Below are 57,338 nucleotides of genomic sequence, written 5' to 3'. Positions count from 1 at the left end.
TGCTCGGCTGGCTGCGCGGCGAGGGCAACCTGCGCACCGCCTCCCTCGTGGGCGCCGCCGAGTACGTCAAGGCCCGCCTCGACGCGGGTGCGACCGACGGCCCCGCCAACCGGCGGGTCGTGGACTCGGTGCTCCGGCGGCCGGACGAGCCCGGCGAGCTGCTCGCCTACTGGACCGCCACCTACGGCCGCGCCCTCCCCAAGCCCGTCAAGCGCGGGATCGCCGACGCCGTGCGCCGGCTGTACCACGGCAAGGCGCTGCTGAAGTACGACACCGCGTCCAAGGGTTACCGCTTCGGCGACATCCTCAATCTGGTGCACGCGGCACCCGACCCGGACAAGCCCTGGCAGGGCGAGCTCTTCCGGTACGCCCTCGACCGCCGGCACCACCCGGACACCGCCGTGCCGCCGGCCTCCGACCGCGTCCTGACCGCCCACCGCGAGCTGATGGCGTTGCCGGTCGAGGAGCGGCGCGCGGTCGTCACCGCACCGGGCGGTGCGGAGCGGCTCGCGGCGGCGGGCATCACCTGGGAGGCGCTGGCGGGCTGGCTCCAGGGACCGATGGACAGGGCGGCCTGGGAGGCGGTGATCCCGTCCATGGGCACCATGGCGCTCGTCCGCAACCTGCGGAACTTCGACGAGGCCGGCGTCGGCGACGAGGTGGCGGCCCGGGTCGCCACCCGGATCTCGGACCCGGCGGAGGTGCGGCGGTCGCGGCAGTTCCCCTTCCGGTACCTCGCCGCGTACCAGCACGCGCCGTCGCTGCGCTGGTCCTACCCGCTGGAGCAGGCGCTCGGCCACTCGCTGGCCAACGTGCCCGCGCTGCCCGGCCGCACGCTGGTGCTCGTCGACCGCTCCGGCTCGATGTTCTACTCGCGGATGTCCGACCGCTCCGAGCTCACCCGCGCGGACGCGGCCGCCGTGTTCGGCGCCGCGCTCGCGCTGCGGGCGCAGGACGCCGACCTCGTCGAGTTCGGCACCACCAGCGCCGCGGTGCCGTTCCGCGAGGGCGAGTCGGTGCTGAAGGTACTGGGCCGCTTCGGTGACCTCGGCGGCACGGACACCACCGGGGCGGTGCGCCGGCACTACCGGCGGCACGACCGGGTGCTCATCGTCACCGACGAGCAGTACGCCCCCAGCCGCCACGGCGGTCCCACCGAGCTGATCCCGGCCGATGTGCCGGTCTACACCTGGAACCTCGCCGGCTACCGGCCGGGCCACGGTCCGTCGGGCAGGGCGAACCGGCACACGTTCGGCGGGCTGACGGACGCCGCGTTCCGGCTGGTCCCGCTGATCGAGAGCGGGCGGGACGCCGACTGGCCCTGGGCGGCCTGAGCGTCGGGGCACGCTCCCGACGCCGCCCACCGTGGCCCGCACACCTGCTGTGTGCGGGCCACGGTGCTGTGCCCGCCTCGTGTTCCCCCGACCGGCCCGCACCAGCCGTACAGGTGGCCGCCGTGGCGGCCCGGTCCGTGCTCCGTCCGTTCCCCGCTCGTACTGCGTGCGCACGTACTGCAGGCGTCCGCACTGCTCGAGGGCCGGGCCGGCCCCGGCCTCGGTAGGTGGGCCCGGAGGCTTCCGAGGGCCGAGGAGGGGCGGATGGTGCAGGTCAAACCCATGCGCGCGGACGCCCGCCGCAATCACGAGCGGCTGCTGAAGGTGGCCCTGGAGGCGTTCGCCGCACAGGGTGAGGGTGCCTCGCCGGACGGCATCGCCAAGCGCGCGGGGGTCGGCTCCGGCACGCTCTACCGGACTTCCCCACCCGGCGGGCGCTGCTGGAGGCGGCCTGCGTCGACCGCATGGAGGCGCTCGCGGCGCGGGCCGATGAGCTGGCCGGACGGCTGCCGCCGGGGGGATGCGCCGCTGGAGTGGCTGAACGAACTCGGCGCCGGGGTGATCGGGATCCGCGGGCTGCGGGCGCTGCCGGCCCCGGCCGTCGGGGATGCCGGCCCGGTGGCCGGAGGCGGCCCAAACTGCTGTGACTCCTTAAGGACGCGGCGACGCGGCTGGTCGGGGCGGCCCGGGAGGCGGACGCGCTGCGCCGCGACGTCGAGCAGGTCGACGTGCTCCGCCTGGCCCACGGCGTGGGGCAGGTCGACGTGGTCCGCCTGGCCCGCGGCGTGGCGACGGCATCGGAACCGGCGGACGCGGGGGGCCGTGCATCCGCCGCTATCCGGGCCTGCTGAGGGAGGGACTGCGGCCGTGGTCCCGGTGGGCCCGGCGCCGGGCGCCCCCGGACAGAGGGCGCCCCCGGGCCGCCGCGGGCCGGTGCCGCGGACCGTCTACAGCGCCTGGGCCGCCGGCTTCACCATCCCCCTGACCGTGCGGGACTTGACGAAGTCGCCCATCGCGGTCATCTCCCACTCGCCGGAGAACTGGCGGATCAGCTTGGCCATCATCACGCCCGTCTGGGGTTCGGCGCCGGTCAGGTCGAAGCGGACCAGTTCCTCGCCGGTGGTGCCGTCCAGCAGGCGGCAGTACGCCTTGGCGACCTCGGTGAACTTCTGGCCGGAGAAGGAGTTGACCGTGAAGACCAGGCCCGTGACGTCCTGCGGGAGACGGCCGAGGTCGACCGTGATCACCTCGTCGTCCCCACCGCCCTCGCCGGTGAGGTTGTCGCCGGAGTGCCGGATCGCGCCGTTCACGATCTGGAGCTTGCCGAAGTAGCAGCTGTCGATGTGGTTGCGCTGCGGGCCGTAGGCGATGACCGAGGCGTCCAGGTCGATGTCCTTGCCGCGGTACGCCGGCTCCCAGCCGAGGCCCATCCTGACCTGCGAGAGCAGCGGGCGGCCGCCCTTGATCAGGGAGACGGTCTGGTTCTTCTGGAGGCTGACACGGCCCTTGTCGAGGTTGATCTTCCCGGTGGCCGGGGCGGCGGCGGGCGGGGCCGGCGGCGCGGCGGGCGCGGGGGGAGCCTGCGGGGCGGACATCGGCGGCGCGGGCGGGGCCACCGGAGGCCGCATGGTGGCCGGGGGCGGGGTGACCGGCTGGGCGGGGGCCGCCGGTTCCTCGACGGTGACGCCGAAGTCGGTGGCGATGCCGGCCAGGCCGTTGGCGTAGCCCTGGCCGACGGCCCGGGCCTTCCACTGGCCGTTGCGGAGATAGATTTCGACCACGATCAGCGCTGTCTCGGCGCCGAGCTGCGGGGGAGTGAAGGTGGCGAGGACCGCGCCGTCGTCGGCGCCACGGATCGTGGCCGTGGGTTCGATGCCCTGAAAGGTCTGGCCGGCCGCGTCGGGGCTCGCGGTGACGACGATCTTCTCGATGCCCGGGGGCAGGGCCGTGGTGTCGATGGTGATGGCGTCGGGGGCGGTGCCGCCACCGGAGCGGTAGGTCACCCCGGGGCCCTGGGGCTGGTTGTAGAAGATGAAGTCGTCGTCGGAGCGCACCTTGCCGTCGGCGGTGAGCAGCAGGCCCGAAACGTCGAGCCGCACCGGGGCGGCGACGTCCACCGTCACACGGGCGGTGGGGAGAGGAATGTTCGAGCCGGGGGTCATAGCTGTCATACCGGGTGAACGAGCGGGGCGGTTTTGCCGTTCCCTTACCGTGGCCCGTTCGGCCGAGCCGGGACCCAACGGGGTTCAGCGGCGGTTGCGGGGGTGGTTGCGGGCGGTGCGCTCGTTGCCGCGCCGGTAGTTGCCGGTCCAGCGGGCCATGACCAGCTGGGGGTCGGGGGAGGTGGTGACCTCGGTGAGGAAGCGGGCCGCCCGGTCGCCGTCGAGGGTCGTCGCCGGGCGGTCGTGGTGGGTGATGCGGACGGAGCCGCCGGTGCGTGCCTCGTAGGCGAAGCCGTGGGGTCTGGGCATGCGGGGGATCGTACGGGGCGCGGGCGCGGCGTCCCAGCGGATTTCCCCCGGCACCCCGGGCGGGGCCCGCAGCCCCCGGTCGGGCGGGGCGGCGGGCGGGCGGCCCCTACGGCACGACCACGATCTTCCTGCCCACCCCCGCCGCGAACTGGTCCAGCGCCTGCGGGTACCGCTCCAGCGGGACGCGGTCGCTGATGAACACCTCCGGGTCGAGGACGCCGTTCGCGAACAGTTCCGCCGCGCGTTCGAAGCTGTGGAGGACCGCCATCGAGCCCGTGATGGTGATCTCCTGGTTGTAGATGCGGTACGGGTCGATCGTCACCCGCGTCGCGTAGTCGGCCACGCCGAACTGGAGGAACGTCCCCGCCTTCGCCACCCGCTCCAGGCCGTCCTGGATCGCCGCCGCGTTGCCCGTCGCGTCGACGACCAGGTCCCAACCCTGGGGGCGGTCCAGCTCGTCGGGGCCGGCGGCGCAGGCGGAGACGCCCAGGCGGCGGGCGGTCTCCAGACGCGCCGGGTTCACGTCGACCACGTCGACGCTCGCCGCGCCCGTGCGCTTGGCCAGTTCCAGCATCATCAGGCCCATCGTCCCCGAGCCGTAGATCAGGACGTGGGCGCCCAGGCGGGACTGGAGCACGTCGTAGCCGCGTACCGCGCAGGACAGGGGCTCCACCAGTGCCGCGTCCGCCGTGCGGACGTGGTCCGGGAGCTTGACGCAGTTCGCCACCGGGGCGACCGCGTACTGGGCGGCGCCGCCCGCCGTCGTCACGCCGATCGCCGCCCACCGCTCGCACATGTTGTTGTGGCCGACCCGGCAGTAGCGGCACTCGTGGCAGTAGAGGGAGGGGTCGACGGCCACGCGGTCGCCCACCGACAGCTCCGTGACCCCTGTGCCGACGCCGACCACCTCGCCCGCGAACTCGTGCCCGGGCACGATCGGCAGCTCGGGCGCGAACTCCCCCTTGAGGATGTGCAGGTCCGTCCCGCACAGGCCGCACGCGGCGACCTCCACGACGACGTCGCGCGGGCCCGGCGTCGGGTCCGGGACCTCGGCGACGACGGCCCGGCCCACGGACTCGATGACGGCGGCCTTCATTTCACGGCTCCCAACGACAGGCCCTGGACCAGCTTGTCCTGGGCGGCGAACCCCGCGGCGAGCACCGGCAGGGAGATGACGAGCGACGCGGCGCACACCTTCGCCAGGAACAGGCCCTGGCTGGTGATGAAGCCGGTCAGGAACACGGGCGCGGTCTCGGCGACCACACCGGTGAGCACCCGGGCGAACAGCAGCTCGTTCCAGCTGAAGATGAAGCAGATCAAGGCCGTCGCGGCGATGCCCGGCAGGGCGATGGGGGCCACCACGCGCCCGAGGACCGTCGGCAGCCGCGCCCCGTCGATCTGGGCCGCCTCGATGATCGCCACCGGCACCTCGGAGAGGAACGACTGCATCATCCACACCGCGATCGGCAGGTTCATCGCCGTGTAGAGGACGACCAGCGCCCAGATGTTGTCCAGCAGGCCCGTGTTCTTCGCGAAGAGGTAGAGGGGCAGCAGACCGGCCACCAGCGGCAGCATCTTGGTCGACAGGAAGAAGAACAGGACGTCGGTCCACTTCTTCACCGGCCGGATGGACAGCGCGTACGCGGCGGGCACGGCCAGCAGCAGCGTCAGCAGGGTGGAGGCCACCGAGGCGGTCATCGAGTTGATCAGCGCCGGCCAGGGGCTCGCGCCACCGGCCAGGCCGAAGAACTCCCGGTAGCCGTCCAGGGTCAGCGGCGCGGCCACCGAGGGCGGGTTGGTCGCCGCGTCCGCCTCCGAGTGGAAGGAGGTGAGGACCATCCACAGGATCGGCAGCACGAACACGATGCCGGCCAGCCACGCCGTGACGCCCAGCGCGCTCGAGCGCAGCCGTCGTGCCGGAGCGGGGGTGGTGACGGTGGCCATCAGCGGGACACCTCCTCGCGGAACAGCGACGACACCACGCGCAGCGCGAAGGTCGCCAGGACGATCGAGCCGATCACGACGACCACACCGGCCGCGGAGGCGAGGCCGTTCTCGTGCGCCTGGTAGAAGGTCTGGTAGATCGTGTACGGCAGGTTGGCGGTGCCCAGGCCGCCGGAGGTGATGGTGAACACCGCGTCGAAGTTCTGCACGATGTATATCGAGCCGAGCAGGACGCCCAGTTCGAGATAGCGGCGCAGGTGCGGCAGCGTGATGTGGACGAACACCTGCCAGTCGCTCGCACCGTCCATGCGGGCGGCCTCGACCAGTTGCGGGTCGCGGCTCTGCAGCCCGGCCAGCAGGATCAGCATCATGAACGGGGTCCACTGCCAGATCAGCGCGGCCTCCACCGCCGCCAGCGGCATCTCGGAGATCCAGTCCGGCTGCGGCGCCCCCTGACCGCCGATCCCGTGCAGCAGGCCGTTGAACAGGCCGTACTCCGGGTTGAACAGCACGTGCTTCCACAGCAGCGCGGCAGCGATCGGCACCAGCAGGAAGGGGGCGATGAGCATGGTCCGCACGGCGGCCCGGCCGCGGAAGCGGCGGTCCAGGAGCAGGGCGAGCAGCAGCCCGAGGAACAGGCTGACCAGCACCACGGTCACGGTGAGCAGGACGGTCGTCCACACCGACCTGCGCAGCTCGGGGTCGCTGAGCACCTCGCCGTAGTTGGCGAAGCCGGCGAAGCGGCGCTGGTCCGGGTAGAGGGCGTTCCAGTCGAGGAACGAGATCACCAGCGTGGCCACGAAGGGCAGCTGCGTCACGACGATCATGAAGATCAGCGCGGGCAGCAGCGGGGCCCGGGTGGCCCACGCGCGCATGCGGTTCGGCCGCGGGGCCGCCGGCCGCCCGGGGGCGGCGGCGACCGGGGCCGGGGTCGTCAGGGTCATGATGCCTCGTACTTCTCGGCGACGGCCTCGGCCAGCTCCTGGGACTTCTTCAGCGCGCTGTCCACCGACTGGCGTCCGGCGATGGCGGCGCTGATCTCCTGGGAGACCTTGGTGCCCAGGTCGGTGAACTCGGGGATGCCGACGAACTGGATGCCGGGCGCGGGCCGGGGCTGCACGCCCGGGTCCTCGGGCCTGGCGCTCGCGATGGCGTCCCGGGTGACGTCGGCGAAGGCGGCGGCCTGCGCGCGGTACTCCGGTATGTCGTAGGTCGAGGCGCGCTTGCCGGCCGGGACGTTGGCCCAGCCGATCTTCTCGCCGACGAGCTTCTCGTACTCCTTGCCGGACGCCCACGAGATGAACTTCCAGGCGTCGTCGGCGTTGTCGGATGCCTTCTGGACGCCCCACGCCCAGGTGTAGAGCCAGCCGGAGCTCTCGGTCCTCTCGACCGGGGCGGGGACGTAGCCGATCTTGCCCTTGACCGGGGAGCCGTCGGCCTCCAGGGAGCCGGCGCCGGCGGTGGCGTCGTACCACATGGCGGTCTTGCCCTGCGTCATGTTGTTCAGGCACTCCGCGTAGCCGGACTGGGCCGCGCCCGCCTCGCCGTGCTCGCGCACCAGGTCGACGTAGAAGCGTGTGGCGTCCTTGAACTCCGCGGAGTCCAGGCGGGCCTTCCAGCCCTTGTCGAACCACGTGCCGCCGAAGGTGTTGACGACCGTGGTGAGCGGCGCCATCACCTCGCCCCAGCCGGGCAGGCCGCGCAGGCAGATGCCCTTCATGCCGGAACCGGAGCCGTCCACCTTCGCGGCGATGTCGGCGACCTGCTTCCAGGTGGGCTTGTCCGGCATGGTGAGCCCTTCCTTCTGCAGGACGTCCTTGCGGTACATCAGGAAGGAGGACTCGCCGTAGAACGGCTCGCCGTAGAGCTTGCCGTCCGCGGCGGTGAGCGCCTTGGTCATCGGGGGCAGGATGTCGGCCTGGTCGAAGGCGGTGTCGTCCTCGACGTAGGAGTCCAGGGAGTGCAGCCAGCCGTTCTTCGCGTAGATCGGGATTTCGTAGTTGCTGAGCGTGGCGACGTCGTACTGACCGGCCTGGTTGGCGAAGTCCTGGCTGATCTTGTCCCTGACATCGTTTTCCGGCAGCACGGTGAAGTTCACCTTGATCCCGGTGTCCTTGGTGAAGTGGGCGGCGGTGAGCTTCTGCAGCTCGACCATCTGCGGGTTGTTCACCATCAGGACGTTGAGGGCGCGGCCGTCGGAGGATCCTGATCCGCCGGCGCCCGAGCAGGCGGCGAGCGGAGTGATCAGCGTCGCGGTCGCGGCCACGGCGAAGAGGGTGCGTGGTACGCGTCGGCTCTCGGTTCGCATGCGGTACTCCTGGACATGTCGGCACAAAGGGGGAGGTGGTGGGCCGTGAGGGACCCAGGGAGGGTGTTCGTCGGTGGGGCGCGGGGTGGGCGCCCGAGGGCGCTCGGCCGTCAGACGCGGATGACCTGTGGCCCCAGCAGGGAGTGACGGTGGGCCTCGGCGGCGGGCAGCAGGGTGCTGGTGACGATCGCCTCGAGTTGGCCGATCTCGGCGAAGCGGCAGAAGCTGACCGCTCCGAACTTGGTGTGGACCCCCGCGAAGACGGTGCGCCGCGCCGACCGGATGGCCTGCGCCTTGACCTCGCTGACCGCCGGGTCCGGGGTGGTCAGGCCGTGTTCGCGGGAGATGCCGTTGGCGCCGATGTAGGCCAGGTCGATGACGAATCCGGCGAGCATCCTGGTGGTCCAGTGGTCGACGGTCGCCAGCGTGCCGGCGCGGACCCGGCCGCCGAGCAGCAGCACGGAGACGTTCTCGGTCTCGGCGAGGGCGCCGGCGACCGGCAGGGACGCGGTGACCACGGTCAGCGACCGGTCCCGGGGCAGGGCCTCGGCGATGAGCTGCGGGGTGAAGCCCTCGTCGACGAAGACCGTCTCGGCGTCCCCGAGCAGCTCGGCCGCGGCGGCCGCGATCCTGCGCTTCTCGGGGACATGGCTGGTGGCGCGGAAGGCGAGCGTCGTCTCGAAGCCGGCGCTCTCCACCGGGTAGGCGCCGCCGTGGGTGCGGCGGAGCAGGCCGTGGTCCTCCAGGACCCGCAGGTCCCGCCGGACCGTCTCCCTGGCCACGCCCAGGTCGGTGGCGAGCGCGGTGACGTCGACCGAGCCGGTGGCCCGCGCGACGCGCACGATCTCGCGCTGGCGCTCCTCGGCCGTCCTCGCCGCTCTCGCCGTCGTCATCGCCGACACCCGCTTCCGTGCTTCCTGGCTCGTTCGCCTCCGTGCGGTCGGGCGGAGGTGCCCGTTCGGGCCCGGTGAGGCCCTTGGGGGAAGTTCTACAGCGGTGGTCGCGTGCGGAACAGGCCTGTTACGGATCCGATGCTGCCCGCTTGTGCCCGTTCGGCCGGGCCGTTGCCCGTCGTGGACCTGCGCGACCGCGGGCCCGGACGTGAGAGCGGGCAGCACGGATGCCCGCATGCGGGAGCGGGCGGGCCCGTTCGGTGCCCGCCCGCTCCCGTGAAGGTCGTTTTCCCGCCGCGCCGACGGGTCAGTACGGCCGGATCGGCGGGTCGGTGACGAAGTGGCTGCCGAGGCACGCGTGCGCCGGATCGTCCGGGTCCAGCTCGCCCTGTTCGGCGATCAGCCTTCTCGGCGTACGGCTCGGAATCGTCCTGTGGCTCGTAGCCGAGCGCCCGCGCGGTGGTCAGGTCACCACAGGCGGACGTTGGCGGAGGAGCCGTAGACGATCGTGTGGCCGACGTGCTCCGCGGTCAGGGCCGTGCAGCAGGCGGGCGCCGTCGGCGGGGCTCATCCGCACCGACAGCATCCGCGCCGGCGTGCGGCGGTGGCGGTGACCCGGCCCAGCAGCGGTCCGGGCGTCCCGGCGCTGCACGGCGGTCAGTGCGGCGATCGGGACGGTGGTCAGGGCCGCGCCGATCGCCGCGCCGCACACCAGTGCCACGGGGTCGCTCGGCACCGCCCGCAGCGCCACCGCACCGGTCGGCAGGGCGATCCCCGTGCGCCGCGAAACCGGCGCTCGCCCAGGCGGCGCAGCGCGGGCACGCGCGCAGGAGGGGCGCGGGCGGGGTCGTCGGGGTGCGTGCTCCTGTCATGCCCCGCTGCCGTGGGCTCAAGGCCTCGTGGTGCGGGTCGGGCAGGTGACACAGCCGGGGCGGCGGCGGGCGATGAGTTCCGGGCGCGGCGTCGGTCCACCTTCCGAGAGCCCTGAGAAGCCAGTGCACGCATGCGTGAGGAGCACCTGATGACCGACCGGACCCTCGATCTCGGAGACCAGACGCGGATCGTCGCCCGCCTCGCAGAAGGCGTCGCCGACGAGCAGTTGGCGGACGCGACACCCTGCCCGGACTACGCGGTGCGCAACATGCTGGGCCACCTGCTCGGGTTGGCGGTGGCCTTCCGTGACGCCGGGCGCAAGGACCTGGGCGTCACCACCGACACCAGCCCGGAGGCCGCCGTGCCGGACATCGGGCCCGGCTGGCGCGAGGAACTGCCCAAGCTGCTCGACGAACTGGCCGAGGTGTGGCGGGACCCGGCCGCCTGGACCGGCGTGACGCGGGCCGGAGGAGTGGACCTGCCTGCCGGGGTCGCCGGGGCCGTCGTCATCGACGAACTCGTCGTGCACGGCTGGGACCTGGCCCGCGCGACCGGCCGGCCCTACGAGCCGGACCCCGCCGCACTGCGCGCCGCCTTCACGTTCCTCACCGAGGCGGCCGAGGACGACGACCGCGGCAACGGTGCCTTCGGCCCCGTCGTCCCCGTGCCGGGCGACGCGCCGCTGCTGGACCGGACGATCGGACTGAGCGGACGGGACCCGGGATGGACGCGGCCGGTGAAGCGGCCGGTGTAGGGCGCGGAGCGGGGTGGCCGGTCGGCGGGGAGGGCTACCGGTCGGGGCGGGGGCGGGCTCGGCGGGCGGCAGGTCGCCGGGGTGGGGCGCCTGCGGGCGAGGTGACCGCCGACGCGGTTCCTGGGCAGGTGCACATGGTGCTCGAGAGTGCCGATTCCGTCGCCCGGCGAGCGGGTGCGCCACGAAGCTCGTCATCGATGCCCCACCTGGCCGGTGGAATGACAGCGCGCCTTCCACCTCACCCGGCTGCACCTCTCGGCCGGCAGCGCGCAGCCTGCGCCGGGCGTCGGCGAGCGGCCGGCCGGGCTCCGTGCAGCGAGGGGCCGCCCCCGGGGGGAGGGGGCGGCCCGCCTGTACAGACGGACTTCCGGCCGGGGAGGTTCAGTCCTCCGGAGCCGATTTCGTCACCCGCCCCTCGGGGCGGGGGCCGCTCGGCTGCCGCTCCGGCCAGCCCGGCGGTGGCCGTCAGGACCGGGTGCCGCGCAGGAATCCCGCCTCGTAGGCCGCGATGACCGCCTGCGTGCGGTCGCGGGCACCGGTCTTGGCCAGGACCGAGGCGACATGGCTCTTCACCGTGGCGGGACCGACCTCCATCTTCCGGGCGATCTCCGCGTTGGTCAGCCCGGCCGCCATGTGCCGCAGGACCTCGCTCTCGCGCCCGGTCAGCCGGGCCACCCATGCGGGCGGTGCCGGGCGGGCACGCGCGTGCTCCGCGGTGAGGGCGCGCACCGCCGCCGGGAAGAGCAGGGTGTCGCTGCGCGCCACCAGCCGCACCGCCTGCACCAGCGCGTCGGCGTCCGCGCGCTTGAGCAGGAACCCGGCTGCCCCGACGCGCAGCGCGTCGTACACGTAGGAGTCGTTCTCGAAGGTCGTGAGGACGATGACGCGCGGCGGCCCGTCGAGGCCGGTGAGGATCTGCTCGGTGGCGCGGATGCCGTCGATCCCGGGCATCCGGACGTCCATCAGGACGACGTCGGGCCGGCACTCCCGCACCACCGACACGGCCTCGGCACCGGTGGCCGCCTCACCGGCCACCTCCACGTCCGGCTCGGCGGACAGGATGGCCCGCAGGGCGGTGCGAACCATGCGCTCGTCGTCGGCGAGGACGACACGGATCGGGCGCGGACTGGTCACGGGGATCCTCTCGGGGGTCGGGTCCGGTCACTCGGGGTGCCACTGCGGCTCGGGTCAGGACGCCGCGGTCATCGGCAGTCGCACGCGCAGCCGCCACGTCCCGTCCTGCGGCCCCGCCCGGACGGTGCCGCCCAGCAGCCGGGCCCGGTCGGCGATGCCGCGCAGGCCGTGACCGCCGCCGGGGCGGGTGGCGGGGGCGGCGCCGAGCGCGTTCTCCAGGGTGATCTCCAGGTGGCCGTCGCGCGCCTCGACGCGCAGGGTCACGGCGACCCCTTCCCCGGCGTGTTTGAGGGCGTTGCTCAACCCCTCCTGCACGATGCGGTACGCCTCCCGGGACAGCACCGGCGGCAGCGCCTCGGGGGGCGTCGCAACGGTGGCCGCCACCTCGGCCCCGGCCGCCCGGGTGCGGCGCAGCAGGCCGTTCAGGTCGGCGGCGAGGGTGGGGGCCGGGGCCGTGCCGGGCGCGTCGCCGTCCCTCAGCACCCCGAGCACCGCGTCGAGCTCGCCCACCGTGCGCCGGGTGGTCTCCTCGATCGCGGCGAGTGCCTCGCGCGCGAACTCCGGGTCGCTGTCGAGCACCCGGCGCGCCGCGCTCGCCTGGAGGGTGACCGCGCTCAGCGCGTGACCGACGGAGTCGTGCAGTTCGCGCGCCAGCCGATTGCGCACGGCGAGGTCGGCCGCGCGGGCCTCGGCGGCGGCGAGCCGGTCCTGCGGGGTGGCCCCCAGCAGGGCGGGCGCCCAGCGCGCCAGCAGGGCACCCGTACCGGCCGCGCAGGCCGCGAGGGCGACCAGCATCGCCGCGCCCGTGACCGGAGCGAGCACCGGGGCCCAGGCGTGGCCGAGGACCGGCGGCATCGCGGTGGAGTCCCGCAGCCCCCTGGCGAGCGGCAACACGATCAGCACGGCGGCGAACGGCGGCACCGCCAGCGACATCCCGGCGATGATCCCGCCGAACCCCACGTGCAGGGTGAACCATGCCGCGGTGCGCCCCCGTTCGGCCCGGGTGCGGGCCGGGCCGTAGGCGAGCCGCTCCGGGTCCACCGCGCACAGCCAGCGCGCCGCCGCGGCCTCCAGCGGCCGGGTCAGGGGGAAGAGCGAGGTGACGGCGGCGAGCGGCAGCCCGACACCGAACGAGGCCAGTTGGAGGGGCAGCGAGGAGAACACGTCGGTGGCGCCGACGAGGGCGCCGACGACGAAGGAGCCGACCAGGACGTACGGCATGGCGAGCGCGCCGCCGAGGATCAGATGGATCCAGCGCAGCCGCGCCCGCCGCCCGAACAGCGGCCCGACGAACGCCGTCACGTCACCGGACGCTTCACCGCCGCGGCGGACCGCGCCGCGAGGAAGCGGGCGCCGACGGAGGCGACGAGGAGTCCGACGATCACCTGCCCAGCGTAGGTCAGCAGCATCAGCCCCGTCGGGCGGCCGGCCGGATCCGTGGAGGGGATCAGCGCGGTCGCCGCCATCCAGCCGCCCCAGCAGGCCACGGCACCGGAGCCGATCCCGGCGAGGAGGAGCGGCACCCGCACCGGCAGCGCCCGGTCGCGCCGGAACGCCAGCACCAGGCCGCCGGTCACCGTGGTCAGCAGGAAGACCACGTACAGGGACTCCAGCACCTGGAAGTCGCTGCCCCGGCTCTCGACGACGTTCTCGCTCAGACCGGTGGTGCCGCCGCACGCCCACACGAGCCGCACCGTCAGCGGGAACAGCGCGAGCACGGCCGCCGCGACCGCGGTGCCCCGCTGCGCCGCCCCGGGGAGACCCGCGGGCAGGTCCGCCGTGCGGCCCCGCCACAGGTGCCCCCAGCGGTCCCGGGCGTACAGCGCGAACAGCGCGCCCAGGGCCAGGCCCTGCACGATGAACCCGGTGTAGACGACGGCGAACACCCAGGCGTGCAGGAAGGGTTCGTCCGAGCCGCCGCTCGTGCCCCCGGCGCTGCCGCCGAGCACGCGCACCAGCAGCTGGAGCGGATACCCGGTCATGATCGGCGCGAGCAGCCCGGCCGCGACCCACATCGGCACCGCGAGCAGCCACGCGGGCACGCGCCGGCCCCACGGCCGGGTCAGCAGCAGCGCGAGCACGATCACGGCGCCGTCCATCAGGATCGTGAGGACGTTGGCGACGCGCATCTCGCCGGGGTGGTCCAGCAGCGGGCTGCCGTCCGGGATGCCGACGTGACTGCCCGCGACCCAGGCGACCTTGAGCGCGAGGTACGGCACGCAGGAGGCGACGGCGACCGCGCGCAGCAGCCTGCGGGAGCGGGCGGGCGCGGGGCCGCCGGGGGCGGCGGGGACGGCGGAGGCGGTGGTCTGCGACATGCCCTCAGCCTGCCGCGGGACGGCGCCGGAGCACCTCCTGCCCACCGGTGATCCGCCTCCCCCGTGCGGGGGAGGAGCAGGACGGGCCCGCCCACCGTGAGCACGAGATGCGGCGGACGGCCGGGAGTGTGCCCCCCGGGTGCGGTCAGAGCCTCCGGGTGGCCAGGGTCAGCCGGTCGCGCGCGTCGAACAGCGCGTCCTTCACCATCTGCTCGTGCGCGGGGGTGAGCCTGGCGACCGGCACCGAGCAGCTCACGGCGTCCCGCGCGGGGGTGCGATAGGGGATCGCCACGCCGAAGCAGCGCAGGCCCAGGGTGTTCTCCTCGCGGTCCACGGCGAAGCCCTGCTCCCGCACCTGGTGCAGCTCCTCGATGAGCTTCTCCCGGTCGGTGATGGTGTTCTCGGTCAGCGCCGGCAGTGTCTCGGGGAGCATCTTGCGTACCTGCTCGTCGGTGTACGTACTCAGCAGCGCCTTGCCGAGCGAGGTCGAGTGCGCGGGCAGTCGGCGGCCGACCCGGGTGAAGGGCCGCAGGTAGTGCTGCGACTGACGGGTGGCGAGGTAGACGACGTTGGTGCCGTCGAGCCGGGCGAGATGGATGGTCTCCGTGGTGTCGTCCGAGAGCCGGTCCAGCGTGGGCCGGGCCGCCGCCACGACCTCGTCGCCGTCGATGTAGGAGGTGCCGACCAGCAGCGCACGGACGCCGATGCCGTACCGCGTGCCCGTCGCGTCGGTCTCCACCCAGCCGAGCTCCACCAGGGTGCGCAGCAGCATGTAGAGGCTGGACTTGGGATAGCCGACGGCCTCCTGGACCGCCGCGAGCGAGTGCATGCCGGGACGCCCGGCGAAGTACTCGAGCAGTTCCACCGTGCGTACCGCGGACTTGACCTGCGCCCCGCCGCCCGTCCCGCCAGCCGACATCGCCCTTGACCCCTTCGTTCGACGGGAAATAGTCTCCCCATTCATCATCGGAGACGGCGTTCAGTATATCGAACGCCCTGGTGGACGACCCAGGAGTGCGGCACGACATGTGTGGAGGGACCCCGGTGGCAGCAGCACCAGTCTGGAGTGTCGACCCCCGGACCGGGAAGCAGCGCGAACAGGTTGCGGTGGAGGCCACAGCCCAGGAGGTCGACGCCGCCGTCCGAGCCGCGCACGCCGCCCGGGACGCGCTGACCGACCGCACCCTCCGCGCCGCCTTCCTGCGCACCGCGGCCGACGCGCTCCAGGCGGCCCGCGACGCGCTCGTGGAGACCGCCGACGCCGAGACCGCCCTCGGCCCGGTCCGGCTCACCGGCGAACTCGCCCGCACCTGCTACCAGCTGCGGGCCTTCGCCGGCATCGTGGAGGAGGGCGCCTTCCTGGACGTCGTCATCGACCACCCCGACGACACCGCCACCCCGCCCGTGCCCGACCTGCGGCGCTACAAGATCCCACTGGGCGTGGTCGCGGTCTACTCGGCCTCCAACTTCCCCTTCGCCTTCTCGGTCGCGGGCGGCGACACGGCGAGCGCCCTGGCGGCAGGCTGCCCGGTCGTGGTCAAGGCCCACCCCGACCACCCGGCCCTGTCCGAGCTGGTCGCCAAGGTGCTGCGCCGGGCCGCCGCCCGGCACGGCGTCCCCGACGGCGTCGTCGGCCTGGTGCACGGCTTCGAGGCCGGCATCGAGCTGATCAAGCATCCGCTGGTCTCGGCGGCCGGCTTCACCGGCTCCGTCCGCGGTGGCCGCGCCCTCTTCGACGCCGCCGCCGCCCGTCCGGTCCCGATCCCGTTCCACGGCGAGCTGGGCTCCCTGAACCCGGTCGTCGTGACCGAGGCCGCGGCGGCCGAGCGGGCCGAGGAGATCGGCGCGGGGCTCGCCGGGTCGATGACGCTGGGCGTGGGCCAGTTCTGTGTGAAGCCGGGCCTGGTGCTCGCCCCGTCCGGCGCGGCCGGCGACCGGCTGGTCACGTCCCTGACCGACGCCGTCAGCGACACCGAGGCGGGCGTCCTGCTCGACCACCGCATGCGCGACCACTTCGTCGCCGGGGTCGCCGAGCGCGCCCAGCTGCCCGACGTCGAGTCCCCGGTCACCCCGGGCGCATGCGGCGAGCACACCGTCAGCGCGGGCTTCCTCACCGTCCCCGCGAGCCGGCTGGCCCGGGAGGGTGAGTACGACGTGCTCCTGGAGGAGTGCTTCGGACCGGTCACCGTGGTGGCCCGCTACGAGGACGAGAGCGAGGTGCGGGCCGTGCTGTCCCGGCTGCCGGGCAACCTGACCGCGACCGTCCAGCTGTCCGAGGAGGAGGCGGCGGGCGGCGGCAGCGGCGCGGAACTGGTGCGGGACCTGACGCCGCTGGCCGGGCGCGTGCTGGTGAACGGCTGGCCGACGGGTGTCGCCGTGGCCCCCGCCCAGCACCACGGAGGCCCGTACCCGGCGACGACATCGACGTCCACCTCGGTGGGCGGCACGGCGATCGAGCGGTGGCTGCGGCCGGTCGTGTACCAGAACACCCCGGAGGCACTGCTGCCGCCGGAGCTGCGGGACGACAACCCGCTGGGGCTGCCGCGGCGGTTCGACGGACGGCTGGAGGCCGGAGCCCCCAACCGCACCTGAGAGACTGGCCACATGGACGTGGAACTCCCCGAACTGCCGTTCTCGCTCCGCACTTACGGTCCCGACGGTCACTGGTCGTACGAGGACGGCGTGCTCACCGGATGGGCCGGCGCCCGGCAGGACCGGTTCGTGCCCCCCACGGGCGAGGCGCTGGACCCGGCCGCCGACGCACCGCGACTGCTGGGATCGCCCGTCGGGGACTTCCAGCTGATCGCGCGCGTGACCGTCGGGTTCAACGGCGCCTTCGACGCCGGCGTGCTCTACGTCCACGTGGGGGAACGGGCCTGGGCCAAGCTCTGCCTGGAGTACTCCCCGGACGTGCCCACCGTCTGCACGGTGGTCACGCGGGGCCACTCCGACGACGCCAACTCCTTCACGGTGGACGGCACGTCCGTCTGGCTCCGGGTGAGCCGCACCGGCCGCGCCTTCGCCTTCCACGCCTCGCGCGACGGCGAGCGCTGGACCTTCGTGCGCCTGTTCACCCTCGGCGACGAGAAGCAGACGGGGGACGCCCTGGTCGGCTTCATGACCCAGTCGCCGATGGGCGAGGGCTGTGTGGTGACGTACGACCACATGGGGTTCCGGCCCCACTGGCCGAACGACCTGCGCGACGGCAGCTGACCGGAGGGGAACCGCCGGCGGCCGGGACACGTCCTGTGCTGCATGATCGGAGCACACCGGACCGTCGATGCCCTGCTGATCAGGACCGCCCTGGCCGTCGAGGCCGCGGACGTCGCCGCGCTGCACCGGCGGGCCCGCTCCACGTACTACCCGGACGGCCTCCCGGACGACGGCTTCGACTGGCGGGCGCGATGGGAGGAGACCATCGGGCGGCCCGACGGGCACGTGCTGGGCGCGGTGCGGGACGCCCGGCTGGTCGGCATCGCCTCCTTCCGCACCCCTGACGGCGCCCCCGCCGACACGGTGGGGCTGTTCCAGTTCCACGTCGACCCGGACCACTGGCGCTCCGGCGTCGGCACCGCCCTGCACGCCGCCTGCGTGGAGGAGTGGCGGGCGAACGGCCGGCGCGCCGCCGTCCTGGAGGTGCACACCGGCAACCACCGGGCGCGGGCCTTCTACGCCCGCCGGGGCTGGACGCCGGACCCGGCGCGCCCGCCTGCCGCGGACGACCACCACCTCCACCTGCGTTTCACCGTGCCCGGGGACTGAGCCGTCCGTACCCGGCCGTCCGTACCCGGCCGTCCGTACCCGGCCGTCCGTACCCGGCCGTCCGTACCCGGCCGTCCGTACCTGGCCGTCCGTACCTGGCCGTCCGTACCGGGCCTCCGGGGCCGAGCCTTCCCAGCCGGGCCTCCTGGGAATGAACCGCACTGCTTGAACGTTCACGGAGTCGGCGGAGGGTGGCTCCGTCTCCGTACGACCTGGAGAGTGTCCGCACGATGCGTGTCGAGATCTGGTCCGATATCGCCTGCCCCTGGTGCTACGTCGGCAAGGCCCGTTTCGAGAAGGCGCTGAGCGCCTTCCCGCACCGCGACCGGGTCGAGGTGGTCCACCGTTCCTTCGAGCTGGACCCGGGCCGCGCCAGGGACGACATCCAGCCGGTGATCACGATGCTCACCAGGAAGTACGGCATGAGCGAGGCACAGGCCGAGGCCGGCGAGGACCACCTCGGCGCCCAGGCCGCCGCCGAGGGCCTGCCCTACCGCACCCGCGGCCGCGACCACGGCAGCACCTTCGACATGCACCGCCTGCTGCACTTCGCCCGCGAGCGGGGCCGCCAGGAGCAGCTGCTCGACCTGTTGTACCGGGCGAACTTCGCCGAGGAGCGGTCCGTCTTCAACGACGACGACCGCCTCGTCGAGCTCGCCGCCGCCGCCGGTCTCGACGCGGACGCCGCCCGCGAGGTCCTCTCCGACCCGGACGCGTACGCCGCCGAGGTACGCGCCGACGAGCGCGAGGCCGCGCAGCTCGGCGCGAACGGGGTGCCGTTCTTCGTCCTCGACCGCACGTACGGCGTCTCCGGCGCCCAGCCCGCCGAGGTCTTCACCCGGGCCCTGACCCAGGCCTGGGGCGAGCGCCCGCCGCTGAGGCCGATCGACGGCGGCAGCGTGCCGTCGGCGGACGGCGATCAGGTCTGCGGCCCGGACGGATGCGCGGTGCCGGGGCACTGAGCCCCGCCCCGACACCGCACGTCGGGGCACACGTATAAGCGTCGCTTGGTGACAACGCGCAGAAATCGGCAATGGACGGGGAGTTCCTGGGGCCGCAGAGTGGTCCCATGGAGACCTTCGAGAACCTCGTCCGTGCCGAGTTCGCGCCGAAGAGCACCTATCTGAACACGGCGAGCAGCGCCCTCCTGCCCGCCCGCACCGTGACCGCCGTCGAGCGGGCCGTGCGGATCCGGGCCGAGGGCCGCCCGCTCGACCCGCTGTTCGCCGACGTCGAGAGCTGCCGCGCCGCCTACGCCCGGCTGGCCGGCGTCCCCGTCGAACGCGTCGCGGCCGGTGCGACGGTCGCGCTGTTCTCCGGGCTGGTCGCGGCCTCGCTGCCCGCCGGGGCCGAAGTGCTCACCGCCGAGGGGGACTTCAGCTCCGTCCTCAATCCCTTCCACATGCGCGGCGACCTCAAGGTCCGGGCCGTGCCGCTGGAGCGGATCGCCGAGTCGGTCCGGCCGGGCACCGCGCTGGTCGCCGTCAGCGCCGCCCAGTCCGCCGACGGCCGGATCGCGGACCTGCCCGCGCTCCGCGAGGCGGTGCGCGAGCACGGCGCACGCACCTACGTCGACTTCTCCCAGGCGGCCGGCTGGCTGCCGGTGGAGGCCGACGCGTACGACTACAGCGTCGCGATCACCTTCAAGTGGCTGCTCGGCCCGCACGGGGCGGCATTCCTCGTCGTGCCCGAGGACCTCGGCGACCTCGTGCCGGTGCAGGCGGGGTGGGTCGCGGGGGAGCGGCCGTGGGACAGCTGCTACGGGCCGTTGACCGAACTCGCCCACTCCGCCCGCCGGTTCGACACGAGTCCCGCGCTGTTCAGCTACGCGGGTCTGCGCGCGTCCCTCGAACTCGTCGAGGAGATCGGTGTGGACGCCATCCGCGCCCACGACCTCGCGCTGGCCGACCGCTTCCGGGCGGGGCTCGCCACGCTGGGCCACGAACCCGTGCCGGCACCGGGTTCGGCGATCGTGTCGGTGCCCGGACTGGGTGACCGGCAAGGCGCGTTGAGCGAGGCGGGCATCGCCGTCTCCGACCGGGCGGGGAACCTGCGGGCGTCGTTCCACCTGTACAACACCGCGGCCGACGTGGACCGCCTGCTGGACGCGCTGTCCGGCTGACCTCTCGCGTGCTCCGGGCACCGCGCACGCACGGCAGCGGGCCGGTGCCTCCCCGTCCCACAGGGGGAGGCTCCGGCCCGCGGTACGTGTCGCACGACCCGTGGTCCCGCGTCACGCGTTCGGGTCAGGGGTTCACCGCACCGGCGCGAAGTCCCGCGCCCCGATGAACTCCGGCCGCCGCACCGGCGCGGCGAACGGCTCGACCGCCGTGTTCTCCACGCTGTTGAACACGATGAACACGTTGCTGCGCGGGAACGGCGTGATGTTGTCGCCGGAGCCGTGCATGCAGTTGCAGTCGAACCAGGTGGCCGAGCCGGCCCGGCCGGTGAACAGCTTGATGCCGTGCTGCGAGGCGAACCGGGTCAGTGCCTCGTCCGAGGGCGTGCCCGCGTCCTGCATCTGCAGGGACTTCTTGTAGTTGTCCTTGGGCGTGGCCCCCGCGCACCCGAGGAACGTCTTGTGCGACCCCGGCATGATCATGAGTCCGCCGTTGGTGTCGTGGTTCTCGGTCAGCGCGATCGAGACGGACACCGTGCGCATCCGGGGCAGACCGTCCTCGGCGTGCCAGGTCTCGAAGTCCGAGTGCCAGTAGAAGCCACTGGCCCCGAACCCCGGCTTGACGTTGATCCGCGACTGGTGGACGTACACGTCCGAGCCGAGGATCTGCCGGGCCCGCCCGACGACCCGCTCGTCGCGCACCAGGCGGGCGAACACCTCGCTGATCCGGTGCACCTCGAAGACCGAGCGGATCTCCTTGGACTTCGGCTCGACGATCGAGCGCTCGTCGTCCCGGACCGCCGGGTCGGCGACGAGCCGGTTCAGCTCGTCGCGGTACACGGCGACCTCGTCCTCGCCGATCAGCTGGTCGACGGCGAGGAAGCCGTCGCGCTCGAACGCCCCGAGGTCGGCCGGGGTGATGGGGCCGGGCGCGTCGGGCGCGCCCCAGAGGACCGGGTCCTGGCGGGGGGTGAGCACCTCGGCGGTGCCGCGGGTCGGGTAGAGGTCGGGAACCTTGGTGTCGATGGTGGTCGCGGTGGTCACGGGAACCTCACACCTCCTCGGTGAGCAGCGGGTAGACGCCGTTCTCGTCGTGGTCCTCCCGTCCGGTCACGGGCGGGTTGAAGACGCAGATGCAGCGGAAGTCCTCCTTGACGCGCAGCGTGTGCCGCTCGTGCCCGTCCAGGAGGTACATGGTCCCGGGCGTGATGGTGTGGGTCCGCCCGGTCTCGTGGTCGGTGAGTTCCGCCTCGCCCTCGACGCAGACGACGGCCTCGACGTGGTTGGCGTACCACATCGACGTCTCCGTTCCCGCGTACAGGATCGTCTCGTGCAGGGAGAAGCCGACCCTCTCCTTGGCGAGTACGATGCGCTTGCTCTCCCAGGTGCCGGACGCAGACCTCACGTGCCGGTCGGTGCCTTCGATCTCCTTGAACGAACGGACAATCACGGTGCTGCGATGCCTCCTGTATCGGGTCGGTCAGGCGGTTTCACGGACGGCGCGGGCGAGCGTGGTCAGACCCTCGTCCAGCTCGTCCGGGGTGATGGTCAGGGCCGGGAGCAGCTTGACGACCTCGCTCTCGGGGCCGGACGTCTCGACCAGCAGCCCGAGCTCGAAGGCGCGCCGGGCGATCCGCTCCGCGCGCTGCTTGTCGCGGAACTCCAGGCCCCACACGAGTCCGCGGCCCCGGTACTCCTTGACGTCGGCGAGGTTCTCCTCGGTGATGGAGATCAGCGCCTGCTCGACCTGCTCGCCGCGCGTGCGGGTCTGCTTCTCCATCGCGGAGCCGTCGGCCCAGTAGGCCTCCAGGGCCGCGGTGGCCGTGACGAAGGCGGGGTTGTTGCCGCGGAAGGTGCCGTTGTGCTCACCCGGCTCCCAGACGTCCAGCTCGGGCCGGAACAGGCACAGCGACATGGGCAGTCCGTAGCCGCTGATCGACTTGGACACGGTGACGATGTCGGGAGTGATGCCGGCCTCCTCGAAGGAGAAAAAGGCGCCGGTGCGGCCGCAGCCCATCTGGATGTCGTCGACGATCAGCAGCATGTCGCGGCGCCGGCACAGGTCGGCGAGCCCGCGCAGCCACTCGGCGCGGGCGACGTTGATGCCGCCCTCGCCCTGCACGGTCTCCACGATGACCGCGGCCGGCTGGTTGAGGCCCGAGCCCTGGTCCTCCAGCAGCCGCTCGAACCACAGGAAGTCCGGGACCCGCCCGTCCAGGTAGTTGTCGAACGGCATCGGCGTGCCGTGCACCAGCGGGATGCCGGCGCCGGCCCGCTTGAAGGCGTTGCCGGTCACGGCGAGGGAGCCCAGCGACATGCCGTGGAAGGCGTTGGTGAACGACACGATCGCCTCGCGCCCCTTCACCTTCCGCGCCAGCTTCAGCGCGGACTCCACGGCGTTGGTGCCCGTCGGGCCCGGGAACATGACCTTGTACGGCAGGTCGCGCGGGCGCAGGACCAGGTTCTGGAAGGACTCCAGGAACGTGCGCTTGGCCGTCGTCGACATGTCGAGCCCGTGCGTGACACCGTCCCGCTCCAGGTAGTCGATCAACGCCCGTTTGAGGACGGGGTTGTTGTGTCCGTAGTTGAGTGAGCCGGCTCCGGCGAAGAAGTCGAGGTACTCGTGGCCGTCCTCGTCGTACATGCGGCTGCCGTGCGCACGGTCGAAGACGGTGGGCCAGCCGCGGCAGTAGCTGCGTACCTCGGACTCGAGGGTCTCGAAGACGCTCAGGTCGGGCTGGGTGATGGTCACGACGAATCGCTCCTCGGTGGCGTGGGGTGGGAGGGAGTCGGAAGATCTGGGAGGAGGGGCCGGTCCGGCGGTCAGCGTGCGAGCGGACCGATGCGGTACAGCACCTCGGGGTCGTGCGGTCCGTCGGGGAACTGACCGGCCGCGAACAGCACCTCGCGCTCCAGCGGGGCGCCGTGACGCTCCGCGAACGCGGTGAACAGGCGCTCGGAGGCGGCGTTGCCGGGGGTGATGGTGGTCTCGACGGAGGTCACCCCGCGGTCCGCGGCGGTCCGGGCGACCAGACCGTCGAGCAGCGCGGCGGCCAGGCCCCGGCCGCGGTGCGCCTCGTCCACCGCCACCTGCCAGACGAGCAGGGTGTGCGGCGCCTCCGGCCGGACGTACCCGGTGACGAAGCCGATCGGCTCCCCGTGCTCGTCACGGGCGACGGCGGAGGTGGCGGCGAAGTCCCGGCACCACAGCAGATAGCTGTACGACGAGTTCAGGTCGAGGACCTTCGAGTCCTTCGCCATCCGCCACAGCACGGCTCCGTCCGCCACGGTCGGGCGGTCGATTTGCAGGTCTGCTTGTGCGGCAGTCATGCGAATTGAACTTACCCAGGCGAATTCAAAATTGCATCGTCCTGCGGGGTTACGTGCGCGTCGCTTCTGTGTTATCACGCAGGCGCGTGTCTCCGCGCGAGAGGGCAGCTAAATGCCATGGTACGTCCGGAAATAACCGGCAGAATCGGTCACCTTGTGGAATGGATCACAACGCTGTGACCACCTCGGGGGGTGTCCGGAATGGGCTGCTATCGGTTCTCGGAATCGTTGCGTTTAGGAACTGGAGAAGCGGGCAGGAGAAGGCGGGAAGCTGCTCTGGAATGCACCAGGGAAATAAGCGTGAAGAAGCGCTGCTATTCCATGGGAATTCAGTGGGGATTATTCCGGAGGGCCCGGTGGATTCACGCCCCGGTCGCCCCGTCGATGCGCTCGCGCAGCAGATCGGCGTGCTCCTTGTGCCGCGCGTACTCCTCGATCAGGTGCGGATACACCCAGCGCACACCGACGTCCGTCCCGGCCATCCGACCGTCGACGATCCGCCCGGTGTCCTCCGGCACCCGCCCCGTGCACAGCTCCCGCCCCCGGGCGATCTCCCGGCGCCGGATCGCGAGCGCCTCGTCGAGTCCCCGCGGGATGCCACGGGGGAGGCGGGCGGGACGGGGCGATATTCGGCGGTGGCCGGTGCGGACACCGCGTCTTCACGGTGCCGGTGGTCCCGCGGGCGCCGCCCACCGGGCCGGCCGGCTACCGCCGGGTGTCCCCGACCGCGCGCAGGGCCGCGTCCACGTCCACCGTGAGGCCCTGGTCCGTCAGGGCCGTGCCCACGGCCGCGAGGCTCGCGCCGACCGCTGCCGGGGTGGCGGCGGGGCCGTAGTGGTTCACCCGGATCATCTCCTTGGACAGGGCGCCGCCACCCGCGGCCGGCGGGGCCGACGGGTCGGACTCCGGGGCACGGGCGACCAGGTCGCGGGCCACCGTGCCCGAGGGGGCCCGCAGGGTCGTGGCAACCGGGGCTGCCTCGGCCGCGTCGTGGACGTAGGGCTCCAGCCCGCCGCCCAGCCCGCCGCCCAGCGCGACCGCACCCGTCCGCGCGGCCGCCGCGGCCGACGCGTGCCGGGCCATCACCGCGTCCAGCCCCACGGCCTCGATGCGCTCCACGCACGCCTCGAGCGCCAGCATCTCCAGCTGCGCCGGCGCGTGCAGCAGCATCGCGCGGCCGCCGTCGATCCAGCGCTCCTTCCAGTCCAGCAGGGACAGGTACGAGCGCCGCGGTGCCCGCGGGTTGGCCGCCATCCGCGCCCACGCCCGCTCGCTCACCGACACCGCGGACACCCCGGCCGGACCGCCCATCGCCTTCTGTGCCCCGATCACGCACAGGTCCACGCCCCACGCGTCCGGCAGCACCGGCTCCGCCCCGATCGACGCCACCGCGTCCAGGTGGAACAGCGCCCCGTGCTCGCGCACCACCTCACCGATCTCCGCCCACCGGATTGGTGTTGCCGGTGGCCGCCTCCGCGGGCACCAGGGACACGAAGTCGATCTCCGGGTGCTCGGCGAGGGCGTCCCGGATCTGCCCCGCCGTCACCGCCGCGTGGAAGGGCACCGCCAGATCGACCACCGTCGCGCCGCAGTCGCGCAGCCAGTCGCCGAAGGTCTGTCCGTAGGGGCCGGTGATCACGTTCAGCGCGGTCGTGCCGGGACCGGCACAGCCGCGGATCGCGCCCTCCAGCGGCAGCAGCGCCTCCCCCTGCGTGATCACCACGTCCTGCTCGGTGCTCAGCAACCGCGCCACCCGGTCCTCGATGGAGGCGAAGCGCGCGGCGCTCATCGGGGCCAGGTCGAGGAGGGCGTGGGGCACGGCGGAGCTCTCTTCGTTCAGGGACGGGCCAGGCGGATCCGAGCGTAACCGGTCCTTCCGTGCCTTTCCGGGCCACCTCCGCGGCCGTTCCACTCTCCGCTTTGATCATGGTCGTGAACATCAATAAGGTGACGGGTTCCTGTGCTGGACACCTCACCTCAAGGATGGGTTCACGTGCGAAGACGAATACGGCTCGCTGGCTCCCTGGCTGTCCCCGCCCTGCTGGGACTGTCCCTCCTCACCCCCACCACCGCCGCGGCGGCGGACGTGACGTCGGGCGACTACAAGGCGGTGTTCAACTACACCAAGCCGGGCAGCACCACCCTGGACCATGCGGTCCTGAACGACCTCGCGGGGCTGATCGACCGGGCGGCGCCGGACTCCACCATTTACATGGGGATGTTCTGGTTCGGGCTCCCGGAGCTGAAGACCAAGATGCTCGCCGCCCAGGACCGCGGTGTCACGCTCAGGATGGTCTCGGAGAAGCGGAACGAGTCCATCAGCACGCCGTTCACCGCGGCCGAGCTGAAGAACGGCTCCACCTGGACGTGGTGCACCAACAGCTGTCTCGGCAACGGCCCGGACGACGCCAACGCGATCAACCACGACAAGTACTTCGTCTTCACCGCGCTGAGCGACGGGCGGAAGAACGTGGTCTGGCAGAGCTCGCAGAACATGCACGTCCACCAGTCGGGCGAGCTCAACAACGCGCTGATCGTTTCGAACAACGCGACCCTGGCCGGGCGCTACATCGCGCACTTCCGGGATCAGGTCGCCCACGCCGGCGACTCGCTGCACACGACCTACGACCACACGACGGGCGACCCGGCCGCCCCCGTCGAGGCGTTCTTCTTCCCCCGCAACACGTCCTCCGACGCCTCGCACTACGGCAACGCCGACATCGTCGCGTCGTTCATCGACGACGTCGACTGCGCCCGCGGCGGCCGGATCCGGATCTCCGCCGCGGAGCTCGACGAACGCAGCACGCGGCCTGCGATCTTCACGGCCCTGGAGGCCAAGCAGACGGCCGGCTGCACCATCGAGGTCAACGGCCGCGACCTGAGCGACCCCAACGGCGACGGCGACAACGCGGGCGTCAACGAGCTCACCGGGCTGAACATCCCCGTGTACGCCAACCGCCCCGGCGGCTGCCGCTACTCGACGATCACCTGCAACCGCGGCACCACCCACTCCAAGTACCTGCTGACCGAGTGGCAGAAGTCCGACGGCACCCAGGTCCGGCACGTCTACACCGGCTCGCACAACTGGACCAAGGGCGCGCTCCAGCGCAACGACGAGACGCTGCTGAGGATCGACGACCCGACGATCTACCAGGCGTACGTCGACAACTTCAACGCGGTACGCCAGGGCACCTACGACATCGACTCGGACGTCTACGGCTCCTCCGCCCAGCACTACTCGCGGGTCAACACCAAGGCGGAGGGGGACCAGCACTACAGCGCGGTCGCCTCCGGCGGCACCACCGGCACGTACACCGCGGTGGTCTACGAGGAGGGCGACCGCCACGACCCCTCGGACACCGAGCTGGGCACTGACGTGTACCTCCGCATGTACAAGGACGGTGTACCGCTGTGGAGCGAGAAGAAGCTCAGCACCAGCGGGACCAACAGCACCTGGTCCCACCAGAAGCCCGACGTGGGCATCGACGACAACGGCAACGCGATCGTCGTGTGGACCGCCGACGACGACGGCAACAAGTACGGTGACATCGCCGTGCGCAGGGTGAGCCCCGACGGGACCGTGACCTCGCTGCCCCGCCCGCACGCCTCGGGCGCCGGTGACCAGCTGCGGCCGACCGTCGCGGTCGCCGGCGACGGTGCCTACACGGTGGCCTGGGAGTCCACGGACGACGGGTCCACCCTGAACCAGGTCTACGCGAGCGGCTGGTCCGGCACGGGCACCCTGCGGTACCAGGACGTCCGGGTCAGCACCATCGTCTCCGGCGCCGCCGGCAGCAACCGCCGCCCGGACGCGGCCATCGACGACGCCGGCCGGACGGCGATCGTGTGGGAGGACGACGCGGACGGCAACGGCGGGATCAACATCGGCCTCGCCGCGCTGGACACCTCGGGCGCCTTCGCGGTCGCGCGCAAGGTGGCCAACTCGCTCACCGACGGCCAGCAGACCAGGCCCGCGGTGGCGGTGACCGGCGACGGCCGCATCGTCGCCGCCTGGGCGGACGAGTACACGACCGGGACCGGCACGGTCGTGCGCGAGGACCGGGTGTACCACCGGACGTTCTCGGCGACCGGCACGGCGAGCGCGGCCGAGGCGCGCACCACCGCGGACACCTCGGAGGTGCCCGGCGGCCGTCCCATCGGTGCCCAGGCCGACCCGGATGTGACGGTCTCCGACACCGGCGACTTCGTGGTGGCCTGGAAGGAGATCTTCGTGGACGGGTTCGACGACGTGTGGGCCCGAGGCTTCAACTTCGACGGCACCACCACCGGACGCCTGCCGGCCCTGCGCATGAACGTCGTGTCGGGCGGCGGCCAGGGCGGTGCCGCGGTGGCCCTCGCGCCGAACGGCCGGCTGTCCCTGACGTACTCGGACGACTACGACAAGAACGGCTTCAACGAGATGCGACTGCGGGACGCCTTCGCCAACAAGTAGCGACACGGCCCCCCTGGGGCGCCTCCGATTTTCGGCGCCCGAGGACCTCGTCGTCCGACGGCCCGGACCGCCTGGTGCGGTCCGGGCCGTCGGCACGTCCGGGCGGAAGATCGGAGGCCGAACGGCCCAGTCACCCTGGAATCGATGTGAGACGCTCAAACATCTCCTTATAATCGGAACTCTCGATTCCGTGACAGGAGGCCCCCGTGAACACGCTCACCGCGCGCCGGACCCGAATCCTGGCCGCCACCACCGCGACGGCCGGGCTGGTGCTCCTGTCCGGCTGCACCTCCACCGACGACGAAGGCAGCGGCTCGACGACCGCGGCCGGCGGTGTGGAGCTCGTCAAGGCGGGGCAGCTCACCACCTGCACCCACCTGCCCTACCCGCCCTTCCAGTCGGAGATCGACGGCAAGGTGCAGGGCTTCGACGTCGCGCTGATCGACCTGGTCGCCGACGACCTCGGAGTGAAGCAGCAGATCGTCGACACGCCCTTCGAGAACTTCAAGACCGGCGCGTTCCTCAACTCCGGCCAGTGCGACCTGGCCGCCGCCGGCATGACCATCACCGAGGAGCGCAAGAAGAACGTCGACTTCTCGGACCCGTACTTCAACGCCACCCAGGCGGTCCTCGTCGACAAGAAGAGCGGCGTCACCTCGCTGGCCGACGTGAAGTCCAAGAAGGTCGCGCTGGGCGCCCAGGCGCAGACCACCGGCGAGGACTACGCCAAGAAGCAGGGCTTCGACCCGGTCTCCTTCGAGTCCTCCGACGCCGTCCTCAACGGCCTGCGCACCGGCCAGGTCAAGGCCGTCGTCATCGACTACCCCGTGGTCCAGGGCTGGCTGAAGGACAAGGCCAACTCCGACGCCTTCGAGGTCGTCGACAACCTGGAGACCGGCGAGCAGTACGGCTTCACGGTGAAGAAGGGCAACACGGCCCTGCGGGAGGCGGTCAACAAGGCGCTGGCGGACGCCAGGGCCGACGGCACGTACAAGAAGCTGTACGAGCAGTGGATCGGGCCGTACGACGAGGCCGCCGCCTCGCCCGCCGCCTCATGACCGACACGGAGACCCGACTCCGGCCGAAGAGGAAGGGCCTGACCCGGCGCCAGAAGCGCCGTCTGTCGCGCGGCGTCCAGTACGTCGTCTTCGTCGCGGCCGTCATCGCCTTCGCGGTCGCGGCCGACTGGGAGCGGCTGAAGAACCAGTTCGCCCAGGAGGACATCGCGCGGCAGATGTTCCCGGACGTCGTCACGCTCGCGCTGAAGAACACCGTCCTGTACACCGTGACCGGCTTCGCCGTCGGGCTCGCCCTCGGCATGGTGATCGCGCTGATGCGCCTGTCGTCCGTCGGGCCCTACCGGTGGCTGGCCGGTATCTACATCGAGATCTTCCGCGGCCTGCCCGCCCTGCTCATCTTCATCTTCATCGGGGTGGCCGTGCCGCTCGCCTTCCCCGGCACGGAGATCGTCGGCGGCACCTACGGCAAGGTCGCCCTCGCCCTCGGCCTGGTGGCCGCCGCCTACATGGCGGAGACCATCCGCGCGGGCATCCAGGCGGTGCCCAGGGGCCAGATGGAGGCGGCCCGTTCGCTGGGCTTCTCGCCCGCCCGGGCCATGGTGTCCATCGTCGTCCCGCAGGCGTTCCGGATCATCCTGCCGCCGCTCACCAACGAACTCGTGCTGCTCTTCAAGGACTCCTCGCTCGTGCTCTTCCTCGGTGTCACCCTGGAGGAGCGTGAGTTGTCCAAGTACGGGCGCGACCTGGCCAGCCAGACCGCCAACTCCACGCCGATCCTGGTCGCCGGCCTGTGCTACCTGCTGGTCACCATCCCGCTCGGCTTCGTCGTCCGCCGCATGGAGGCCAAGGCCCGGGAGGCCGTGAAATGAGCCGACCGGAGATCCGCGTCAGCGCACTGCACAAGTCGTTCGGCGACAACGAGGTGCTGCGCGGCATCGACCTGGAGATCGGCCAGGGGGAGGTCGTCTGCGTCATCGGTCCGTCCGGTTCGGGCAAGTCGACCCTGCTGCGGTGCGTGAACCTGCTCGAGGAGCCCACCGGCGGACAGGTCTTCGTCGGCGGCACCGAGCTCACCGACCCGGATGTCGACATCGACGCCGTGCGCCGCCGCATCGGCATGGTCTTCCAGCAGTTCAATCTGTTCCCGCACCTCACGGTCACCGAGAACCTCACCCTGCCGCAGCGCCGGGTACTGCGCCGGAACAAGGCCGAGGCCGCGCGGATCGCCGCCGGAAACCTGGAGCGGGTGGGCCTCGCCGAGAAGGCGCACGCCTACCCGTCCTCCCTCTCCGGCGGACAGCAGCAGCGCGTCGCCATCGCCCGGGCGCTCGCGATGGGCCCCGAGGTGATGCTGTTCGACGAGCCGACCTCGGCGCTCGACCCCGAGCTGGTCGGCGACGTGCTCGCCGTGATGCGGATGCTGGCCGACGAGGGCATGACCATGATGGTCGTCACCCACGAGATGACCTTCGCCCGGGAGGTCGCCGACCGGGTCGTCTTCATGGACGGCGGAGTGATCGTCGAGGACGGCACCCCCGAACAGGTCATCGGCAGCCCCCGCCACGAGCGCACCCGCCACTTCCTCTCCCGCCTGCTCGACCCCGCCATGGCGGAGGTGGAGGAGGAGACCTCGGACCAGGTGGGCGGTGCGGGCTAGCACCTCACTAAGGTGCGGTGCATGAGCGAACGCGCGGTGCTGCACGTGAAGGGACGGATCCTCGTCGGCCCGGACGAGGTCCGCGACGAGCTGTGGGTGGTCGGCGGCCGGATCTCCTACGAGCGTCCCGGTGGCGCCCGGGACGTCCGGACCGTCGAGGGCTGGGCACTGCCCGGACTGGTCGACGCCCACTGCCACGTGGGCCTCGACCGGCACGGGGCGGTCCCCGAGGAGGTCGCCGAGAAGCAGGCCCTCACCGACCGCGACGGCGGCGCCCTGCTGCTGCGGGACGCGGGCTCCCCCTCCGACACGCGCTGGATCGACGACCGCGACGACCTCCCGAAGATCATCAGGGCCGGCCGGCACATCGCCCGCACCCGCCGCTACATCCGCAACTACGCCTGGGAGGTGGAGCCGGAGGACCTGGCGGCGTACGTCGCCCAGGAGGCCCGGCGCGGCGACGGCTGGGTGAAGCTCGTCGGCGACTGGATCGATCGCGATCTGGGCGACCTGTCGGCCTGCTGGCCCCGCGGCGCCGTCGAGGCGGCCATCGCCGAGGCGCACCGGCTGGGCGCCCGCGTCACCGCGCACTGCTTCGCCGAGGAGTCCCTGCGCGACCTGGTCGAGGCGGGCATCAACTGCGTGGAGCACGCCACGGGCCTGACCGACGAGACCATCCCGCTGTTCGCCGAGCGTGGCGTGGCGATCGTCCCCACCCTCGTCAACATCGCGACCTTCCCCGAGCTCGCCGACGGCGGCGAGGCGAAGTTCCCGCGCTGGTCGGCCCATCTGCGCAGGCTCCACGCACGCCGCTACGACACCGTCCGCTCCGCGCACGACGCCGGCATCCCGGTCTTCGTCGGCACCGACGCGGGCGGCTCCCTCCCGCACGGGCTGGCGGCGGCCGAGGTCGCCGAACTGGTCACGGCCGGGATCCCGCCCCTCGACGCGCTGGCGGCCGGCACCTGGGCGGCCCGGAAGTGGCTCGGGCGACCCGGGCTGGAGGAGGGCGCCCCCGCCGACCTGGTGGTCTACGACGCCGACCCGCGCGTGGACGTACGGGTGCTGGCGGATCCGCGCCGGGTGGTACTGAACGGGCGCGTGGTCGCCTAGGCACAGCCCGGTGGTCGGGTGCCCGTGGCTCCCGGGGGTGACGGCGGGGAACAGGCGTGCCCGGGGAATCGAAAGGATCCGCGGGTGGGCCTCGAAGGAGTGAAGCGTCCACGGAACGCTGACGGTTCACCGCCCGGACGGACATTCTTTCCGGGTCCCACCCGAGTCTCATGGGGGTCCCACCACCTTGAACAGCACCACGTTCCGCCCGCCCAGCCGTAGTTGGGCCGTCGCCGCCGCGGCCACCGTCCTCGCCGCCGGCCCCGTCGCGCTGACCGGGGCGGGCGCCGCGCAGGCCACCGGGGAACAGGGCAGCGCGAACGCCGCCGTCCTGCGCACCCGACTCGACGTCGCCCTGCTCAACAGCACGGTGCACACCCCGCTCGCCGTCACCCTCAACGAGGTCCGGGCGCCCGGCAGCGGGCGGAGGACCGCGCTGACCGCCCGGCTGGACGGGGTGGACGGCGGGCAGCCGTTCACCGTGCTCCGTGCGGAGGTGGCCGACGCGCAGGCGACCGTGGAAGGAGGCCGGGCCGAGTCCTCCGTCACCCTCGCCAAGGCGCGGCTCCACGTGCCCGGTCTGCCGCTGCTGTCTGTCGTGGAGCTGGAGAAGGTCACGGTTAGGGCGGTCTGCGAGGCCGGCCGCACGCCGCTCGCCTCGGCGACCCTGCCGGGCTCGGTGACGGTGCTCGGCAAGCGCGTCACCCTCACGTCCGGCGGGCCCACCGAGGTGAAGGTGCCGGGCGTCGGCGACGTACGCCTGGACCTGTCGCGGACGCGGACCACCTCGCGCACGGCCGCCGCCACCGCGCTGCGGCTCGACGTCTCCGTCAATCCGCTCGAGCTCAACGTGGCCGAGGTCGGCGGCACCCTCACCCTCGCCGAGGCCGAGTGCGAGACGCCGGCCGTACCCGCCACCGGGGCCGTCGCCCCGAGCGGGGCCGCGGTGCCCGACGTCCAGCCCCAGGGAGCCCGCGCGGAGCAGGCCGCATCCACCGGGGCCGACCTCGCCGAGACGGGCGGCAACTCCATGACCCCGTACCTCGTGGGCGGCGCCCTCGCCCTCCTCGCGGCCGGCGGCGGGGCGGTGGCCCTGGCCCGCAGGGGACGCCGGAGCTGACGCCCGGGGGAGGGGAAGGAGCGGCGGGCGGGGAGGTGGGACCGGCCCGGTTCACCGGGTCGCCACCGCGGTCGTCCCCCGCGGTCCCTCAGCCCAGTACGCGGTCCAGGGCCCCCAGAAACCCGTCCGTCGTCTCCCGGTCCCGCACCGCGAGGCGGAGCCACTCCTCGTCAAGCCCCGGGAACGTGTCCCCGCGCCGGGCCGCGAAGCCGAGGTCGCGCAGGCGGTCGCGCACCGCGGCCGCGTGCGGCAGCCGGACCAGGACGAAAGGGCCCTCCGCGGGCTCCACGACGCGCAGTCCGTGCGCGGCGAACCGCTTCACCCCCGCGATCAGCCGGGCCCGGTCGGCCGCGACCAGGTCGGCCGCCCGGGCCGCCTCGGCCAGCGCCCGGGGGCCCACGCACGCCTCCGCCGCCACCAGCGCCGGCGTGGACACCGGCCACAGCGGCTGCGCCCGCTCCAGCTCCGCGACCGTCTCCGGCGCCGCGAGGACGTAGCCGATCCGCAGTCCCGCCAGTCCCCACGTCTTGGTGAGGCTGCGCAGCACCACCAGCCCCGGCACGTCCGTCCGCCCGGCCAGCGCCTCCCGCTCGCCCGGCACCGCGTCCATGAACGCCTCGTCCACCACCAGCGTCCGCCCGGGACGGGCCAGCCCCGCGATCGCGGCGGCCGGGTGCAGTACCGACGTCGGATTCGTCGGGTTGCCGAGCACCACCAGGTCCGCGTCCTCGGGGACGGCCGCCGGATCGAGCCGGAAACCGTCCGCCTCCCGCAGCAGCACCCGCTCCACCGTGTGCCCCGCGTCCCGAAGCGCCGCCTCCGGCTCCGTGAACTGCGGATGCACCACCACCGGCCGGCGCACCTTCAGCGCCCGCGCCAGCAGTACGAACGCCTCCGCCGCCCCGGCCGTCAGCAGCACCCGCTCCACCGGCAGTCCGTGCCGCGCCGCGACCGCCGCCCGCGCGGCCCGCCCGTCGGGATAGGCCGCTAGGGAGGCCAGCGACGCGGCGATGCGCTCCCGCAGCCAGGCGGGCGGTGTGTCCGCGCGGACGTTCACGGCGAGGTCGACCAGCGCGGAACCGTCGTCGCGGACCTCCGCGTCCCCGTGGTGCCGCAGGTCGTGCGCGCTGCCCCGGGCCTCAGTGCGCATGGGAATGCGCGTGTCCGTGGCCGTGGTGGTGCCCGTGAGGGTGGTGGCCGTCGTCGTCGGGGTGGAAGTGCGGCTGCTGGGGCAGCCCCACCTTGTCCTCGAAGCCGGGCAGTGCGATCCGGTACACGCACGAGTCGCAGTTCATCCGCAGATCGCCCTTCACCGCCTCCTCGTACCGCTCCATCACCAGGTCCAGCAGTTCCGGCTCCGGCCCGATGACGTCCGCCGAGCGCACCTCGGTCCCCGGGTGGGCCGTCGCCCACTCCTCGGTCTGCCGCCGCACGCGGTCCGGAAGGATCCCCGTGAACAGGAAGTACGGCAGCACGACGATCCGCCGGGCACCCAGCCGCGCGCACCGGTCGAGGCCGCTCGGCACGTCCGGCGCCGCCAGCGACACGAACGCCGTCTCCACGCCCGCGTAACCGCGCCCCTCCCACAGCAGCCGCGCCGCCTTGAACACCTCGGCGTTGGCATCCGGGTCGGTCGACCCGCGCCCCACCAGCAGCACGGTCACCTCGGCCGGGTCCCAGGACGGGTCCACCGCCTGCGCCAGCCGCCGCTCCAGCACGCCGAGCAGCGAGGGGTGCGGGCCCAGCGGACGGCCGTAGGTGTAGGAGATACCGGGGTGGCGCTCCTTCTCGCGGGCCAGCGCCGCGGGGATGTCACCCTTGGCGTGCCCGGCCGACACCAGCATCAGCGGCACCGCGGCGAAGCGCCGCACGCCCCGGCCCACCAGCTCGGCCACCGCCTCGCCCAGCGGCGGCGGGGACAGTTCGATGAACCCGCCGGCGACGGGCAGTTCGGGGTGGCGGCGCCCGAGTTCGCGCACGAAGTCGCGGAACGCCTCGGCTCCCGCGTCGTCCCGGGTGCCGTGGCCGGCGATGAGCAGGGCGGGCGGGGTGGTCACAGGTTCTCCTCGGACGTGGCGGGTGCTGCGGACGCAGCGGATTCTTCCAACGAGGGGTCGTGGTACAGCAGGGCGTTGAGCGCGGCGGCGGCCACCGCCGAACCGCCCTTCTCGGACACGTTGCTCACGGCGGGCAGCCCGCTCTCGCGCAGCGCCGCCTTGGACTCGGCCGCCCCGACGAAGCCGACGGGCAGACCGATCACGAGCGCGGGGGAGGCGTCCAGGGTCAGCAGCTCCTCCAGCGCGGTCGGCGCACAGCCGATCACCCACACCGCACCGGGGCCGACCTGCTCGAATGCCAGCCGCATCGCGTGCGCCGACCGGGTCAGGCCGGGACCGGCCTGTGCGTCCTTCAGCCGGCACACCGTCGCGCGCCGGGTGATCCCCGCCGCGACCATCTCCACGTCCGCCACCACCGGCGCACCGGCGTGCAGCGCGGCGTGCGCCGCGACCAGCTCGCCCTCGTCCATGACGAGGTCGTCGGCGTAGGCCAGATCGGCGGAGGAGTGGATGACACGTTCGACGACCGCCCGGGTCAGCGGCGGGAAGTGCGAGGTGTCCAGGCGGGCACGCAGCCGCCGGAAGGACTCCTGCTCGATGGGGTGGACCACCCGGGTCACCTGGCTCACTCGGTCTCCTCCTGCCAGCGGTAGCCGCGCGGGGTCACCATGCGCCCCGCGATCTCACGGGTCGCCGTGTTGCCCACGGTCACGACCGTCATCATGTCGACCGTCGCCGGGTCCAGCGCGGCCAGTGTGGTCAGCCTGCTCGACTCGTCCGGCCGCGAGGCGTTGCGCACCACTCCGACCGGCGTCGTCGGCGCGCGGTGCCCGGCGAGGATCGCCAGCGCCTTCGGCAGCTGCCAGTCGCGGCCCCGGCTGCGCGGGTTGTAGAACGTCACGACGAGGTCCGCCTCGGCCGCCGCCCGCACCCGCCGCTCGATGACCTCCCACGGCGTGTGCAGGTCGGACAGGCTGATGGACACGTGGTCGTGGCCCAGCGGCGCGCCCAGGATCGCCCCGGCCGCGAGCGCCGCCGTCACCCCGGGCACCCCGATCACGTCGATGTCGTCGGACGCCTCGGCGAGCGCCGGCGAGGCCATGGCGTACACGCCGGCGTCGCCGCTGCCGATCAGTGCCACCGCGTGGCCCGCGCGGGCCTCGGCGACGGCCGTGCGGGCCCGCTCCTCCTCGGCGCCGAGCCCCGACTCGAGGATCCGGGTCCCGGGGCGCAGCAGATCGCGGATCTGGTCGACGTACTGGTCCAGGCCCACCAGCACCGAGGCGCGCCGCAGTTCGGCCTTCGCGCGCGGCGTGAGCAGGTCCCGGGCGCCCGGCCCGAGCCCGACCACCGCGAGCCGCCCACGCCCCGGCCGCCGTACGACGGCACAGGTGGCCATCGCCGGACGGCCGTCCGCGCGCTCCGACTTCCGCTTGGCCACGAGGAGTTCACCGCCCCGCACCAGCGCGGCGGCCTCCGCGACCGACGGGGTGCCGACGGCGGCCAGCGGCGCGTCGGACGGATTCGGGACGGCGACGGCGGCCAGTTCCCCGGCGGTGTACGTCACCAGCGGCACCCCGAGCCGCCGGGCCGCCTCCACGACACCGGGCTCCTCGGCCTTGGCGTCCACGGTCGCCAGCTCGGCCAGGGACGAGGGAGCGAGCCCGGCCTCCCGCAGCGCGGCCTCCACCAGGTCGAGCACCTCGTCGGCCGGGGCGCCCCTGGACGCGCCGACCCCGGCGACCAGGGTCGGCGGTCGCAGCACCGCCTCCCGCTCGGCCCGCTCCACGAGCCGGTCCGTGACGCGGATCGTGTAGGCACCCTCGTCCGCGACCGGCAGTGGCGGCAGCGGCCAGGCCACCTCCCGGCGCAGCGCCACCGCCTCGCCGTCCAGCAGGGCCCGCGACACGGCCGCGACATCGCCCTCCACCGGCAGACCCAGCGTGTCCAGGCCCGCCAGGCCCACCGCGTCGGTCGCCGTGGTCACCACCGGCCGCGCGCCCAGGACCTCGCCCACCTCACGGGCCAGGTCGTTCGCCCCGCCGCCGTGCCCGCCGAGCAGCGACACCGCGAACCGCCCGGCCTCGTCGACGCACACCACACCCGGGTCGGACGTCTTGCCGGCCAACAGCGGCGCCACCAGCCGGACCACCGCTCCGGTCGCCACGAAGCACACGATCTGCTCGCACTGCCCGAACGCGGCCCGCACGGCGTCCCCGACGGGACCCTCGTACACGCGCGTGCGGTCCGGCCACGCGGCGGCCAGCCGGTCCCGCGCGGCGGCTCCCGCCGCGGTGGCGGAGATGAGGCCGATCACTGGGCGACTCCTTCGATGTCGGTACGTGCCGGGGGCCGCACGCCCCACAGCAGGAAAACGGGATTGACGGCCCCGAGCCGGGAGACGTCCCCCGGCAGCGGCGCCAGCCGCGACGACTGCAACAGCACCCCGTCGCAGTCGAAGCCGGCCCCGGTCAGCGCGTCCCGCGCCGCCGGGACCCGGTCCAGGGCGGCCATCGCGACGACCACCGTGCGCCGGGCCCGCCGCGCGCACGCCGTCACGATGGCGGGCAGCTCGCGCCCGCCACCACCGACGAACACCGCGTCGGGGTCGGCCAGATCGGACAGCACCGTGGGCGCCGCCCCGTGCACCACGTGCAGGTCCACGCCGTGCGCCACGGCGTTGGCGCGGATCCGCTCCACACCGTCGCGGGTCTGCTCCACGGCCGTCACGGCGGCGCCGAGTCGCGCGCACTCCACGGCCACCGAACCCGAGCCCGCGCCGACGTCCCACACCAGGTCGCCCGCGCGCGGCCCGAGCCGGGCCAGGGCCAGCGCCCGCACCTCGAACTTGGTGATCATCGAGTCGCGGTGCGCGAACGCCTCCTCGGGCAGCGCCCACCCGGCCGGTCCGGCGGGCGGCCCCGCGACGGTCCGCACCGGGCCCAGCGCCCGCGACTCGTCCAGGCACAGCACCACGCTCACGTCCGCCCCCCAGTCCCGGGCGGTGGCCTCGGTGGGCGTGACCCGCTCGACCCGCTCGCCCGCCGACCCCAGCGCCGACGCCACCACGAGCACCCGCGCCCCGGTCCGGGCGAGCGCGGCCCCCAGCTCCGCCGGACCGGCCCCCGGCCCGGTCAGCACCGCGACCTTGGGCCGGGCCCGGCACACGTTCACCGCGGTGCGCAGATCACGCCCGTGCGCGCTGACCACCACGGCGTCGTCCCAGGGCAGCCCGGCCCGCGCGAACGCGGCGGCCACGGACGACACCCCCGGCCGCACGTCCAGCGCGTCGGGGCCGAACCGCTCGGCCAGCGCCCGCACGATCCCGAAGAACCCCGGGTCGCCGGAGGCCAGCACCACCACCCGCCGCTCCTTCGCCACGTACCCGGCGATCCGCTCCAGCGCGGGCGCCAACGGCCCGAGCACCACCCGCTCCGCCGCCCCCGGCAGCGCCACGGCGTCCAGGTGCCGCCGCCCGCCGACCACCAGCTCCGCCCCGGCGAGGACGTCCGCCACGTCCGCGCCGACGGGCGCACCCGTCCCCGTGCCCACGACCGTGATCACGTGCTTGCACCCCGGGTGCGCAACGCCTTGCGGGCCTCCGGGTCGGCCTTGCGGAAGCCGTGGAAGTGCCCCGGGTGGTACAGGTGCGAGCGGGTGCCGTGGGCGTCCAGGGCGGGGCCCACCAGGAACAGGGTGTGCTTCCAGAGCCTGTGCTCCTTGACCGTCTCCTCCAGCGTGCCGATCGTGCACTTCACGACCAGTTCCTCGGGCCAGGTCGCCTGGTACGCGACGACGACCGGCGTGTTCGTCGGGTAACCGCCCTCCAGCAGCTCCCGTACCAGCTGCCCGCTGCGCGCCGCCGACAGGAAGATCGCCATGGTGGTGCCGTGCCGCGCGAACTCGCGGACCTCCTCGCCGGGAGGCATCGGCGTCTTGCCGCCGCCGAGCCGGGTCAGCACCACGGACTGCGCCACTTCCGGGATCGTCAGTTCCCGCCGCGCCAGCGCGGCCACCGCGGAGAACGAGGACACGCCGGGCACGATCTCGGTCTCGATGCCGATCTCCGCGCACCGGTCCAGCTGCTCCTGCGTGCCGCCCCACAGCGCCGGGTCGCCGGAGTGGATGCGGGCCACCGCCAGGCCCTGCTCGTGCGCACGCCGGTACACGGCCACGACGTCCTCCAGCGACATCGTCGCCGAGTCGAGGACCTGCGCGTCCTCGCGCGCGTGCCGAAGGACCTCCTCCTGCACCAGGCTCGCCGCCCAGATCACGACGTCCGCCTCGGCGATGGCACGTGCGGCGCGGAACGTCAGCAGATCGGCGGCGCCGGGGCCGGCACCGACGAAGGTCACCTTGCCGGTGGGGGCATCGGCCATGGGAATCGGTCCTCTCCTACAGGTCACGGGGTGGTACGCGGCCGCCGGTGCGGGCGACCGGCGGGGCCCGGGGCCCACAGGGCCCTACGGGTTCACGGGGTGTACGGGACTACGGGTTACGAAGTGTGCGGGGCGGACGCGCTCCACGGGTGCACGGGTTCCTTGGGCTGTGCGGAGCCCGTGCGCCGCGCGGCCGGGGCCTCCGGCGACGGCTCACAACTTGCCGCCCCGCCCGCCCTCGCGCCGCGGGGGCGCGATCAGCGTCGACAGGTACGGCAGCGGCGCCCCGTCCAGCTCGGCGGCCGGGCGCACGGACTCCTCCGGGAGCCCCAGCGAGGAGCCCCACACCGCGTCGTCGAGCCGCCCGGACGCGCGCAGCGCCTCGGCGACCTCCCGCGCCTGCCGGCCGAACTTGTAGGCCACCACTGTTCCCGGCCCGTTCAGCGCCTCCTTGAGCACGCCGGCCCCGGCGGTCACCGGCACCAGCGTCAGCGGTTCGGTGCCCTCGGTGAGCACCGCGCCCGACCGTGCGGCCAGGTCCTGCATGGCGGTGATGCCCGGCACCGTCTCGACGACCGTCCCCGGAACCAGCTCCGCGACCGTCTGCGCCAAATAGGTGAACGTCGAGTACACGTTGGGGTCCCCGATGGTCGCGAACGCCACCGACCCGTGGGCGCGCAGCAGTTCGGCGACCCGCTCGCCCGCGGCGTCCCAGGCGGCCGCGCGCCGGGCCCGGTCGGTGCGCTCGTTCAGCGCGAAGACCACCCGGACGACCTTCGCCGCGGGCACGTAGTGCAGCACGGTCGCCTCGGCCCGCCCACGCTCCCCGGTGTCCATCACCGGCACCACGATCACCTCGGCGGCCCGCAGGGCGTTCACGCCCTTCACGGTCACCAGTTCCGGGTCCCCGGGACCGACCCCGACCCCGATCAGCCTGTTGCTCATGACGTCCGGCACCTCTCCACGAACCGTCGGGCGACACCGGGCTCGGACGCCCAGTGCGTGTGCAGGTAACTCGCGTGCACACCGCGCTGTACGAAACCTTCCGTGCGCCGCTCCGGCGCCCGCATCCCCCAGGCCGGGGCGGCCCCGGCGCCGGGCTCGACGACCGTGCGGTGGAACTCGTGCCCCCGCATCCGCGTCCCGGCCGGCGCGAGCACACCGTCGCTCACGGCCACGGCGTCCCGGTACCCGAGGGTGAGCCGGTCCGTCATCCGGGCGCCGGCGTCGAGCACGCCGCACATGGGCCGCCCGTCGAGCTCCCGGCACAGGTAGAGCAGCCCGGCGCACTCGGCGGCGACGGGCGCGCCGCCGAGGGCGAGGCCGGCGACGGCGCCGCGCAGCGGCTCGTTGGCGGACAGCTCGGCGGCGTACACCTCCGGGAAACCGCCCCCGATGACCACCCCGCGTGTCCCCTCCGGCAGTTCCTCGTCCCGCAGCGGATCGAAGGTGACGACCTCGGCCCCGGCGGCGGTGAGCAACTCGGTGTGCTCGGCGTAGGAGAAGGTGAACGCGGCTCCGCCGGCGACGGCGACACGGGGCGCCCGCTCCCCGGCCGACCCGGACGCGTGCCCGCCGGCCGGGGCACCGCGGGTCGCCGGCTCCTCGCCCGGCCGGGACACGGGGGCGCGGGCGGGCGCCTCCACGGCCCCGGCCGCGTCCCACGCCGGGCCCGGCAAGGCGCCCGCGCTCCGCGCCAGCGCGACCAGCGCCTCCAGATCACACCCACCGGCCACCAGCTCACCCATCGCCGCAACGGCGTCCACGGCGGCGGCGCCCCGCTCGGCGACCGGTACCAGGCCCAGATGCCGCGACGGCGTCTCGACGGGCGCCGCCCGCCGCACCACCCCCAGCACCGGCACCCCCGCCGAATCCAGCGCCTCCCGCAGCAATGCCTCGTGCCGGTCCGAGCCCACCTTGTTCAGGATCACGCCGCCGACCCGCACCTGCGGATCCCACGACGTGAACCCGTGCACCAGCGCCGCCACCGACCGCGACTGCGACGACGCGTCCACGACCAGCACCACCGGCGCCCGCAGCTCCTTCGCCACCTGCGCGGTCGACGCCAGTTCCCCCTCGCCCGCCGCCCCGTCGTACAGCCCCATCACGCCCTCGACCACGGCGATGTCGCACCCCCGCGCCCCGTGCAGGAACAGTGGGGCGACCAGCTCCGGCCCGCACAGGTACGCGTCGAGGTTGCGCCCCGCCCGCCCGGTCGCGAGCGCGTGGTACCCGGGGTCGATGTAGTCCGGCCCGACCTTGTGCGGGGACACGGCGAGCCCCCGCGCGGTCAGCGCGGCCATCAGCCCCGTGGCGACGGTGGTCTTGCCGCTGCCGGACGACGGCGCGGCGACGACCAGCCGGGGCACGGACGAGGGGGACGTCACCACTCGATGCCCCTCTGCCCCTTCTGCCCGACGTCCATCGGGTGCTTGACCTTGGACATGTCGGTCACGAGATCGGCGAACCCCACCAGCTTCTCCGGCGCGTTCCGCCCGGTGATCACCACATGCTGGGTGCCCGGCCGGTCGCGCAGCACGTCGACGACCTCGTCGGTGTCGATCCACCCCCAGTGCATGGGGTAGGCGAACTCGTCCAGCACGTACAGCCGGTACGTCTCGGCCGCCAGGTCCCGCTTGACCTGCTCCCAGCCCTCCCGGGCCTTGTCCTCGTTGTCCATCTGCGCGTCGCGCTGCACCCAGGACCAGCCCTCGCCCATCTTGTGCCAGGCGACGGTCCCGCCCTCCTCGGAGTCGCCGAGCACGCGCAGCGCCCGCTCCTCGCCGACCTTCCACTTGGCCGACTTGACGAACTGGAACACCCCGATGGGCCAGCCCTGGTTCCAGGCGCGCAGCGCCAGCCCGAAGGCGGCGGTCGACTTTCCCTTGCCGACGCCCGTGTGCACCACGACCAGCGCCCGGTTGCGGCGCTGACGGGTCGTCAGACCGTCGTCCGGTACGACACTCGGCTGTCCCTTCGGCATTACGCCGCCCTCCTCGAAGTCCCCTGCACGTCCCTGACCAGCCCGGCGATCGAGTCCGCCCGCAGCTCGTCGAGCGTCACGGCCGTCCCACCGAGTTCACCCGCGAGCCGCCCGGCCAGCCCCAGCCGCACCGGTCCCGCCTCGCAGTCCACGACCACGGAGGCGACGCCGCCGGCCGCGAACAGCCGCGCGGCCCGGGACGCCAGCGCCACCGGGTCCGGGCCGCCCGTGGCCCGCCCGTCCGTCACCACGACGACCAGCGCCCGCCGCGCCGGGTCCCGCAGCCGTTCCACCCGCAGCACGTCGTGCGCCTTGAGCAGCCCGGCCGCGAGCGGGGTCCGCCCCCCGGTCGGCAGCGACTCCAGCCGGGCCGCCGCCGCGTCGACCGACGAGGTCGGCGGCAGCGCGACATCGGCCGCCGCACCCCGGAAGGTCACCAGCCCCACCTTGTCCCGCCGCTGGTACGCGTCCAGCAGCAGCGACAGCACGGCACCCTTCACGGCACCCATCCGCTGCCGCGCGGCCATCGATCCGGAGGCGTCCACGACGAACAGCACGAGATTGCCCTCGCGCCCCTCGCGCGTCGCCTGGCGCAGATCGTCCCGCCGCACCACCAGCCCCGTCCCGGACCGCCCCCGCGCCCGCTGGTGCGGAGCGGCGGCCCGCACGGTCGCCGCCAGGTGCAGCTTGGTCAGCGCCCCCTGCGGGCGCCGCGCCCCGGTGGTCCGCCCGTGCTCGGTCCGCGCCCGCGAACGCCGCCCGGCGGCGCCCTCCCCGATCCCGGGCACGCTCAGCACCCTGGTGCGGAACGGCTCGGCCGCCCGTGCCGGAGCCTGCTCACCCGCGCCCGCACCGGACGGTTGCGGCTCCCCGCCCTCCCCGGCCTCGGGCCGGTCGGCGGTGCCGCCACCCTGCGGGCCCTCGTCCGGGGACGGCTGCCCGCCGCCCCCGCCGGGCCCGTCCGGATCCGGGTCCTCGTCGGCCTCGCCGTCGTCCCCGGAGAACTCCTCCAGCGTCCGGTCGAGCCTGTCCTCGTCCAGCCCCGGCGCGTCGAAGGGATTGCGCCGCCTGCGGTGCGGCAGCGCCAGCAGCGCCGCCTGCCGCACGTCCTCGGCGATCACCTCGGTACGGCCCGCCCAGGCCGCCAGCGCGGTGGCGGTCCGCGCCATCACGATGTCGGCGCGCATGCCGTCCACCTCGAACGCCGCGCACGTCGCCGCGATCTGCCGCAGCGCCCCGTCACCGAGCCGCACCTGCGGCAGCAGTTCCCGCGCCGCCACGATCCGCGCCCGTACGGCTGCCTCCTCATCGGCCCACCGCGCGGCGAACCCGGCCGGGTCGTCGTCGTACGCGAGCCGCCGCCGCACCACCTCCACCCGCTGGTCCGGCTCCCGGGAGGCAGCGACCTCCACGGTGAGCCCGAACCGGTCGAGCAGCTGTGGCCGCAGCTCGCCCTCCTCGGGGTTCATGGTCCCGACGAGCAGGAAGCGCGCGGCGTGCCGCACGGAGACCCCCTCGCGCTCGACGTAGGAGGCACCCATGGCGGCGGCGTCCAGCAGCAGGTCGACGAGGTGGTCGTGCAGCAGGTTGACCTCGTCGACGTAGAGGATCCCGCGGTGCGCGTCGGCCAGCAGCCCCGGCTCGAACGCCTTCACGCCCTCCGCGAGCGCCCGCTCGATGTCGAGCGCCCCGACCAGCCGGTCCTCCGAGGCACCGACCGGCAACTCGACCATGCGCGCGGGCCGTCGCCGAACGGCCCCCGCCTCGTGCGGTCCGTCCGGGCACCCCGGGTCGGGGGCGGCGGGGTCGCAGGAGAAGCGGCAGCCGGGCACCACGGCCACCTCGGGCAGCAGCGCCGACAGCGCACGCACCGCGGTGGACTTGGCGGTGCCCTTCTCGCCGCGCACCAGCACACCGCCGACCGCCGGGGAGACGGCGTTCAGCAGCAGCGCGAGCCGCAGGTCGTCCTGGCCGACGACGGCCGTGAACGGAAAGGGGGTGGTCACTGGTCGTCGCCCTCCAGATCGCCTTCGAGCTCCAGGTAGGTGGCGCGCAGCCGTTCCAGGGTGTCCGCGTCCGGCTCGGCCCACAGCCCGCGGTCGGCCGCCTCGAGCAGCCGCTCGGTGATGCCCCGCAGGGCCCACGGGTTGGACTTCTTCATGAAGTCCCGGTTCTCCGGGTCGAAGACGTACTCGGCCGACAGCTTCTCGTACATCCAGTCGTCGACGACGCCGGCCGTGGCGTCGTAGCCGAACAGGTAGTCCACCGTGGCCGCCATCTCGAAGGCGCCCTTGTAGCCGTGCCGGCGCATGGCCGCCATCCAGCGCGGATTGACCACCCGGGCCCGGAACACCCGGTGCGTCTCCTCGCCCAGCGTCCGTGTCCTCACCTGATCCGGTGTCGCCGAATCACCCACGTACGCCTCGGGGTTGGCGCCCGTCAAATGCCGCACCATGGCCACCATGCCGCCGTGGTACTGGAAGTAGTCGTCCGCGTCGACCAGGTCGTGCTCGCGCGTGTCGACGTTCTTCGCCGCCACCGTGATGCGCCGGAACGCCGTCTCCATGTCCCCGCGCGCCGCCCGCCCGTCGAGCCCGCGCCCGTAGGCGTAGCCGCCCCACACCGCGTACACCTCGGCGAGGTCCGCGTCGCTCCGCCAGTTCCGCGCGTCGATCAGCGGCAGCAGGCCCGCGCCGTACGCTCCCGGCTTGGAGCCGAAGACACGAGCCGTCGCCCGCCGCCGGTCGCCGTGCTCGGCGGTGTCCTCGTCCACGTGCGCCCGCACGTAGTTCGACTCGGCCGGCTCCGCCAGCTCCGCCACCGCCCGCACCGCGTCGTCGATCAGCCCCACGACGTGCGGGAACGCGTCCCGGAAGAAGCCGGAGATGCGCACCGTGACGTCGATGCGCGGCCGGCCCAGTTCCTCCAGGGGCACCACCTCGAAGCCGGTCACCCGGCGTGAGGCGTCGTCCCACACGGGGCGGCAGCCCAGCAGTGCCAGGATCTCGGCGATGTCGTCGCCCTGGGTGCGCATCGCGGAGGTGCCCCACACCGTCAGCCCGACCGACTGCGGGTACGCGCCGGTGTCGCTCAGGTACCGCTGGATCAGCGAGTCCGCGAGCGACTGGCCGACCTCCCAGCTCAGCCGGGAGGGAATCGCCTTGGGGTCGACCGAGTAGAAGTTCCGCCCGGTCGGCAGGACGTTGACCAGACCGCGGGTCGGGGAACCCGACGGGCCCGCCGGGACGTAACCGCCGTCCAGGGCACGCAGGATGTGCCCGATCTCGTCGGTGGTCCGGGCGAGCCGCGGGACGACCTCGGTGCAGGCGAACTCCAGCACGGCGACGGCGTCGGCCAGTTCGGCGCCGACCACCTCGCCGACCAGCGGACGGACCGCCGTGACGTCCCAGCCGCGCTCCTCCATGCCCTCCGCGAACCGCCGGCACAACTGCTCCAGCAGGTCGACGGCGTCGGCGGCGGTGCGCGCCGGACCGTCGACCAGCTCCGTCAGCTCGGCCGGCACCTTCAGCGGCGCCCCCGGCTCGGCCAGCAGCTCCTTCTCCACCAGCCCGAAGTGCCCGGCGAGACAGGCCCGCAGACCCGGCAGCGCGTCGGCCCGGCCGCCCCACACCTGTGAGGCGCGCAGCACCGCGAGCACCAGGTTCACGCGCGGCTCGCCGACCGGCCCGCCGCCGAGGATGTGCAGGCCGTCCCTGATCTGCACGTCCTTGATCTCGCACAGGTAGCCGTCGATGTGCATGACGAACTCGTCGAACTCGTCGTCGTCCGGCTGGTCGTCGACATGCAGGTCGTGGTGGAGCTCCGCGGCCTTCACCAGCGTCCAGATCTGGGCCCGCACCGCCGGTGCCTTCGCCGGGTCGAGGTCGGACACCAGCGCGTACTCGTCGAGGAGCTGTTCCAGCTTCGCGAGGTCGCCGTAGGTGTCGGCGCGGGCCATGGGCGGCACCAGGTGGTCGACGACCGTGGCGTGCCCGCGGCGCTTGGCCTGGGTGCCCTCACCGGGGTCGTTGACGATGAACGGGTAGACCAGCGGCAGGTCGCCGAGCACCGCGTCCGGTGCGCACCCGGCGCTCAGCCCGAGGCCCTTACCGGGCAGCCACTCCATGGTGCCGTGCTTGCCCATGTGGACGATCGCGTCGGCGCCGAAGCTGTTCTCCAGCCAGCGGTAGGCCGCCAGGTAGTGGTGGGAGGGCGGCATGTCGGGGTCGTGGTAGATCGCGATCGGGTTCTCGCCGAAGCCGCGCGGCGGCTGGATCATCACCACGACGTTCCCGAAGCGCAGGGACGCCAGCACGATGTCGCCGCCGTCCACGTACAGGCTGCCCGGCGGCTCGCCCCACGCCTGCAGCATGCCGTCCCGCAGCCCGGGGTCCAGCTCCTCGAACCACGCCCGGTAATCGGCCAGCGGCACCCGCGCGGGGGCGGCGGCCAGCTGGTCCTCCGTCAGCCACTCCACGTCGTGCCCGCCGGCCTCGATCAGCCGGTGGATCAGCTCGTCGCCGTTGTCCGGGTACCCCTCGACGACGTACCCGGCGTCCCGCAGCGCGTCCAGCACCCGAACCGCCGAGGCGGGCGTGTCCAGACCGACGGCGTTGCCGACGCGGGAGTGCTTGGTCGGGTAGGCGGTGAAGACGAGCGCCAGCTTCTTCTCCGCGTTCGGCTTGTGTTTCAGCCGGGCGTGCCGTACGGCGATCCCGGCGACCCGCGCGGCCCGCTCGGGGTCGGCCACGTACACCGGCACGTCGTCCGGGCCCTGCTCCTTGAAGGAGAACGGCACGGTGACGAGACGGCCGTCGAACTCCGGGATCGCCACCTGCATCGCGGCGTCCATGGGGGAGAGGGCGGCGTCGAACTCCTCCCACGCGGCCCGCGACGAGGTGAGGCAGAGCCCTTGCAGGACGGGGACGTCCAGCTCGGCCAGCGCCCCGACGTCCCACGCCTCCTCGTCTCCGCCCGCCGACGCCTGCGAGGCGTGGGTGCCGCCCGCCGCGAGCACCGTGGCCACCAGCGCGTCGGTCCGCGCCAGCAGCTCGTACAGCCCCTCGTCCGCGCCGCGCAGTGAACCGCAGTAGACCGGGAGGGCGTTGGCGCCCTGCGCCTCGATCGCGTCGCACAGGGTGTCCACGAAGGCGGTGTTGCCGCTCAGTTCGTGCGCGCGGTAGAAGAGCACGCCGACGGTCGGGCGGCCGTCGGCCCGGGGACGATCGCCCCGTACGCCGTACGCGGGCATCCGGCGCGGCTCGTCGAAGCCCTCGCCGGTCAGCAGCACGGTGTCCGACAGGAACCGGGCGAGCTGCGCGAGGTTCTCCGGGCCACCCTCGACCAGGTACTTCAGGGCCTCGGCGACCACACCGGCCGGCACCGACGACTCGGCCATCAGCTCCGCGTCCGGCACGGTCTCGCCGCCGAGCAGCACGGCCGGTACACCGGACGCCCTGACCGCGGCCAGTCCCTCCTCCCAGGCCCGCTTGCCGCCCAGCAGCCGGACGACGGCGAGGTCGGCGCCGTCGAGCAGCGCGGGCAGCTCCTCGGCGACGTCCACCCGGGTCGGGTTGCCGATCCGGTACGCCGCGCCGGAGGCACGGGCCGCCAACAGGTCCGTGTCGGCGGTCGACAACAACAACACTGTGCTCATGCGGGCGCTCCCGGTGGAATGAAGGGCAGTCCTTGCGGCGCGCCGGACTCGATGAGCCGCCACAGCGCGTCCGTGTCCGCGTGCTGTTCGATCAGGTCGCCGAGCCGGTCGAGCTGCTCCTCGCGCAGCGCGGCGAACGAGGTGTCCGGTGCCGGCACGAAGCGGCGGCCCGCGGCGGCGGCCACCTCCCGCAGGAACGCCCGGCGGAATCCGTCCGACTCCAGCGAGCCGTGCCAGTGCGTGCCCCAGGTCGTGCCGACGCGGCAGCCGTCGAGGAAGGCGTCGCCGCCCAGCACCTCGGCCACCCCGTGGTGGATCTCGTAACCCTCGACCCGCTCACCGAGGGCCTCGCCCGCCGGCCGGGTGAGGGTCTTCTCGCGGGCGAACCGCACCCGCACGGGCAGGATGCCGAGCCCGTCGACGTGCCCGCGGCGGCTCTCGACGTCGTCCTCGATGTGCTCGCCGAGGAGTTGGAAGCCGCCGCAAATGCCGAGGACGGGGCGCTCGTCGGCGGCCCGGCGGACGATCGCCTCGGCGAGCCCCCGCTCCCGCAGCCACTCCAGCGCCCGCACGGTCCCGCGCGTACCCGGCACCACGACCAGGTCCGCGTCGGCCAGCTCCGCGGGCCGGTCCACGAACCGCACCACGACGCCGGGCTCGGCGGCCAGCGCGTCCACGTCGGTGAAGTTGGACATCAGCGGCACCGCGCAGACCGCGACCCGCAGCACGTCCTCGCCGACCGGGGAGGCGACCGACGACTCCCGGACCGTGCCGCGCAGCGACACCGCCATCCCGTCCTCCTCGTCGATCCCGAGCCCGTGCCGGAACGGCAGCACGCCGTACGCGGGCCGCCCGGTGAGGTCGCGCAGCATGTCGAGCCCCGGTTCCAGCAGCGACACGTCGCCACGGAACTTGTTCACCAGGAACCCGGCGACCAGCTCCTGGTCCTCGCGCGAGAGCAGGGCCACGGTGCCGAAGAACGACGCGAAGACGCCGCCCCGGTCGATGTCGCCGACGACGAGCACGGGCAGCCGGGCGTTCCGGGCGATCCCCATGTTCACGATGTCGGTGCGGCGCAGGTTGATCTCCGCCGGGCTCCCGGCCCCCTCACAGATCACCGCGTCATACGTGCCCCGCAACTGCTCCAGACAGTCCAGCACGGTGCCCAGCAGCTGCTGCTGCCGCCCGCCGTGGTACCCGCGGGCGCTCAGCTCGCCGACCGGCCTGCCGAGCAGCACGACCTGGCTGCTCTGCTCGCCGCCCGGTTTGAGCAGCACCGGGTTCATCAGCGCGGTCGGCTCGATCCGGCACGCCTGGGCCTGCATGGCCTGGGCCCGCCCGATCTCGGCGCCCTGGCGCGTCACGAACGAGTTCAGCGACATGTTCTGCGCCTTGAACGGCGCGACCTTGACCCCCTGCCGCACCAGCCACCGGCAGATCCCGGCGGTCACGACGCTCTTGCCGGCGTCCGATGTCGTACCGGCGACCAGCAGACCCCCACCGCTCACGATGTCCGCCCCTTCCCGATGAGCCGCGCCGCGGCACCCACGCCCAGCGCCAGCCAGCCGACGCGCCGCGAGAGCCGCACCGCCCGTTCGATGTCGCGTACGGCCACGGGACGCCCGCCGCCGTTGAGGACGGGCCGGTGCTCGACGCGCCCGCCGTAGGAGAGCGTCCCGCCCAGCCGTACGCCGAGCGCTCCGGCGAAGGACGCCTCCACGGGCCCGGCGTTGGGGCTCGGGTGCTTGGCGGCGTCCGCCCGCCAGGCACGTACGGCTCCGCGCCGATCCGGTCCCGACAGGGCGGCCAGTACGGCGGTCAGCCGCGCCCCGGGCCACCCGGCGAGGTCGTCGAGGCGGGCGGAGGCCCAGCCGTAGCGCCGGTGGCGGGGCGACTTGTGGCCCACCATCGCGTCGAGGGTGTTGACGGCCCTGAATCCGAGCAGCCCCGGTACGCCGGCGACGGCGCCCCACACCAGGGCGCCCACGACGGCGTCGGAGGTGTTCTCGGCGACGGACTCCACCACCGCGCGGGCGATCCCGTCGGCGTCCAGCGCCTGCGGGTCCCGCCCGCACAGGTGGGGCAGCCGGGCCCGGGCCGCCTCGACGTCCCCGGCCTCCAGCGCGCGGCCGATGGTGCGGGCCTCCCGGGCCAGCGAGGTGCCACCCACGACGGCCCAGGTGGCGGCGGCCGTCAGGGCGACGGAGGCGGCGGGGGAGGGGCGTACGCAGCGGGCGGCCAGGCCGCCGAGGGCGACCGCCCCGCCGACGCAGACGGCGGCGTGCGCGACGCCCCGGCCCCGGTCGTCGCGGTACAGCACTCGTTCCACGGCAGCCGCGGCCCGCCCGAAAGCGGCGACCGGATGCCCGCGGCGGGGATCGCCGAGCAGCAGGTCGCCGAGGAGGCCGGCGGCGGCGCCGTACGCGAACACGCGATCGGCACCCATGGGATCAGCCGGCCGTGGAGCCGGTCCGGAGGTGCCCCGGTCGGGGCAGTGCGTCGCTGATCGACCTCAACAGGCAGCCGGGCATGGCGATATGTCCTCACTCAGGGTGTCCGCGCCCTGGTTCGACGAGACCGGCGGTGAGAGTTCCTGGCTCCCGGGGGGTGTCCACCCCCGGTGACAGTGGCGGGACCGCGCCGGACTTCCACCGGCTTCCTCTCCTTGCCGCCGCACTTGGCACCGGGCAGTCCACCACGCCCCCGGAACGGCCGTCAACTTGCCGTTGACCTGCGAGGCTGAAGTGTGCTCAGGCCCACAGAGGGGCGCGGGTGGGGGACCCGCGCAGGCGTGCGCGGGGGGACACGGAAACGGGCGGTGCGGGGCCGAAGCCGCGCACCGCCCGCCGGACGCAGAGGACGGATATGACCCGGATCAGGCCATGATCAGGTAGATCCCGTACGCCACCGCCGCCGCGCACGCCGCGAAGCAGGCGTAGGCGCCGGTGACCGCCAGGGCCGCGTTCTGGCCCTGGGCCGCGGCCCGCTCACGGCGGGACAGGCCGGTGATGCCGAGGGTGAACAGGCCCACCAGGGCGACGGTGACCACGAGGCTGACGCCGAAGACGGAACCGAGGGCCGCCCAGTCGATCTTCATGGTGCTCTTCTTCCTTCGTACCGGTTCGCGGTCAGACGGTGGTCTTCGCCGGCGGGGCCGCCGGGTCGGTGGGCGCCGGGGCCGGGATCGTGGCCGAGAGGTCCTCGGGCACGGTGCCCGCGGGCGGCGGGGTCACGGCGGCGATGGCCTGGGTGACCACGCCGGGCGGCTCCTCGGCGGTGGCGTCGGTGTCGTTGACGTTGGTGTGGTCGACGACCTCGCGCCGGGAGATCTTCCAGATGGCCGCGCTGGAGGCGACCAGGAAGACGGCCACGACCGCGGTGCCCCAGTCGCCGAAGCCGCAGACCCACTCGGCGAGCGCCGCGACCAGGGCGGCGGCCGGCAGGGTCAGGCCCCAGGCGACGAACATCCGGGTGGCCGTGGACCAGCGGACGACGCCGCCCCTGCGGCCCAGGCCCGCGCCCATCACGGCGCCGGAGACGGAGTGCGTCGTGGACAGGGAGAAGCCGAGGTGCGAGGAGGCCAGGATGACCGTGGCGGCGCTGGTCTGGGCGGCGAAGCCCTGCTGCGGCTGGAGGTCGGTCAGGCCCTTGCCCATGGTGCGGATGATGCGCCAGCCGCCGAGGTAGGTGCCGAGCGCGATGGCGATGCCCGCGGAGAGGATGACCCACAGTGGCGGGTCGGAGTCGGGGGCGAGGGTGCCGCCGGCGACCAGGGCGAGGGTGATGATGCCCATCGTCTTCTGCGCGTCGTTGGTGCCGTGGGCCAGGGAGACCAGACCGGCGGAGGCGATCTGTCCGGCGCGGTAGCCGCCCTCGGCGGCCTTGCCGTCGGCCTTGCGGCCCATGCGGTAGGTCAGCCGGGTGGCGAACATGGCGGCGAGGCCGGCGACCAGCGGGGCGGCGATCGCGGGGATCAGCACCTTGGTGACCAGGACGTCGCCGTGCACCGCGCCGAGACCGGCCGAGGCGACCGTGGCGCCGATCAGGCCGCCCATGAGGGCGTGCGAGGAGCTGGACGGCAGGCCGACCAGCCAGGTCAGGAGATTCCAGAGGATCGCGCCGACCAGTGCGGCGAAGATGACCTCGGGACGGATGCCGGCCTCGTCGACGAGGCCCTTGGAGATCGTGTTGGCGACCTCCACGGAGAGGAAGGCGCCCACAAGGTTCAGCACGGCGGACATGGCCACCGCAACCTTGGGCTTGAGTGCACCGGTCGAAATGGTCGTTGCCATCGCGTTCGCGGTGTCGTGGAAACCGTTCGTGAAATCGAACGCGAGTGCGGTTACCACCACAATCGCGAGGATCAGCGAGAAGCTTTCCATTTACCCAGGCAATCGTTCGAGGTCATTGGCTGGTCGAACGTAGGTAACCAGGGTGAACGGAAGATGAACTGGGATGGGCATCGCGGTGACCGTAAGAGGGGGTCGGCGCTCCGCCGGATGGCGGGTCCGCGCGATCGGCCCGCGTTTGGGCCGTTGTGCGCCTTCATCGATCATTTTCGGCCATCCGTGGAGCGGCTGAAAGAGATACTGGTCACCCTCCGCTCCGGCGGACGCCTGGCAGGATCGCGGTATGACCGAGCAGCGGCGGACGGGCGCGAGCCACGCGGGTGCGAGTGACGCGGGTGCGAGTGACGCGGAGGCGCACCGGGGACGAGCGAACGAGGAGGAGGCGTGCGCCTGGGCGGAACTCCTCGCGACGGCCCGCCGCACCGTCACCGACGGACTCGTCGTCGGCACCTCCGGAAACGTGTCGGTGCGCGTCGGGGACACCGTCCTGGTCACCCCGTCCGGCGTCCCGTACGACCGGCTGACCGCGGACGACGTGACCGGCGTCGACCTCACCGGCCGGCAGGTCCGCGGCACGCTCGTCCCGACCAGCGAGCTGCCCATGCACCTCGCCGTGTACAACACCACCGGCGCTCGCGCGGTGGTGCACACCCACGCCGTACACGCGACGGCCGTCTCGACCCTCGTCGACGAACTGCCGCTGATCCATTACATGGCCGCGGCGCTCGGCGGTCCCGTCCGGGTCGCCCCCTACGCCACCTACGGCACCGACGAGCTGGCCGAGAACATGCTCCGGGCCCTCGACGGCCGCAGCGGCTGCCTGCTGCGCAACCACGGCACCCTGACCTACGGCACCACGCTGGACCTGGCCTACGACCGCACCGCCCAGCTGGAGTGGATGTGCCGCCTCTGGCTGACCGCGTCCTCGGTCCCGGGCCTGACCCCGTCGCTCCTGTCCGGGGAACAGCTGGCCGAGGTGCGGGAGCGGCTGCGGGCCTACGGCCAGCGGCGCTGACGCGCACCGGACCACTCGCGGGCCGCGCCGCCCCCACCGCCCCGCCGGATCACCCCACGGGCCCCGCCCCCCGGGCACGGACCTCCGGCGGGCCCCGCCCCACTCGCACCGGGACACCCGCGTCCCGTGCCCCGCGACGGCCGAAGGGTGCCGCGGCGGACGCGGCGCTGCGGCACGCGCACCCCGGCCCGGATCACCCGGCCCGGATCACCCGGCCCGGATCACCCGGCCCGGGGTGCCCACTGGCCGGGGGCTCGTCCGGACACGACACTGGACCCGTGCGCACTGCCAGAGCGACGGCCGCTGCCGTCACCGCCGTGATCGGGGCCGGCGCCGCCGCGGTGGCCGCCGGCCGCTTCGCCAGCGACGCCGCCCTCAAGGCGCCCCCGGGCGGGCCTCTGCCCACCGAGCCCCGGCTCACGGTGCACGGCACCGCCGCCGGGCAGATCACCCTCACCCGGGACCTCGCCGCGCTGCGCCCCGGCCGGTACGGCCTCGCCGGCGAGGGCTTCCACGCGGTCGTCGGACCCGTCCTGGCGGGTGCCGCGTACTCCGCCGACACCGTCGTACGCCGCCTGGAACGCGTCACGCGGGGCACGCCGGAGCGCGGCGACCGGGCCTGGTTCACCCCGAACCTGTACGTCGGCGACCCGGGCAGCGCCCTCGGCCTGGCGCACGACGACATCGACATCCCCAGTGAACTCGGCTCCCTGCCCACCTGGTTCCTGCCGGGGGCCCGCGACACCTGGGTCATCACGGTGCACGGCCTCGGCACCACCCGCGAGCATGCCCTGAACGTCATGGAGTTCCTCCACCGCCACCGCTTCCCGGTGCTCGCCCCCGCGTATCGCGGTGACGTCGGCGCACCACGCCCGCCGGACGGCCTGAACCACCTCGGTGAGACGGAGTGGCGCGATCTCGACGCCGCGATCCGCTACGCCCTGACCTCCGGGGCCCGGCAGGTCGTCCTGTACGGCTGGTCCACCGGTGCCACGATGGCGCTGCGCGCCGCCGCCCGCTCGGGGGTCCGCGAGCACGTCGCCGGACTGGTCCTGGACTCCCCGGTGCTCAGCTGGGAGGCCACCCTGCGCGCCCTCGCCGCGGCCCGTCGCACCCCGGGCGCACTGCTGCCGCTGGCGGTCCGCGCCGCACAGGGCCGCACCGGTCTGTACGGCGACCGCCGCGCCGACGCCGTCCACCTGGCGCGCATCAGCATCCCCACGCTCATCCTCCACGGCCCCGGTGACACGGTGGCCCCCTGGCTGTTCTCCCGCCGCCTCGCCGAGGCCCACCCGAACACCGTCATCCTGCACACCGTCACCAGCGCTCCGCACGCCGCCATGTGGAACGCCGACCCGGACTCCTACGAAGAGGCCCTGCGGCGCTTCCTGACCCCCCTCATGTGACGTCCCGGCGCGAACGCCCGCCGCCCCGGACCCCCTGCCCACCCGCGCCGCGGAGCGCGAACGGACCGGACGGCTCCGGCGCCGAGCGTGAACATTCCCCGCCTGCCGCCTGCCGCCTGCCGCCTGCGCGACCACGCGCGGAAACGGCGGACGGCAGGCGGCAGGGGCCCACCAGGGGGTGCGCGCGGCTCGGAGGGGACCGTCGGGGGTGCACGGCTCGGAGGGCCCGTCCCGCGCGGAGACACCCGCACCACGCGGACGGCCGACGCGGACCGTCCACCCACACGGACCGAAACCGTCGCGCCCCGCTCGGCCCCGTCCACCAGGGCCCCCCTAACCGCCGTCCGACCCCGCCAGCCGGAGAGCCAGCCCGGTCCGCCCCCGACGGGCCGCCCGGCACCGCCCGTCCGTGACCGCCCTCGGCCCACCCGTGATCATCCGCGCGAACGCTGCCCCGACCCGCAGCCCGAAGCATCCCTCGCCGCCCGCGCGCAGCTGCCCGCCGCCCCCTGTCCGGGCCCACCCGTGGCCGTCTGCGTGAGCTCCCCGTGAACGCCCGTCCGGGCCCACTCGTGACCGTTCGCGCAGACCTGCCCGTGCAAGTCCGTCCGGGTCGACTCCTGACCGTTCGCGCACACCTGCCCGCCACCCCCTGTCCAGGCCCCCGCGAGACCGTCCGCGCAGACGCGGCCCGGTACCTGCCGTGCGAGTTCGTCGGCGCCCACCTGTCCGAGGCGTCCCTGTCCCGCGGACGCCCGTGCCGGAGGGGAACCGGGCGGTCCGCCCCGAGGATTCCGTTTCGTGTCGGGAGCCTGGCCTGTTTTCGCCCCTCAGTCGCCTGCCGGGGCCCCTGCGTTGGCCGTCTCCCTGGCCCCCCGTGAGGTTCCGTTTGGGTTTTCGGACCGTCAACCGGAAGACTGCACCCGTGACGTCCCGTATCCCGCGCGACTCCAGGCTTCGACTCGTCCGCCCGCGACCCCTGGCCGCCTCCCCCGGAGCGGTGAACCAGCGGCGCTCGCGCCGCCCCGCGCCCCGGCCCCCGGAGGGCACCCCGGCCCCGCCGGAGCTGGCCAGAATGGCGCGCTCCGGTCTGGCCGGTGCGGCCCGCGTCGCCCGCTGGGCGGACGCCGCCCTCGGGCCCGGCCGGGGCCGCGCCATCGCCGACGGCAAGGCCACCCTCTCCGACGCGACCGCCGAACGGGCGGCCCGCGAGCTGGGCCTGACCCCGGATCAGGTCCGCGCCGACTGGGACACCGCCCGCCTGGCCGGCCTCGTCGAGGTGCACGGCGACAGCGCCCGCCCCGGCTGGCGACTGCGCGCCTGGAACCGCGACGACAGCGCCGTACTGCGCGGCTGGGTCGCCCTGTTCGACGCATGGTCGCTCGCCCTGCCGGAACCTGAGGACCAGGAACCCGCCGCCGTCGCCGAGGTCGTCTCGGCCATGCCGCAGGTGCTCTCCTTCCTCCAGCTCTCCGCCGGCCCCGTCCCCGTGGAACAGCTCCTCGACCTCCTCCAGCAGCGGGTCACCGAACTGCGCACCGAGCGCTGCGAGATCGACTACACGCCCCGCGTGGCCGCCTCCCAGGCACAGGACCAGGCCCAGGCACCGGCCCGCCCCGCACTCGTCGAACCCCGGCCCGCCGACGCCCCCCTCGAGCCGCTGCTCGACTGGGCCCTGCGTGCCCTCGCCTCCGTCGGCGCCCTCACCTACGGCGCCGGGCAGGCCACGCTCACCCCGCTCGGCAACTGGGCCGTGTGGGTCAAGCTGGAGCAGATCTGCGTGGCCGCGCAGAGCCCCGCCGGGAACATCGAACAGGGCGCCGAGGACATGCTCCGCGGCTGCGCCCAGCTGCGCCCGAACGCCGCCCGCGCCGAGTACCGCGCCTGGCTCGCCGCCCGGCCCGTCGGCAGCGCCGTCACCGAGCTGATCGAGGCCGCCCGCGGCGAGGACGCCCTGCTGCGCGGCCTCGCCTTCGAGGCGCTGCGCGTCGTCGGCGCCCCGGCCGAGCCCGAGGTCCGTGCCGTGCTCGACGAACCGACGCTGCGGCCCTACGCCCTGCTGTGGCTCGCCGAGCACGACGGCGCCGACCCCGAGGACGCCCACGAGGTCCTCACCCGGGAGGAGGCCACCTGGCTGTGGGTCGACACCGCGGCGGCGGTCGCCGACCACGGCGAGGCACCGATGCTGGTGCGGCACCTGGAGTCGGCGGTCCAGCCGACCGTGCCCGCGCTGCTCCAGGAGGTCCGCGCCGTCGGCCACCCGCGCACCGTGCAGGTCCTGGTCGCCCTCGCCGCCGCGCACCCCGACCCGGCCCTGGCGAAGGCCGTACGCCGCGCCGCCTTCCAGGTGCACACCGGGGGCTGACGGCACCGGGCCGAGGCCGCGGGCCGGCCCGCCGGCCGCCCGGCAGGCTCAGGCCCCGGTGCCGGTCTCGGGTGCGTACGTGCCGAAGCTCCAGATGTTGCCCTCGAGGTCCCGGGCCATGTAGTCGCGCGAGCCGTAGTCCTGGTCCGTCGGGGGCATGAGGATCTCCGCGCCCTGCTCCACCGCTCGCCGGTGGTGTGCGTCGACGTCGTCCACCACGACGTACACCCCCGCCGGGCCCGCGTCCTTCATCGCCGTGTCGAACACCCCGCCGCGACCCCTGGACCCCAGCATCACCGCGCCGTTGCCCTGGACCAGCTCCGCGTGCAGCACCGAGCCGTCCTCGCTCTCGTACACGGACAGCTCCGTGAAGCCGAAGGCCTCGGTGAGCTGCCGTATCGCCGCCTTCGCGTCCGTGTAGAGCAGCGTGGGGAAGATGCTGGGCCGTCCACCGCCCGTGCCTGCCATGGCGATCACTTCCTCGTGTCCGCAGCCGGAGACCCCCCGATGTCCACTTGCCGACCAG

48 protein-coding genes, 4 pseudogenes and 1 riboswitch (1 of these 53 running past the window's edge) are annotated in these 57,338 nt (G+C 73.7%); of the genes and pseudogenes, 17 read left to right on the top strand and 35 right to left on the bottom strand.

The features are described from left to right. Both ACFYOV_RS30650 and ACFYOV_RS30645 read left to right on the top strand, forming a co-directional pair. On the top strand, positions 1–1,334 hold the 3' portion of the coding sequence (locus ACFYOV_RS30650; protein WP_389093247.1) for a TROVE domain-containing protein. It extends 253 nt beyond the left edge of the window; only the last 1,334 of its 1,587 coding nucleotides appear in the window; its start codon lies beyond the left edge, outside the window; the stop codon is at positions 1,332–1,334. A 264-nt stretch (positions 1,335–1,598) separates the two neighbouring features. Next, a pseudogene (locus tag ACFYOV_RS30645) lies at positions 1,599–2,202 on the top strand (TetR/AcrR family transcriptional regulator); the annotation flags it as partial. Positions 2,203–2,281: 79 nt separating this feature from the next. On the opposite strand, the gene ACFYOV_RS30640 reads toward ACFYOV_RS30645, so the two are convergent. The 9 genes and pseudogenes from ACFYOV_RS30640 to ACFYOV_RS30600 form a co-directional block, all read right to left on the bottom strand. Beyond that, positions 2,282–3,496 (bottom strand): TerD family protein, encoded by a 1,215-nt coding sequence (locus ACFYOV_RS30640; protein ID WP_389093269.1) that lies wholly within the window; start codon positions 3,494–3,496, stop codon positions 2,282–2,284. An 84-nt stretch (positions 3,497–3,580) separates the two neighbouring features. Continuing rightward, entirely contained in the window at positions 3,581–3,805 is a 225-nt protein-coding gene (locus ACFYOV_RS30635; protein WP_389093244.1) for a hypothetical protein, read from the bottom strand. Between the two features lie 106 nt (positions 3,806–3,911). Then, on the bottom strand, positions 3,912–4,901 hold the full coding sequence (locus tag ACFYOV_RS30630) for a zinc-dependent alcohol dehydrogenase family protein (protein ID WP_389093242.1): 990 nt from the start codon (positions 4,899–4,901) through the stop codon (positions 3,912–3,914). Further along, positions 4,898–5,749 (bottom strand): carbohydrate ABC transporter permease, encoded by an 852-nt coding sequence (locus ACFYOV_RS30625; protein ID WP_389093239.1) that lies wholly within the window; start codon positions 5,747–5,749, stop codon positions 4,898–4,900. Before ACFYOV_RS30625 ends, ACFYOV_RS30630 begins: the two co-directional genes overlap by 4 nt. Further along, entirely contained in the window at positions 5,749–6,693 is a 945-nt protein-coding gene (locus ACFYOV_RS30620; protein WP_389093237.1) for a carbohydrate ABC transporter permease, read from the bottom strand. The genes ACFYOV_RS30625 and ACFYOV_RS30620 overlap by 1 nt, the downstream gene beginning before the upstream one ends. Further along, positions 6,690–8,057 (bottom strand): ABC transporter substrate-binding protein, encoded by a 1,368-nt coding sequence (locus tag ACFYOV_RS30615; protein WP_389093235.1) that lies wholly within the window; start codon positions 8,055–8,057, stop codon positions 6,690–6,692. The genes ACFYOV_RS30620 and ACFYOV_RS30615 overlap by 4 nt, the downstream gene beginning before the upstream one ends. 110 nt (positions 8,058–8,167) lie before the next feature. Further along, the gene (locus ACFYOV_RS30610; protein WP_389093233.1) at positions 8,168–8,950 is read right to left on the bottom strand and encodes a DeoR/GlpR family DNA-binding transcription regulator; all 783 of its coding nucleotides are present in this window, start codon (positions 8,948–8,950) and stop codon (positions 8,168–8,170) included. A gap of 307 nt (positions 8,951–9,257) precedes the next feature. Further along, positions 9,258–9,548: pseudogene (locus tag ACFYOV_RS30605) on the bottom strand (NAD(P)-dependent oxidoreductase); the annotation flags it as partial. 2 nt (positions 9,549–9,550) lie between these two features. Continuing rightward, positions 9,551–9,769: pseudogene (locus tag ACFYOV_RS30600) on the bottom strand (MFS transporter); the annotation flags it as partial. A gap of 202 nt (positions 9,770–9,971) precedes the next feature. Here ACFYOV_RS30600 and ACFYOV_RS30595 point away from each other — a divergent pair. Then, positions 9,972–10,577 (top strand): TIGR03086 family metal-binding protein, encoded by a 606-nt coding sequence (locus ACFYOV_RS30595; protein WP_389093231.1) that lies wholly within the window; start codon positions 9,972–9,974, stop codon positions 10,575–10,577. 465 nt (positions 10,578–11,042) lie between these two features. On the opposite strand, the gene ACFYOV_RS30590 is transcribed toward ACFYOV_RS30595, so the two are convergent. The 4 genes from ACFYOV_RS30590 to ACFYOV_RS30575 all read right to left on the bottom strand — a co-directional run bounded on the left by ACFYOV_RS30590 (position 11,043) and on the right by ACFYOV_RS30575 (position 14,948). Continuing rightward, entirely contained in the window at positions 11,043–11,711 is a 669-nt protein-coding gene (locus ACFYOV_RS30590; RefSeq protein WP_389093228.1) for a response regulator, read from the bottom strand. Positions 11,712–11,765: 54 nt separating this feature from the next. After that, positions 11,766–13,013, bottom strand: a complete 1,248-nt coding sequence (locus ACFYOV_RS30585; protein WP_389093225.1) for a sensor histidine kinase — start codon at positions 13,011–13,013, stop codon at positions 11,766–11,768. Then, positions 13,010–14,029: a hypothetical protein gene (locus ACFYOV_RS30580; RefSeq protein ID WP_389093223.1), complete on the bottom strand. Its 1,020-nt coding sequence runs from the start codon at positions 14,027–14,029 to the stop codon at positions 13,010–13,012. Before ACFYOV_RS30580 ends, ACFYOV_RS30585 begins: the two co-directional genes overlap by 4 nt. A gap of 145 nt (positions 14,030–14,174) precedes the next feature. After that, on the bottom strand, positions 14,175–14,948 hold the full coding sequence (locus tag ACFYOV_RS30575) for an IclR family transcriptional regulator (RefSeq protein ID WP_389093220.1): 774 nt from the start codon (positions 14,946–14,948) through the stop codon (positions 14,175–14,177). A gap of 125 nt (positions 14,949–15,073) precedes the next feature. Here ACFYOV_RS30575 and ACFYOV_RS30570 point away from each other — a divergent pair, with 125 nt between their 5' ends. The 5 genes from ACFYOV_RS30570 (at position 15,074) to ACFYOV_RS30550 (ending at position 19,913) form a co-directional block, all read left to right on the top strand. Further along, positions 15,074–16,621 carry an aldehyde dehydrogenase (NADP(+)) gene (locus tag ACFYOV_RS30570; RefSeq protein WP_389093219.1) on the top strand — a complete coding sequence of 516 codons (1,548 nt, stop codon included), beginning with the start codon at positions 15,074–15,076 and terminating at the stop codon, positions 16,619–16,621. A gap of 12 nt (positions 16,622–16,633) precedes the next feature. Next, complete coding sequence (locus tag ACFYOV_RS30565) at positions 16,634–17,242, top strand: DUF1349 domain-containing protein (RefSeq protein WP_389093216.1); 609 nt, start codon at positions 16,634–16,636, stop codon at positions 17,240–17,242. 42 nt (positions 17,243–17,284) lie between these two features. Further along, complete coding sequence (locus ACFYOV_RS30560; RefSeq protein ID WP_389093214.1) at positions 17,285–17,791, top strand: GNAT family N-acetyltransferase; 507 nt, start codon at positions 17,285–17,287, stop codon at positions 17,789–17,791. Positions 17,792–18,021: 230 nt separating this feature from the next. Continuing rightward, positions 18,022–18,753 (top strand): DsbA family oxidoreductase, encoded by a 732-nt coding sequence (locus tag ACFYOV_RS30555; protein ID WP_389093212.1) that lies wholly within the window; start codon positions 18,022–18,024, stop codon positions 18,751–18,753. 107 nt (positions 18,754–18,860) lie between these two features. Then, positions 18,861–19,913: an aminotransferase class V-fold PLP-dependent enzyme gene (locus tag ACFYOV_RS30550; RefSeq protein ID WP_389093209.1), complete on the top strand. Its 1,053-nt coding sequence runs from the start codon at positions 18,861–18,863 to the stop codon at positions 19,911–19,913. A 132-nt stretch (positions 19,914–20,045) separates the two neighbouring features. Here ACFYOV_RS30550 and thpD read toward each other — a convergent pair whose 3' ends face one another. From thpD to ACFYOV_RS30520, 6 genes and pseudogenes are all read right to left on the bottom strand, one after another. Next, entirely contained in the window at positions 20,046–20,954 is a 909-nt protein-coding gene (gene thpD / locus ACFYOV_RS30545) for an ectoine hydroxylase (RefSeq protein WP_389093207.1), read from the bottom strand. A gap of 7 nt (positions 20,955–20,961) precedes the next feature. Continuing rightward, a complete protein-coding gene (locus ACFYOV_RS30540; protein ID WP_389093204.1) occupies positions 20,962–21,360 on the bottom strand; it encodes an ectoine synthase in 399 nt (132 codons plus the stop codon). Between the two features lie 30 nt (positions 21,361–21,390). Next, the gene (gene ectB, locus ACFYOV_RS30535; protein ID WP_389093202.1) at positions 21,391–22,662 is read right to left on the bottom strand and encodes a diaminobutyrate--2-oxoglutarate transaminase; all 1,272 of its coding nucleotides are present in this window, start codon (positions 22,660–22,662) and stop codon (positions 21,391–21,393) included. A gap of 71 nt (positions 22,663–22,733) precedes the next feature. Beyond that, positions 22,734–23,240, bottom strand: coding sequence for a diaminobutyrate acetyltransferase (ectA, locus tag ACFYOV_RS30530; RefSeq protein WP_389093200.1), 507 nt, complete (start codon positions 23,238–23,240; stop codon positions 22,734–22,736). Between the two features lie 362 nt (positions 23,241–23,602). Then, positions 23,603–23,836, bottom strand: coding sequence for a DUF664 domain-containing protein (locus ACFYOV_RS30525; RefSeq protein ID WP_389093266.1), 234 nt, complete (start codon positions 23,834–23,836; stop codon positions 23,603–23,605). A gap of 109 nt (positions 23,837–23,945) precedes the next feature. Then, a pseudogene (locus tag ACFYOV_RS30520) lies at positions 23,946–25,059 on the bottom strand (aminotransferase class V-fold PLP-dependent enzyme). A 174-nt stretch (positions 25,060–25,233) separates the two neighbouring features. Here ACFYOV_RS30520 and ACFYOV_RS30515 point away from each other — a divergent pair. From ACFYOV_RS30515 to ACFYOV_RS30490, 6 genes are all read left to right on the top strand, one after another. After that, positions 25,234–27,693 carry a phosphatidylserine/phosphatidylglycerophosphate/cardiolipin synthase family protein gene (locus tag ACFYOV_RS30515; RefSeq protein WP_389093199.1) on the top strand — a complete coding sequence of 820 codons (2,460 nt, stop codon included), beginning with the start codon at positions 25,234–25,236 and terminating at the stop codon, positions 27,691–27,693. Between the two features lie 206 nt (positions 27,694–27,899). Further along, positions 27,900–28,751 carry a transporter substrate-binding domain-containing protein gene (locus ACFYOV_RS30510; RefSeq protein ID WP_389093197.1) on the top strand — a complete coding sequence of 284 codons (852 nt, stop codon included), beginning with the start codon at positions 27,900–27,902 and terminating at the stop codon, positions 28,749–28,751. Continuing rightward, positions 28,748–29,581, top strand: a complete 834-nt coding sequence (locus tag ACFYOV_RS30505) for an amino acid ABC transporter permease (protein ID WP_389093196.1) — start codon at positions 28,748–28,750, stop codon at positions 29,579–29,581. Before ACFYOV_RS30510 ends, ACFYOV_RS30505 begins: the two co-directional genes overlap by 4 nt. Beyond that, the gene (locus tag ACFYOV_RS30500) at positions 29,578–30,369 is read left to right on the top strand and encodes an amino acid ABC transporter ATP-binding protein (RefSeq protein ID WP_389093194.1); all 792 of its coding nucleotides are present in this window, start codon (positions 29,578–29,580) and stop codon (positions 30,367–30,369) included. The genes ACFYOV_RS30505 and ACFYOV_RS30500 overlap by 4 nt, the downstream gene beginning before the upstream one ends. A 21-nt stretch (positions 30,370–30,390) precedes the next feature. Then, positions 30,391–31,482, top strand: a complete 1,092-nt coding sequence (locus ACFYOV_RS30495; protein ID WP_389093191.1) for an amidohydrolase family protein — start codon at positions 30,391–30,393, stop codon at positions 31,480–31,482. Between the two features lie 187 nt (positions 31,483–31,669). Beyond that, positions 31,670–32,602, top strand: coding sequence for an SCO1860 family LAETG-anchored protein (locus ACFYOV_RS30490; RefSeq protein ID WP_389093189.1), 933 nt, complete (start codon positions 31,670–31,672; stop codon positions 32,600–32,602). 88 nt (positions 32,603–32,690) lie between these two features. On the opposite strand, the gene cobC is transcribed toward ACFYOV_RS30490, so the two are convergent. The 15 genes from cobC to ACFYOV_RS30415 all read right to left on the bottom strand — a co-directional run bounded on the left by cobC (position 32,691) and on the right by ACFYOV_RS30415 (position 52,059). Beyond that, the gene (gene cobC, locus ACFYOV_RS30485) at positions 32,691–33,752 is read right to left on the bottom strand and encodes an Rv2231c family pyridoxal phosphate-dependent protein CobC (RefSeq protein WP_389093187.1); all 1,062 of its coding nucleotides are present in this window, start codon (positions 33,750–33,752) and stop codon (positions 32,691–32,693) included. Then, a complete protein-coding gene (locus ACFYOV_RS30480) occupies positions 33,742–34,659 on the bottom strand; it encodes a sirohydrochlorin chelatase (RefSeq protein ID WP_389093184.1) in 918 nt (305 codons plus the stop codon). Before ACFYOV_RS30480 ends, cobC begins: the two co-directional genes overlap by 11 nt. Next, positions 34,656–35,279, bottom strand: coding sequence for a precorrin-8X methylmutase (locus ACFYOV_RS30475; protein WP_389093264.1), 624 nt, complete (start codon positions 35,277–35,279; stop codon positions 34,656–34,658). Before ACFYOV_RS30475 ends, ACFYOV_RS30480 begins: the two co-directional genes overlap by 4 nt. Before the next feature lie 5 nt (positions 35,280–35,284). Continuing rightward, positions 35,285–36,976 carry a precorrin-3B C(17)-methyltransferase gene (gene cobJ, locus ACFYOV_RS30470; protein ID WP_389093182.1) on the bottom strand — a complete coding sequence of 564 codons (1,692 nt, stop codon included), beginning with the start codon at positions 36,974–36,976 and terminating at the stop codon, positions 35,285–35,287. Next, positions 36,973–38,223, bottom strand: a complete 1,251-nt coding sequence (gene cbiE, locus ACFYOV_RS30465) for a precorrin-6y C5,15-methyltransferase (decarboxylating) subunit CbiE (RefSeq protein ID WP_389093179.1) — start codon at positions 38,221–38,223, stop codon at positions 36,973–36,975. The genes cobJ and cbiE overlap by 4 nt, the downstream gene beginning before the upstream one ends. After that, positions 38,220–39,038, bottom strand: coding sequence for a precorrin-4 C(11)-methyltransferase (gene cobM / locus ACFYOV_RS30460; RefSeq protein WP_389093177.1), 819 nt, complete (start codon positions 39,036–39,038; stop codon positions 38,220–38,222). The genes cbiE and cobM overlap by 4 nt, the downstream gene beginning before the upstream one ends. A 213-nt stretch (positions 39,039–39,251) precedes the next feature. Continuing rightward, a complete protein-coding gene (gene cobI / locus ACFYOV_RS30455; protein ID WP_389093176.1) occupies positions 39,252–39,983 on the bottom strand; it encodes a precorrin-2 C(20)-methyltransferase in 732 nt (243 codons plus the stop codon). After that, positions 39,980–41,428, bottom strand: coding sequence for a cobyrinate a,c-diamide synthase (locus ACFYOV_RS30450; protein ID WP_389093174.1), 1,449 nt, complete (start codon positions 41,426–41,428; stop codon positions 39,980–39,982). Before ACFYOV_RS30450 ends, cobI begins: the two co-directional genes overlap by 4 nt. Further along, positions 41,422–42,021, bottom strand: coding sequence for a cob(I)yrinic acid a,c-diamide adenosyltransferase (gene cobO, locus ACFYOV_RS30445; protein WP_389093171.1), 600 nt, complete (start codon positions 42,019–42,021; stop codon positions 41,422–41,424). The genes ACFYOV_RS30450 and cobO overlap by 7 nt, the downstream gene beginning before the upstream one ends. Beyond that, positions 42,021–44,027 carry a putative cobaltochelatase gene (locus ACFYOV_RS30440; protein WP_389093169.1) on the bottom strand — a complete coding sequence of 669 codons (2,007 nt, stop codon included), beginning with the start codon at positions 44,025–44,027 and terminating at the stop codon, positions 42,021–42,023. Before ACFYOV_RS30440 ends, cobO begins: the two co-directional genes overlap by 1 nt. Beyond that, the gene (cobN, locus tag ACFYOV_RS30435; RefSeq protein WP_389093166.1) at positions 44,024–47,677 is read right to left on the bottom strand and encodes a cobaltochelatase subunit CobN; all 3,654 of its coding nucleotides are present in this window, start codon (positions 47,675–47,677) and stop codon (positions 44,024–44,026) included. The genes ACFYOV_RS30440 and cobN overlap by 4 nt, the downstream gene beginning before the upstream one ends. Next, entirely contained in the window at positions 47,674–49,185 is a 1,512-nt protein-coding gene (locus ACFYOV_RS30430) for a cobyric acid synthase (RefSeq protein ID WP_389093163.1), read from the bottom strand. The genes cobN and ACFYOV_RS30430 overlap by 4 nt, the downstream gene beginning before the upstream one ends. After that, on the bottom strand, positions 49,182–50,123 hold the full coding sequence (locus tag ACFYOV_RS30425) for a cobalamin biosynthesis protein (protein ID WP_389093161.1): 942 nt from the start codon (positions 50,121–50,123) through the stop codon (positions 49,182–49,184). The genes ACFYOV_RS30430 and ACFYOV_RS30425 overlap by 4 nt, the downstream gene beginning before the upstream one ends. 141 nt (positions 50,124–50,264) lie before the next feature. Beyond that, a riboswitch (cobalamin riboswitch) is annotated at positions 50,265–50,340 on the bottom strand. Between the two features lie 212 nt (positions 50,341–50,552). Next, positions 50,553–50,774: a hypothetical protein gene (locus tag ACFYOV_RS30420; RefSeq protein ID WP_389093158.1), complete on the bottom strand. Its 222-nt coding sequence runs from the start codon at positions 50,772–50,774 to the stop codon at positions 50,553–50,555. A gap of 31 nt (positions 50,775–50,805) precedes the next feature. Beyond that, positions 50,806–52,059, bottom strand: a complete 1,254-nt coding sequence (locus ACFYOV_RS30415) for an anion permease (RefSeq protein ID WP_389093156.1) — start codon at positions 52,057–52,059, stop codon at positions 50,806–50,808. Positions 52,060–52,309: 250 nt separating this feature from the next. Here ACFYOV_RS30415 and ACFYOV_RS30410 point away from each other — a divergent pair, with 250 nt between their 5' ends. The 3 genes from ACFYOV_RS30410 (at position 52,310) to ACFYOV_RS30400 (ending at position 56,812) form a co-directional block, all read left to right on the top strand. Beyond that, complete coding sequence (locus tag ACFYOV_RS30410; protein WP_389093153.1) at positions 52,310–53,041, top strand: class II aldolase/adducin family protein; 732 nt, start codon at positions 52,310–52,312, stop codon at positions 53,039–53,041. A gap of 278 nt (positions 53,042–53,319) precedes the next feature. Further along, the gene (locus ACFYOV_RS30405) at positions 53,320–54,447 is read left to right on the top strand and encodes an alpha/beta hydrolase (protein ID WP_389093151.1); all 1,128 of its coding nucleotides are present in this window, start codon (positions 53,320–53,322) and stop codon (positions 54,445–54,447) included. 925 nt (positions 54,448–55,372) lie between these two features. Further along, the gene (locus ACFYOV_RS30400) at positions 55,373–56,812 is read left to right on the top strand and encodes a hypothetical protein (RefSeq protein ID WP_389093149.1); all 1,440 of its coding nucleotides are present in this window, start codon (positions 55,373–55,375) and stop codon (positions 56,810–56,812) included. Positions 56,813–56,860: 48 nt separating this feature from the next. On the opposite strand, the gene ACFYOV_RS30395 is transcribed toward ACFYOV_RS30400, so the two are convergent. After that, on the bottom strand, positions 56,861–57,280 hold the full coding sequence (locus ACFYOV_RS30395; RefSeq protein WP_389093147.1) for a VOC family protein: 420 nt from the start codon (positions 57,278–57,280) through the stop codon (positions 56,861–56,863). Between the last annotated feature and the right edge of the window lie 58 nt (positions 57,281–57,338).

Origin of the sequence: Streptomyces sp. NPDC005931, assembly GCF_042871235.1 — a bacterium.
GTDB lineage: Bacteria > Actinomycetota > Actinomycetes > Streptomycetales > Streptomycetaceae > Streptomyces.
This window is presented reverse-complemented; position numbering and strand designations above follow the sequence as displayed.

Bases quoted from the DNA above. Each gene is read 5' to 3' on its own strand.
- ACFYOV_RS30425 (WP_389093161.1), bottom strand. From the start codon at position 50,123: ATGGGTGCCGATCGCGTGTTCGCGTACGGCGCCGCCGCCGGCCTCCTC.
- ACFYOV_RS30550 (WP_389093209.1), top strand. From the start codon at position 18,861: ATGGAGACCTTCGAGAACCTCGTCCGTGCCGAGTTCGCGCCGAAGAGC.
- ACFYOV_RS30555 (WP_389093212.1), top strand. From the start codon at position 18,022: ATGCGTGTCGAGATCTGGTCCGATATCGCCTGCCCCTGGTGCTACGTC.
- ACFYOV_RS30580 (WP_389093223.1), bottom strand. From the start codon at position 14,029: ATGTCGCAGACCACCGCCTCCGCCGTCCCCGCCGCCCCCGGCGGCCCC.
- cobN (WP_389093166.1), bottom strand. From the start codon at position 47,677: ATGAGCACAGTGTTGTTGTTGTCGACCGCCGACACGGACCTGTTGGCG.
- ACFYOV_RS30625 (WP_389093239.1), bottom strand. From the start codon at position 5,749: ATGGCCACCGTCACCACCCCCGCTCCGGCACGACGGCTGCGCTCGAGC.
- ACFYOV_RS30630 (WP_389093242.1), bottom strand. From the start codon at position 4,901: ATGAAGGCCGCCGTCATCGAGTCCGTGGGCCGGGCCGTCGTCGCCGAG.
- ACFYOV_RS30595 (WP_389093231.1), top strand. From the start codon at position 9,972: ATGACCGACCGGACCCTCGATCTCGGAGACCAGACGCGGATCGTCGCC.
- ectA (WP_389093200.1), bottom strand. From the start codon at position 23,240: ATGACTGCCGCACAAGCAGACCTGCAAATCGACCGCCCGACCGTGGCG.
- ACFYOV_RS30505 (WP_389093196.1), top strand. From the start codon at position 28,748: ATGACCGACACGGAGACCCGACTCCGGCCGAAGAGGAAGGGCCTGACC.
- ACFYOV_RS30500 (WP_389093194.1), top strand. From the start codon at position 29,578: ATGAGCCGACCGGAGATCCGCGTCAGCGCACTGCACAAGTCGTTCGGC.
- cobC (WP_389093187.1), bottom strand. From the start codon at position 33,752: ATGCGCACTGAGGCCCGGGGCAGCGCGCACGACCTGCGGCACCACGGG.
- ACFYOV_RS30560 (WP_389093214.1), top strand. From the start codon at position 17,285: ATGATCGGAGCACACCGGACCGTCGATGCCCTGCTGATCAGGACCGCC.
- ACFYOV_RS30575 (WP_389093220.1), bottom strand. From the start codon at position 14,948: ATGTCGGCTGGCGGGACGGGCGGCGGGGCGCAGGTCAAGTCCGCGGTA.
- ACFYOV_RS30620 (WP_389093237.1), bottom strand. From the start codon at position 6,693: ATGACCCTGACGACCCCGGCCCCGGTCGCCGCCGCCCCCGGGCGGCCG.
- cobI (WP_389093176.1), bottom strand. From the start codon at position 39,983: ATGAGCAACAGGCTGATCGGGGTCGGGGTCGGTCCCGGGGACCCGGAA.
- ACFYOV_RS30640 (WP_389093269.1), bottom strand. From the start codon at position 3,496: ATGACCCCCGGCTCGAACATTCCTCTCCCCACCGCCCGTGTGACGGTG.
- ACFYOV_RS30615 (WP_389093235.1), bottom strand. From the start codon at position 8,057: ATGCGAACCGAGAGCCGACGCGTACCACGCACCCTCTTCGCCGTGGCC.
- ACFYOV_RS30420 (WP_389093158.1), bottom strand. From the start codon at position 50,774: ATGAAGATCGACTGGGCGGCCCTCGGTTCCGTCTTCGGCGTCAGCCTC.
- ACFYOV_RS30410 (WP_389093153.1), top strand. From the start codon at position 52,310: ATGACCGAGCAGCGGCGGACGGGCGCGAGCCACGCGGGTGCGAGTGAC.
- cobM (WP_389093177.1), bottom strand. From the start codon at position 39,038: ATGGCCGATGCCCCCACCGGCAAGGTGACCTTCGTCGGTGCCGGCCCC.
- ACFYOV_RS30395 (WP_389093147.1), bottom strand. From the start codon at position 57,280: ATGGCAGGCACGGGCGGTGGACGGCCCAGCATCTTCCCCACGCTGCTC.
- ACFYOV_RS30635 (WP_389093244.1), bottom strand. From the start codon at position 3,805: ATGCCCAGACCCCACGGCTTCGCCTACGAGGCACGCACCGGCGGCTCC.
- ACFYOV_RS30415 (WP_389093156.1), bottom strand. From the start codon at position 52,059: ATGGAAAGCTTCTCGCTGATCCTCGCGATTGTGGTGGTAACCGCACTC.
- ACFYOV_RS30495 (WP_389093191.1), top strand. From the start codon at position 30,391: ATGAGCGAACGCGCGGTGCTGCACGTGAAGGGACGGATCCTCGTCGGC.
- ACFYOV_RS30565 (WP_389093216.1), top strand. From the start codon at position 16,634: ATGGACGTGGAACTCCCCGAACTGCCGTTCTCGCTCCGCACTTACGGT.
- ACFYOV_RS30610 (WP_389093233.1), bottom strand. From the start codon at position 8,950: ATGACGACGGCGAGAGCGGCGAGGACGGCCGAGGAGCGCCAGCGCGAG.
- cobO (WP_389093171.1), bottom strand. From the start codon at position 42,021: ATGCCGAAGGGACAGCCGAGTGTCGTACCGGACGACGGTCTGACGACC.